Source organism: Sphingopyxis sp. H115 (assembly GCF_001468465.1).
Lineage (GTDB): Bacteria > Pseudomonadota > Alphaproteobacteria > Sphingomonadales > Sphingomonadaceae > Sphingopyxis.
Genome location: NZ_LNSA01000027.1, coordinates 1 through 56,453, shown reverse-complemented (window position 1 = coordinate 56,453; position 56,453 = coordinate 1). Strand labels below are relative to the sequence as shown.

The following is a 56,453-nucleotide window of genomic DNA, read 5'->3' as shown; positions in this document are numbered from 1 at the left end:
CGAGCGTCGCGATCCGCTCGGCGACCTTGACCGGATGGTTCATCGCGGGCGGCAAGCAGACGACGCCATGGCCGATGCCGAGGCGTGTGGTCTTGCCCGCAAGGAACGCGAGGAAAGTCTCGGGCGCCGACATATGCGCATATTGGGTGAGCGCGGTATGTTCGACCGCCCACACCGTGTCGAAGCCCATCTCCTCGGCGAGCAGCGATTGTTCGATAATCTCGTGAAAGCAGCGCGCTTCGTTTTCGCGCGACGTGTCCACCATCTGCGCTTCATAAATGATCGAAAATTTCATGCCGTCCGATCCTCTCCGCCGTTTTCTTCGGCGGCTGCATAGGGCGGCGGATCGGCGCCTCTCCTCGTCCAATTGGATCAATTCGCGCCGCACCGCCGGTGCTAGGCAGGGCGCAACAATCGGCAGGAAGAGGAATTGCGATGGGGATGTTCGATGGCAGGGTGGCGCTGGTCACCGGCGGCGCTTCGGGGATCGGCGTGGCGGCATCGTTGCGCTTTGCCGAAGAAGGCGCCGCGGTCGTCGTGGCCGACATCAACGAAGCCGGCGCCGAGGCGATTGTCGAAAAGATTCGTGCTGCGGGCGGCCGCGCCCGCGCAATCCGCTGCGACGTCAGCAGCGCAGCGGACAATGACGCGATGGTCGCCGCCGCCAAACAGGATTACGGGCGTCTCGACGCCGCCTTCCTCAACGCCGGCGCCTATGCGCAGACCGTCTTCGAAGACACCGATGCCGCGACGCTCGACGCGATGATCGCAATCAATCTGAAAGGCGCCTGGCTGGGACTAAAGACGGTGCTGCCCGCGCTCGAAGCCGGCGGCGCGGCAGTGGTGACCGCCTCGACCTCGGGGATCATCGGCCTCAACGTCGCCGCAGCCTATAGCGCCGCCAAGCACGGCGTGATCGGCGCGGTGCGCTCGGCCTCGCAAAGCTTCGCGCGGCGCGGGCTGCGCGTCAACGCGATCTGCCCCGGCCCGGTCGCGACCGCAATCCTCGGCGTGACCGAGTCGGCACCGATCCAGCCCGCCGACGCCCTCGCCTTGCCCGCCGACGGCTTGTTGTTGCCGCAGCATATCGCCGAGGTCGCGCTGTTCCTCGCCAGCCCGCGTTCGGGCGGGATCAACGGGCAGGAAATCATCGCCGATGCGGGCTTCCTCGCCAGCTATCCGCCGATGCCCGAATGAGCCGGCGAGCGCGTCACTCGCGCTCGACGCGGATGCGGCTGAGCCGGGTCCTGGCGATCAGCCAGCGCCCGCGCGCCTTGCGGTAACAGTCGTGATAATGTCCGAAGCCGTGGCGCGAGCGACCGGCAAGGTCGCTTCCCTCGCCCGCCCAGAAATGATCGTCCATCGCCCAGATGCCCTCCGCGTCGCGCGCGCCGGTGAAACGGATTTCGAAGCTGTGGACATGGTGGACCGTCGTGGCGCCTTCGAGCGCCGCGGTCACTCCCGCCACAAAGTTATCGGCGCCGGTGGTCAGCAACTGCTCGTCGGGTTCACCGCCGGGCATTTCGCGGAAATCGCCGACCATGTCGTCGGTCAGGAGGCTGCGCAACAGGGGCCAGTCCTTGGTGTCGAGCGCGCGCAGATAGCGCGCCTTGAGCAATCGTATTTCCTCGATGGCGGCGAGGTTGACGGCTTCGGTCATGATCTATTTCCCCTCCAGGAAGGCGGCTCGATAGGCCGCGAAACTTTGTTCGACATCGGAGCGGACCAGACCGAAATCTTCAAGCGCATATTTGTGCGGCGCGCGATCTTCGCGCTTGTTGGCCTCGATCCACTCGGCCATTCCTGCCCGGACTTCGCCGGTAACCGCGATCCCCGCGGCCTCGAGCACGCGCGTCCCCTCGCCGATCGGATCGTTCAAAAGGTCGGCATAGCGGACGTCGACGAAGTTCTGACCCGCGACTTCGCCGCGCACCGTCATGAAGCGTTCGAGCAGTTCGGCGAGTCGCGGCACCCAGAAGGCGGCAACGCTCGCGCGGTCGACGCGGTCGGAGACCATCTGGTACAGGCTGTGCTCCATGCTGCAATAGCTTGGCACCGTCGCCACCGGATCGCGGTGCGTCATCACGATCTTCGCCTCGGGGAACACCTCGATCACCGCGTCGAGCGCGAGCAGGTGGCCGGGGGTCTTGAGCACCCATTTGGCGCCCGCGCGGCGGCGGTCCTGCCATTGCAGCGACTGGAGGATCTGCCTCAGGTCGCGGTAGCACTGGACGCGGTCGTTTTCGGTCAGCCAGCGCGCGTAGCCGGGTACATGATAGGTGCCCTCGATCATCGTGCTCGAATAAAGCTGGCCGAGGATGATCAGTTCCTCGTCGGGCTGGTCGATGCTCATCGGATGGATCGACATCAGGTCGGGGATCGTCGCGACCATATAGTCGAGGAAACCGCGCGCTGCCGCGCGCCGCGGTTCGGGATCGCCGCGGACTTCGCCGGGAAAAGGCGCATAATTCTGCGTCTCGAACCAGCGCGTGCCGGTCATGCCGGGCGCCGAGGCGAGCATCCGGTGGAGCATCGTGCTGCCGGTGCGCGGCAATCCGACGACCACCGCCGCGACCTCGACCTTTTCGTCCAATATCTCGGGATGGCGCTTGATCAGCTCGACATGGCGCAGGCGGTTGACGAGGCCGTTCACGATCATCGCCGAAGCACTGCCGACGCCCGCTTCGCTAAGGCGCGCCTCGTCGTTCAGCGCCGGAATCAGCGCATCGATATTGGCGAAGAACCATGTGTCGCCGAAATCCGAAAGCCCTGTCTGCTCGCACGCACGCGCCACCAGAGTCGCGCGATCAGGCACGCGGCCAACCATCTCTCCCATCTCACAAGCCTTCCGCATTATGTAGATAATATCATCTATGAGATACAATATTCGTACTCATACTGGATATTATCTACGCAAAATATCGCACGAAGGTCAAGGGCCGCCGCGTTCGGGCATTCCGGCGTGGAGCAGATGGACGAGTTGCGACTGGCGGCGCGCGCCGGTTTTCGCGAAGATCGAACGCAGGTGCGAACGCGCGGTATTGTGCGCGATGCCGAGCCGGTCGGCCGCCTCGACCAGCGAACCGCCGCCGGCAAGCGCGGCCGCCAGCATCGCCTCCATGCGCGTCAATTGGAACAGGTCGCGGATCGCCTCGGGATCGGGCGCCGCCTCCTGCCCCGGATCGCTGACGAACAGCGCGAGCGCGGCGCCCTTGCCGCCGCGCATGAATGCTGGGGTCGTCACCGCTTTGGCGACGACGCCGAGGTCGCGCCCGCCCGACGGCCGTTCGATGCGGAAGCGCTGCGGCGGCGCCGCGATTGCATCGGCATCCGACCGCAGCATCTTGAGCAATTTTTCGAGCGCGCGGTGCGCGTCGGCGGCGGCGAGGCGCAGCCTTCCACCCGCGACAACGATACCATCGGCTGCGGCGAGCAGCCGTTCGGCGACAGCGTTGGCGCGGATCACCTTGCCGTCATGGTCGAGGATGATCGCCGCGACTCCCAGCTGCTCGACGGCGCCGCGATAGACGCCATGCTCGGCGCCCGATGCCTGCAGCCGTTCGAACAGGCGGATCGCATTGCGCAGGTGCGGTACGATATCCTGCAGCGCCTCGCGCTCCGCCGCCGCGAAATCGCTGCGGCTGTTGTCGCGCGTCACGCGCAGCCGCGCCTCGAACCCACTGTCGAAGCGCAGGTCGACGCCAAGGATCTGATCGCCGCCTGCAGCCTCGAGGAAGTCGCGCCAGAAATCGCTCATCCGCGTGTCGCCCTGCACAAAGTCGGTGAACGCGGTCACCTTGCCTTCGGGCAATCCCTTGAACGGGTCGTCGACGAAAAAGCTCTCGATATAATCCTCGGCGGTCTGCGGGTCGCCGCCGGGCGTCACCAGCGTTCCCGGCCGGCTCGCACCCGGCATCGTCAGGATCAGCGTCGCATAGCTGGCGTCGAGATAGAGCGCGAGGCTGCGGAGGAAATCCTCCCACGGCGTCTCCGCCAGCAAGCCGCCGAACAGATCCGACAGCAGGCCGGAAAACGCCGCGCTCATCCCGTCCGTTTTCACCGCCATCCCCTCATTTCCATCCATTCCATCCCACAAACAGGAGAGCTTTGCCATGCCCGTTGATCCCGTTCTCGTGCCGCTGCTCGATATGATCAACAACCTGCCGCACATGAACCCGCCGTTCGATGCCGCGGCCTTCCGCATGGGCGATGAGCAGCCGATGCCGGCGTTCAGGGCCGACGTCGCCGAAGTGCGCGACCTGACCCTGGACACCGCCGCGGGTCCGGTCCGCGGGCGCCTTTACCATCCCGCCCCCGGCACCGCCCTGCCGCTGCTTTTCTTCATGCACGGCGGCGGCTGGGTGTTCGGCACGATCGACACGCACGATCCGCTGTGCCGGGCGCTCGCGTCGGCGGCCGAAATCGCCGTCCTTTCGCTCGAATATCCGCTATCGCCCGAACATCGCTATCCGGTCGCGCTCGATACGATGCGTGCGGCGCTGGCGACCGCGGTCGATCGGGCCGGCACGCTCGGCATCGATCCCGCGCGCATCGCGGTCGGCGGTGACAGCGCCGGCGGCAATCTGTCGGCCGCGCTCTGCCTCGCCGCGCGCGACAAGGGGGGCCCCGCGATCGCGCATCAATTGCTCCTCTACCCCGTCATCGACAATGATTTCAGCCGCGCGTCGCACAGCGAAAATGCCTCCGGCTACCTCCTCAGCAGCGCGATGATGCAATGGTTCTGGGCGCAATATCTGGGCGATGCCGATGCCGCAGCCGGACCCTTTGCCGCGCCGATCCGCGCCGCGAGCCTCGCCGGTCTGCCGTCGGCGACGGTCATCACCGCCGAATATGACCCGCTGCGCGACGAAGGCAACGCCTACGCCGCGCGGCTCGCGGCCGAAGGGGTCGAGGTGACCCACGCCCAAGTCCCGGGCGTGATCCACGGCTTTGCCTCGATGCTCGGCATGCTGCCGCAGGCCGACATCGCCGTGGGCACCGCCGCTAAAGGGCTGCGGCGCGCCTTCGAACTCGAAGCGGCAGAATGACATGCGCGCGGGTGGATCAGACCCCGTATCCGCCCGCGACCGCGATCTGCTGTCCCGTGACATACGCAGCCCTGGACGAAGCAAGAAAGACAGCGGCATGACCGATTTCCTCCGGCTGGCCCCAGCGCTTGAGCGCGAGATTCTTGTGGACCTCCTTCGTCCACGCCTCGTCGAACACGCCCTGACGCGACAGTTCGAGGAACATACCCGCCTCGATCACGCCGACGAGGACCGAATTGGCACGGATGCCGTGCCGCCCCTCTTCGCGCGCGAAACCTTTTACCAGCGCCTCGTTCGCCGCCTTCGGCGCCACCGACAGCCCGTCCTTGTCGGGCCAGCGCAGGTCGCCCGCCGATCCCAGATGGACAAGCGAGCCGCCGCCCGCCTGACGCATATGCGGAAGGATCGCGCGTGCGGCGTTGAAGAAGCCGTGAACCTCGACATCGATCGCGCCGCGCCACTGTTCGGTCGTGGTGTCGGCGAGCCCGACCTGCTCGACCAGCGGCCCCGCGCCCCAAAGCAGCGTATGGACGCGGCCGTGTGCCGCAATCGCGTCGGCGACCGTCGACGCAAGCGCGCCCTCGTCGGTGACGTCGCAACGATGCAAGCTGGCCTTGCGCCCCGCCGCCTCGATCTCGGCAGCGAGCGCCTTCGCCGCCACCTCCTTGGAACGCCACACGATCGCGACATCGCTTCCCGCCTTCGCGAACGCGCGCGCGACGGCGGCGCCGATCCCGCCCGTCGCCCCGAAAATCAGCACCGCCCCTGCGGGGAACATCGGCTCCGAACCCATAGTCATCCTCCTTGATCAATCTTGCATGATGTCATTCAATGTGAGATATATCACCTAAATGCGATGTAAATGAGATGATTTGCAACGCAAAATGCAAAAATAAGATTCAAGAGAGGTTTTCCCATGGCAACAACCGCAGATTATGGACTGGGCGACCAGGTCTTTCCGCGCGGCTGGTTCATGATCGCCGCTGCCGCCGAACTTGAGGGCACAAAGCCGCTCGCGGTGCGCTTTTTCGGGCGCGACCGCGTCCTCTATCGCGGCGAGTCGGGGCAGGTGTATCTGGTCGACGCCTATTGTCCCCATATGGGCGCGCATCTGGCGAAGAACGAGACGAGCTTCGTGATCCGCGACCAGGAACATGTGCAGGGCGATTCGATCCGCTGCCCCTATCATGGCTGGCGCTTCGGCCCCGACGGTCGCTGCAACCAGATCCCCTATTCGCCGCAGCGCATCCCCGCGGCCGCGAAGCTCGAGAACTGGCCGGTGATCGAGCGCGCGGGCTGCGTCTGGATGTGGCACGACCCCGAAGGCGGCGAACCCGAATATGAGTTGCCGCCCTTCGCCGAATATGACGAGCCGCACTGGGTGAAGTGGGAGATCGACCGGCTCGGCGAACTCGCGAGCCACCCGGTCGAGATTCTCGACAATATGGCCGACCGTGCGCATTTCGAGCCCGTCCACGGCAATGATGCGGTCGATGTGTTCGAAAATGACTTCGACGGCCACCGCGTCGTCCAGCGGCTGCGCGCCGGCCACCGCACGCTGCAGGGCGAAGCCCCGCTCGAAACCGACACCTGGTACACCGGACCGGGCATCCTCCAGTCGCATATGTCGGGGCAATTCCCCTCGATCATCATGATCGCACACACCCCCGTCGACGACGGCGTCGTGAAGGTGTGGCACGCGCTGCTGGTCAAGGTGCCCAATGCCGAGCCGAATGAGGAAGATGTCGCGATGGCGCGCGCCTATCAGGCCGCGGCCTGCGCCGCCTTCGCGCAGGATTTCGAAATCTGGTCGAACAAGAAGCCGTGCGTCAACCCGATGGCGGTGCAGGGCGACGGCCCGATCGGCAAGCTGCGCATCTGGTACCGCCAATTCTACAACCCGCGCGCGCGCGCCGAGGAATTCCAGAAACGCGTCAACGGCACCCACGTCACCCGCGGCACCTTGTCGGCGCCGTTCGAAGCGAAAATCGCCTGACCGGCGACACACGGAAAAAGCAGAGGAAAATATGGCAAGATTGACAGGCAAGGTCGCGATCGTCACCGGCGCGGCGCAGGGCATGGGCGCCGCGACCGCGCGCCTCTTCGCAGCCGAGGGCGCGAAGGTGGTGCTGTGCGACATATTGGAGGAAGCGGGACAGGCGACGGCGGCGGAGATCGGCGGCGACGCCTGGTTCCGCAAGCTCGACGTCCGTTCGGACAGCGAGTGGGAGGCGGTGGTCGCCGAAACCGTCGAACGTTTTGGCCAGCTCGACATCCTGATCAACAATGCCGCGATCGTCCATTTCAGCCCGATCGAGGCGATGCCCGCCGAGGATATCGAGCGCGTGCTCGCGATTAATGTGATGGGCACGATGCTCGGCGCCAAGCATGCGGCGCGCGCAATGACCGCGGCGGGACGCGGGGTGATCGTCAACATCTCCTCGGTCGATGGCCTGCGCGGTTGCAACGGCCTCTCGGCCTATACCGCGAGCAAATGGGCGGTGCGCGGGCTGTCGAAATCGCTCGCCTTTGAACTGGGGCCGCGCGGCATCCGCGTTTGCACTGTCCATCCGGGCGGCGTGAACACGCAGATGGGCAACCCCGCCGGGCTCGAGGGCGACGCGCTCAACGTCGGCTATGAGCGCGTGCCGCTCCAGCGCATCGGCGAGCCTGAGGAAATCGCGCGCGCGAGCCTGTTCATCGCGTCGGACGAGGCGAGCTATATCAGCGGCGCCGAACTCGCGGTCGATGGCGGCTGGTCGGCGGGCTATTACCAGCCCTTCCTGCCCGGCGCGCCCGCCGGTCTCGGCAAATGAACCCGCTCGGCGGCAAGGTTGCGATCGTCACCGGCGCCGGGCAAGGCGTCGGACGCGGGATCGCGCTCGCGCTCGCCGGCCGCGGTGCCACCGTCGCCCTGCTCGGCCGCACCCGCGCCAAAATCGACGCGGTAGCGGACGAGATCGGCGCGGGCGCCGTCGCTTTCGCCTGCGACGTCAAGGATGCAGATGCGGTGCGCGCGACCGTCGATGCGGTGGCAGAGCGGTTCGGCGGCATCGACATCCTCGTCAACAATGCGCAGGAAGTGCCGCTCGGCCCGCTGCTGTCAGTGAGCGATGCGGCGTTCGAGGCCGGCTTCGCCTCGGGCCCGCTCGCCAGCTTCCGCTTCATGAAGGCATGCCATCCCTATCTCGAACGACGCGGCGGCGGCACGATGATCAACCTCGCCAGCTCGGCGGGCATCCGCTGGGACATGAGCAGCTATGGCCCCTATGCCGCGGTCAAACAGGCAACGCGCGCACTCACCCGTGCGGCCGCGGCCGAATGGGGCCCCGCGGGCATCCGCGTGCTGACCATCGCGCCGCACGCCAATTCGCCCGGGCTGCAAGGCTGGGTCGAGAATAACCCGGACGAGGCCGAAGCCTTTTTCCGCACGATCCCGCTGCGCCGCATCGGCGATTGCGAGCGCGATATCGGCCAAGCCGTCGCGGCGCTGTGCGGACCCGACCTCGCCTATCTGACCGGCGCAACGATCCCGCTCGACGGCGGGCAGGCCAATTTCGACTGAGGAGCCGATGATGCGGACGACCGACGACATCATCGCGATCCAGCAATTGCTCGCCGCCTATGCCTTCGCGATCGACGCGAAGGATTATGACGCGCTTGACGCCGTCTTCCTGCCCGGCGCGACGGTCGACTATCGCGCGGCGGGCGGCGCCGCGGGCACCTGGCCGACGATGAAGGCGTGGCTGAAGGGCGCGCTCGCACCCTTTCCGCTGACCCAGCATCTGATCGGGCTGCCGCTGATCCGGGTCGAGGGCGACCGCGCGAGCGCGCGGACGATGCTGCTCAACCCGATGCGCGTCGAGCAGAAAGAAGGCGAAGCGCTGTTCTTCGTCGGCTGCACCTATGCCGACGAACTTGTCCGCACGGCTGACGGCTGGCGCATCGCGAAGCGCGTCGAGCAGGATTTCTGGGCCAAGGACGCACCCGCGGCGCTGATCGCCGAGCCCGCCTGATGAGCGGCGATGCGTTCAGCCCGGTGACGATCGGCCCGGTCAGGCTGAAAAACCGCTTCATCCGTTCGGGCGCGAACGAAATGATGAGCAAGGAGATGAAGCCGACGCGCGCGCTCGCCCAATTCCATACCGCCTACGCGCGGGGCGGGGTCGGCATGACGACGCTCGCATATATCGCTGTGTCGAAGGACGGCCGCACCCTGCCCGGGCAGGGCGTGATGAACGCCGACAGCCTGCCCCACTACCGCGCGGTGACCGATTCGATCCACGCCCACGGTGCAAAAGCGTCGGCGCAGATCACCCACGGCGGCAGCTTCTGCCAGATCGACGACCTGTCGACCCCGCGCGCGATGTCGGCGAGCGGCGGGATCGACAAGATGGGCGTGTTCAAGGGCCGCTTGTTCCAGCGCGCGATGACGCGCGCCGACATGGACCGCGTGACGGGTGAATTCGCCGAAACGGCGCGACTTTGCGAGCAAGCGGGTTTCGACGCGATCGAGGTCCATATGGGCCACGGCTATCTGCTCAATCAGTTCCTGTCGCCGCTGTCGAACAAGCGCCGCGACGATTATGGCGGCTCGCCCGAGAACCGCGCGCGCTTCCCGGCGGAAATCCTCGCGGCGGTCAAGGCGGCGACCGGCGGGCGGCTCGCGATCCTCGCCAAGATCAACCTGTTCGACGGCGCCCCCGGCGGCGCGACGGTCGACGATGCAATTGTCGCGGCCAAGGCGTTCGAGGCGGCCGGCGCCGACATGCTGGTGCTGTCGGCAGGCCGCAATATCGAGAGCGTCTGGGCGATCTTCGGTAATTCGCTGCCCTATGACGACCTCGCCGCGATGCAGGGCGGGCTGTTCGCAAAGCTGCAATTCGCGATTCTCAAGCGCAGCGTGCCCAAGCTGCCGCCGTTTCGCGAAAATTACCTGATGGAGCAGGCGCTGGCGCTGAAGGCCGGGCTCGGCGCGAGCGCGATGAAGCTCGCCTATCTGGGCGGTGTCCAGTCGCTCGCCGCAGCCGGGGCGGCGCTGGAGGCGGGTTTCGACGCGGTCGCCCTCGCCCGCGCGCTGATCCACGATCCCGCGCTGATCGAGGCGTGGCGGACGGGCGCGAGTACGGCATCGGGCTGCACCGCGTGCAACCGCTGCGTCGCCGTCATGTACGGCCCCGCAGGCACGCATTGCCCCGTCGCCGGCAATGCGCTCGACCCGGCGCTCAAGGATATATTTGCTGGAGAAGGGATCGCCGATGCTGCTTGAGAACAAGGTCGTCGTCGTCAGCGGCGCCGGACCCGGAATGGGTCAGGCGCTGGCGCGCATCGCGGCGCGCGAGGGCGCGAAGGTGGTGCTCGGCGCGCGGACCGGCGATTTCATCGAAACGGTCGCGAGCGAGATTCGCGCTGGCGGCGGTGCGGCGATCGCGGTGCCGGTCGATGTCGGCGACGCCGGTCAATGTCGCGCGCTCGCCGCCGCCGCAACGCAAGCGTTCGGCACGATCGACGGGCTGGTCAACAGCGCCTATATCCACGGCGCGTGGACGACGGTCGATCAGGCCGATCCCGAGGACTGGGCGAAAGTGTTCGACGTCAACGCGCTCGGCGCGCTGCGCATGACGCAGGCGGCGCTCCCCGCGATGCAGGCGGCGGGCGGCGGCGCGGTGGTCAATGTCGCGACGATGTCGCAGGTCGCCCCTTTCGCCGGCGAAGGCGGCTATGCGAGCGCCAAGGGCGCGCTCACCACGATGACGCGCCACATGGCGCAGGATTTCGGGCGCTGGAACATCCGCGTCAACGCGGCGCGCATGGGCTGGATCGGCGGCAAGCCGGTGTACGACTATATCGACCGCGAGGTCGCGGGCGGCGCCGACCGCGAGGCGCTGGTCGCGGGGATCACCGCGCGCATCCCGCTCGGCGTCATCCCGCCCGAAGCGGATTGCGCCAAAAGCGTCCTCTTCTTCCTTTCCGACTATGCGAAAATGGTCACCGGCGCGACGCTCGACGTCAACGGCGGCCAATATATGGCACCATGACGATGGCCGACGACCGCCTGCTCTCGCCCGACGTCTGGCGCGCCTTCTGCCGGCGGCTCGAAGCCGCGGGCGAGATCGCGACGGGCTTCGAAGCCGCCGCCAACCCGCTCGACCGCGCCGAGGGCTATCGCTACCTCACCCGTCTGCTGCGCATCGCGCTCGACATGCAGCTCGAACATGCCGATCCCGATTTCCCGGTCTTCTATGCCGCGTCGCACGCGACGGCGAAGATCGGCGCCGACAATCCCGACAATATCTATATGAACGCGACCGTGTCGGGCGCGCGCAGTTATCGCATCCGCGGCGCGCGCGGCACCGTGCCGATCCTGAGCTTCGGCACCAAGGCAAACCGTTATGCGGTCGACGGCACGATGGCGTCGACCGGCGAACTCGATGCCGCCGACATGGCGTTCGCCCCTGATGGATCGTTCGAGATCATCGTCAGCCGCGAACGCGCCGAAGGCAACTGGCTGCCGCTTGCCGAAGACAGCTCGATGCTGCTCGTCCGCCAGACCTTCCTCGACCGCGCGAACGAGGTTCAGGCGTCGGTGACGATCGAGGCAATCGATGGCCCCGCGCATCCGCCGCCGCTGTCGCCGGACGGGCTCGAAGCCGCGCTCGAACGCGTCACCGGCTTCGTCGCGGGCACCGCGCGCACCTTCGTCCAGTGGGCCGAAGATTTCCGCGCCGACCAGATGAACAAGCTGGCGACGGTCGACCAGGCGCGCTTTTTCCGCGCGGGCGGCGATCCGACGATCTTCTATCTTCACGGCTGGTGGCAGCTTGGCCGCGGCGAGGCGCTGCGCATCGACACGCGCATTCCCCAATGCAGCTTCTGGAACTTCCAGCTCGATAATGTCTGGATGGAATCGCTCGATTACCGCCACCACCGCATCCATGTGAACGGCAACAGCGCTGAACTGAACGACGACGGCACGCTGACGCTGATCGTCGCTGCGCGCGATCCGGGCTTCGGCAACTGGATCGATACGGCGGGGCATCATCAGGGCACGATGCTGCTGCGCTGGACCGGCGCCACCGACCATCCTGTTCCCGAAACGAAAGTGATCCGCATCGATGCCTGATCCCGAAACCGACCTCGAAACCCGCATCGCCCGGCTCGAAGCCGAAAGCGACATCCGCCGGCTGAAGGCGCGTTACCTCAACGCCTGCGACGCGAAGGATGTCGATGCGATCCGCGCCTGCTTCACCGACGACGCGGTGATCGATTTCCCGCCGATCGGCGAATTCGGTCTCGACGGGCTGATCGATGCCTTCACGCAAATGGCCGCGACCACGCCGATCGTCGACGTGCATCAGGGGCATAATGCCGAAATCGAGGTCGAGGGCGACGCGGCGCGCGCGCGCTGGAACCTCGGCTACGCGACCTACGACCCGCGCGCGGGCAGCTTCCGCCTGCTCGCCAATTTCTACAACGACCGCTACCGCCGCACCGCGGGCGGCTGGCGCATCTGCTACACGCGCTCGGAACCGCGCGCGATCGTCGACGGCGTGCTGGCCGAGGACGGGATCAAAGCGAACTGGGTCGCGGGATAACGCTCAATCTACCAGCGCGCACCAGCGATAGTCGTGCTTGATGAAATTCTGGCCCAGGCTGTAATGCACGCGCCGCACGCCGGGGATCTTGTCGATCGTCTGGTGCAGGAAATCGGTGAGTTCGTTGCCATTTTCGACCAGCGTCATCGCGAGCACGTCGGCGCGGCCGAGTGTCGTCGCGACGAAGCCGATCTCGGGCAGCGCCGCGAGGCGTTCGGCGACCCCTTCGATATCCGCCGCGGTATCAGCCTCGACCCACAGATAGGCGAGGATCGGGTTGCCGAGCCGGTTGGCGTTGGTGACCGCGGCGACGCGGATCACGCGATTGTCGAGCAGGCGTTTCAGGCGCGAGCGGATCGTGCCTTCGGTCAGGTCGAATTCGCGCCCGATTTCGCGGTTCGATACGCGCGCGTCGTGGCCGAGGCGTTCGATGATCTTGTGATCGAGTTCGTCGAGGCTGACCTTGCTCATAGCGGCGCCCACTCCGGATTATATTTGAAGACCTTGAGCGCGAGGCTCGGGAATATCCGTTCGACCCCGTCAATCTTTGCGATAACATGGGTGAGCAGATGCTGCATTTCCTCCAGCGTCTCGGCCACGACCTGAATCTCCAGATCATGCGTGCCGATCGCGACATTGACAGTGATCACGCGCTCGAGTTCGGCGATATCGGCGCCGACCGCGCCCGCCGGCCGCCCCTTCACCTGCACGCCGACCGGGGCCAGATAGCCGAAGCCCATCGCCGAAAGATCGCGCATCGCGACGACGCGCACCATGCTCGCATCCTCGAGCCGGCGCAGGCGCGTGCGCACCGTCGCCTCGTTCAGCCCCATGTCGCGCGCGATGTCGCGGTTGGCGATGCGGCCATTCTTACGGAGCGCCGCGATAATCTGTTCGTCAACATCGTCGAGCGCGAACGGCCCCGCGTCCTGCCCCGTGCCCGCAGCCTTGCCGCGTGTCCTTTTTCCGGCTTTGGTCGCGTTTCGCAACGTCGTTACTCCCGTCCCGCCCAAAAGGCCCGCAGCGCGCGGGCATGACCTTCCACAGACCGCATCGCCGCACCCCTGTCAACACCGTCGCCCTGTACCGAGCAAATTATGCTTTTGCGTAGAAAAATCGATTTTCAAAAACGCAATTATTAGGTAATGATACATAAATGTCGGTGAATGGCAAATTTTCCGGCAGATCGGGCAGAGGAGCAGCAAGAGTGGCACGTCACGAAGTCGATATATTGGTCGTCGGCTCCGGCGCGGGCGCCCTCACCGCGGCCTTCACCGCCTCCGACGCTGGCGCCGACGTGCTCGTCGTCGAAAAAAATTCACGCTATGGCGGCACTTCGGCGACGTCGGGCGGCGGCATATGGATCCCCGCCAGCGCCGACGCGCGCGCCAAGGGTCATCCCGACGACCCCAAGGAAGCGCTCGGCTATATCAAGGCGCTGATCGGCGACGATGTACCCGAATCGAAGCTCGAAACCTATGTCGCGAGCGCGCACCGGATGCTGAGCTATCTCGAGGAACGGTCGGACGTCCGCTACACCGCCTATGCCTATTCCGACTATCATATGGACGTCGCGGGCGCGCGCGACGGCTGGCGGACGCACGACCCGATCCCCCTGATGGCCGACGAGTTGGGCGACGACTTCTGGAAGATGGAGCCGCCGCACACGCTGACGCTGACCTTCGGCCGCTTCACCTGGACGATGGAGGAGGCGAAGCTGCTCCTGACGATGAGCCCGGGCGCCAAATCGTTGCTGTTCAAGCTGATGCTGAAATATGCCTTCGACCTGCCCTGGCGCTTCAAGACCAAGCGCGCGCGGCGGCTGACCGGCGGCAACGCGCTGATCGGACGGCTGAAGCTGTCGCTCGACGCCAAGGGCGTGCCGATCTGGCTGAACAGCCCGATGGTCGAGCTGATCACCGAAAAGGGACAAATCGCCGGCGCGATCGTCGAGCGCGACGGCCAGCCCACCGAAATATATGCGCGCAAGGGCGTGGTGCTGGCAACCGGCGGCTTCGATCACAACGACGAACTGCGCCGCGAATATCTGCCGCAGCCGACCTCGGCCGACTGGAGCGCGGGTGTGCCGAGCAACACCGGCGACGGGTTGAAGGCCGGATTGCAGGCGGGTGCGGTAACCGACCTCATGGATTCGGCGTGGTGGGGTCCGGGTTTCCTGCTCGAGGGCGAGGACCGCGCGCGTATCCTGTTCGTCGAGCGCGCGCTGCCTTCGTCGATCATCGTCAACCAGACCGGCCGACGCTACATGAACGAGGCCGCCTCCTATCACGTCGCGGGCGGCGAGATGCACCGCTGCAACCGCCCCGATGCGCCGACGGTGCCGTCATGGTTCGTGTTCGACGCGCGCTATCGCGGCAAATATATGCTGGGGCCGATGATGGCGGGCAAGCCGTCGGCCGACGCCCGCCTGCCCGAAAATATGCGCAAGATATTGAAGCGAGCCGACAGCCTTGCCGACCTTGCGCGGCAGATCGGCGTCGATCCCGCGGTCTTCGCGAAGGAGATCGGGCGCTTCAACAGCAACGCGGCGAAGGGCGAGGATCCCGATTTCGGCCGCGGCTCCTCGGCCTACGACCGCCATTATGGCGACGCCTCGGTCAGTCCCAATCCGACGCTGGCACCGATCGCCGAGGCGCCCTTTTATGCGATTCCGATCTATCCGTGCGACCTCGGCACCAATGGCGGCCTCCAGACCGACGACGATGGGCAGGTGCTCGATAGCGAGGGTCGGCCGCTCGGCGGGCTCTATGCGGTCGGCAATGTGTCCGCGGCGGCGATGGGACGCACCTATCCGGGCGCGGGCGCGACGCTGGGCCCGGCGATGACCTTCGGCTGGCGCGCCGCGCGCCACGCGATGCGGGTCAACGACTGAGGCCGCTCAGCGCGCCAGATAGCCGCCGTCGACCGCGAGTGGATGGCCGGTGATGAAGCTTGCCTTGTCCGAACAGAGGAACACGACCGCGTCGGCGACTTCCTGCGCTTCGCCGATGCGATTCATCGGGTGCATCGCGGCGATGAAGCGCGCGGCCTCTTCCTCCTGCGCGACCGCCTCGACCATCGGGGTGCGGATCGCGCCCGGGCACACCGCATTGATGCGGATCCCCTGCGCGGCATAGCGCAGCGCCGCCGAGCGCGTCAGGCCGATGACGGCATGTTTCGATCCGCAATAGCCCGCGCCGCCAGCGCCCGACATCCCCGCGATCGAAGCCGTGTTGACGATCGCGCCGCGCCCCGCGCGTTCCATGTGGCGAAGCTCGGCAGCCATGCAGAGCAGCAGCCCGCGCTGGTTGACCGCGATGCTGCGGTCATAGGCGTCGAGATCGCCCCACGGCGTTTCCATCCCTTCGAGCGCGACGCCTGCATTGTTGAACGCGCAGTCGAGCCCGCCCCAGTCGGCGACCAGCGCATCGACGAACGTGTCGACCGCCGCACCGTCGGTGACGTCGAGCGCGCCGTGGCGCGCCTCGCCGCCCGCCGCGGCAACCAGCGCCGCGGTTTCGGCGGCGCCGTCGGCGTTGAGGTCGGCGACCGCCACCCGCGCGCCCTCGGCGGCGAAGGCGAGCGCGGTCGCACGGCCGATGCCGCTGCCCCCGCCCGTGACGAACGCGATTTTCCCGGTCAGCAAAGCCATGGCGCGCTTCCTCTCAGACGATTTCGAACAGCCCGGCGGCGCCCATGCCGCCCGCGACGCACATCGAGACGACGGCATAGCGGACTCCGCGACGTTTGCCCTCGATCAGCGCATGACCGACGAGGCGCGATCCGGTCATGCCGAACGGATGGCCGATCGCGATGCCGCCGCCGTTGACGTTGAGCTTATCGGGATCGATCCCCAGCTTGTCGCGGCAATAGAGCGCCTGGCTCGCAAAGGCTTCGTTGATTTCCCAAAGGCCGATGTCGTCGATCTTGAGGCCATTACGTTCGAGCAGCTTGGGGATCGCGAAGACCGGGCCGATGCCCATCTCCTCGGCCTTGCAGCCCGCGACCTGGAAGCCGCGATAGAGCCCAAGGATCGGAAGGCCTTCCTTCTCGGCCATCGCGCGGTCCATCACGACCTGCGCCGAGGCGCCGTCGGAGAGCTGGCTGGCATTGCCCGCGGTGATGTGGCGCCCTTCCTTGACGACGAGCCCGTCCCTGAACACGGGTTTGAGCGCAGCGAGCTTTTCGGCGGTGGTGTCGCCGCGCACGCCCTCGTCGTACGCCAGCGTGACCGTTTCCTTGCCCGCCTCATTGCCCTCCTTGTCGAACAGCGCCTTTGCGACGGTGATCGGGACAATCTCTTGCGCGAAGCGACCGGAGGCCTGCGCCGCGCCCGCGCGCTGCTGACTGACGGCCGAAAACTCGTCCTGCGCCTCGCGGCTGACGCCATAGCGGTCGGCAACAATCTCGGCGGTCTCGATCATCGCCATATAGGCGTGGGGATCGGCGGCCTTGACGAATTCGGAGCGGTTGCGGAACTGCGGCGCGTGCTTGCCCAGCGTCAGCGAGATGCTTTCCATCCCGCCCGCCACCGCGACATCAATCTCGTTGCACATGATCCCGCGCGCGGCGAGCGCAAGCGCGTTCAGCCCCGACGAGCATTTGCGGTCGAGCGTGAAGCCGCCGGTCGAATCGGGTAGCACTGATCCGTGGACCGCAAGCCGCCCCAGATTATAGCTTTGCGTGTTCCAGTGGTTGCCGACGCCCAGATAGACGTCGTCGACGCGCGCCGGATCGATCCCGGCGCGTTCGATCGCTGCGTTGACGACATGCGCCGCGAGCACCGGCGCCTCGGTGTCGTTGAACGCCCCGCGATAGGCCTTGCCGACCCCGGTGCGCGCGGTCGAAATGATAGCGGCTTCACGCACAGCCCTTATGCCTCGATGCTACGCATTTTGGCGGGGCTCCAATAGGCGCGCATCTCGGTCACCTTGCCCTCGGCGTCGAATTTGAAGGTGTCGATCACCTCGATCTCCTTCGGCCCGCCGAAATCGACCATCACGGTGAAAGCGAAAGCGGCGTAGTCGCCGCCGGTGCGCACCGGGCCGTCGAGGCGCAGCTTCGCCTTCGCCTGCATCGACATCGAATAGAAAGCGTGGATGGCGTCACGGCCCTGATGAATTGGGGTACCGATCGGGTCCTCGACCGTCGCATCATCGGCGTAGAGGTCGGCGGCCATGTCGGCATCGGCCTTGTCGAACGCCTCAACATAGCGCTCGACGGCGCGGACCATTTCCTCGTGACTGGGCATGATGTCTCTCTCCAATAGGGGGCAAAGGGTCAGCGCAGTGTCAGCCGCCGAAATCCCACTGATGGCCCCATTCGTCTTCCTTGATGCTGATCGTCGGGGTGAAGCTGTTCCAGTCGGGCTGGATGCCGCCGAAACCATATTCGATGTCGAAGCCGCCGGGGCTGCGCATATAGAAGCTGACCATCTTGTCGTTCATATGCTTGCCGAGGCTCGACGAGATATGGACCCCCGCCGCCTTTGCGCGATCGAGCGCGCGGCCGACGTCATCGAGCCCCGGCACCTCGACCATCATGTGAACGAGCCCGCTCGGCACCGGGAATTCGGCGAGCGCGACACTATGGTGGCGCGGGTTGTCGCAGTGAAGGAAATGGAGGCCGAGCCCCGGATCGTCGGGACCGCCCTGCATATAGACGCGCATTTCGTCGGTGTCGCCGAAGCCGAGCAGCTCGATATAGAAGGCGCGCGTTTCGGCGAGCTTCGCGGCGGGGAGGACGACATGCCCCATCCCCATCTCGCCGGTGACGAATTCGGGCACGCCCGCGGGCGAGACGAAGGGGTCGCCGTCGACGACGCGGCCCCAGCCGATTTCGAGCCGGTTGCCCGACGGGTCGGCGCAGCGGACGAATTCGACGACATGCCGATCCTTCGCCTCGTCGGCCGATGCGGGTTCGACCGCGACGCCCGCGTCACGGAGCCCCGCGATGCCGCGATCGAACGCGGCCTTGTCGGGATAGACGAGACCGGCGGCGTGGAAACGCTCGCCATCGCCCTTGCGAATCAGCATGCGGAACGGCCGCTCGTCCATGCGCAGGCGCAGCCCGCCGTCATGATCGATCGCCTGCATCCCCAGAACATTCTCGCCATAGGCGCGCCACGCTTCGACATCGGCCGTATCGACCACGACATAGGCCAGGGACCTGATTGCCATTCGCTTCATCCTCTGCGTCCATGTGCGCATCCCGCGCACCAAGTTGAACGCAAGCTACAAGCGAAACCCCATCACTTCAAGTGCAATACGTAGAATTTAGCATCAAAATCTACGCAAACCGTATATTTTGACACTCAGCACCGCTTCGCGCGCATCGCCCCGACATCCAACCGCCGCTACGGCAGGCTGCGCTTTGCGTATCGCAGCCGGGACCATATTACGCAGCCCGTTCCTCCAAAGCAGTCCCAGCGACATTTTGCATAGAAAGTCGATTGACAACTTGCGTAGAAAAACGCATCATTCGCTACGAATATAGAAGCAACAACACGATGCGTGCGACCGCAAGCGCACAAAAACTCGAGGAGAGCACATGGCCACCGCCCCGAAGCAAGCCGGCGAGACCGCGCTACCCACCCCCGAAGCGTTGATTGCGCGCGCACGCGCGATGATCCCGACGCTGAAGACGCGCGCGCGCCAGACGACGCTGGACGGCAACGTGCCGGCGGAAACGGTCGCCGAGATGCAGGAAGCTGGCTTTTTCCGGATCCTTCAACCGCGACGCTGGGGCGGCTATGAAATGCACCCCAACGTCTTTTTCGAAGTGCAGAAGGCGCTCGCCGAAGGCTGCATGTCCACAGGCTGGATCTATGGCGTGCTCGGTTGCCACCCCTATGAGCTTGCGCTGTTCCACGACGAGGCACAGCGCGAGGTGTGGGGCGACAATGGCGGCGAAATGCTCGTTTCGTCAACCTATCAGCCGGTGGGCAAGGTCGAGAAAGTCGAGGGTGGATTCTATTTGTCGGGCCGCTGGGGCTTTTCGTCGGGTTCGACGCATTGCGGCTGGGTACTGCTCGGCGCGCTCAATTTCGATACCGACGGCGGCCCGCCCGACATGCGCACCTTCCTCCTCCCGCGCAGCGACTATCAGGTCATCGAGGGGACATGGGACGTATTCGGGCTACAGGGTACGGGCAGCTTCGACATCCTCGTCGAACGCGTCTTCGTTCCTGAGCATCGCACGCACCGCGCGGCCGACGGCTTTGCCTGCAGCAACCCCGGCCAGGCCGAGAATGACGGCCCGCTCTATCGCCTGCCGTGGGCGCAAGTCTTCGTCCGCTCGGTATCGACCGCGGCATTCGGCGGCGCGCGCGCGGCGGTCAATGCCGCGATGGAGATCATGCAGGGGCGCATTTCGACCAACACCGGCAAGGCGTCGAAGGCCGATCCGCTGCTCCACGGCGCGATCGCCAAGGCGTATGCGCAGATCCTCGAGATGGAGCTGACGCATCAGGCGACTTTCGACCGGCTGATGGCGAAGAGCGAGAGCGGCGAACCGATCACGCTCGAGGAGCGCGCACTCTATGCCTATCAAAGCTCGACCGTCGTGCGGCGCCTTGCCGAGCTCGTCGACGGCATGGTCCAACTCCTCGGCGGTCGCGCCATCTATATGTCGAGCGCGATCATCCAGCCGTGGCTCGACCTCAACGCCGCGCGCGCGCACGTTGCGAACGACCCCGGCAATCGCACCACCGACGTCGTGATGACGATGCTCGGCGAACCGCCCGCCTTCACCTTCATGTAAAAGGACCGAAACGATGGGAGAGATGAAGGAAGCGACGCACCGCGTCGCGGGCGGATATGACATCCACATCAAGGAGGCGGGCGAAGGCCCCGCCCTCGTCTTCGTCCACGGCAGCGGTCCGGGCGCGTCGGGGCTGTCGAACTTCCGGCAGAATGTCGGTGCGTTCGTCGACGCCGGCTACCGCGTCATCCTACCCGACATGATCGGCTACGGCGCCTCGTCGCAGCCCGACGACATAGACTATACGCTGACCCTGTTCACCGATACGCTGTATGAGGCGCTGAAGGCGCACGGCATCGAGCGTGCGACGCTGATCGGCAATTCGCTGGGCGGCGGCGTCGCGATCCAGATGGCGCAGGACCATCCCGAATTCACCGAGTGCCTGATCCTGATGGCGCCCGGCTGCATCGAAGAACTCGACGTCTATTTCGCGATGCCCGGCATCGCCGACATGCGCTCCTCCTTCGGCAGCCCCGATTTCGACCTTGCCGCGCAACGCCGCCTTGGCGAAAGCCTGGTCCACGACCCGAAGCACATTACCGACGCGCTCGTCGAGGAACGTTTCGCGGTCGCGAGCAAGCAGCCCAAGGAAGTGATCACGCGGATGCGGACGCACAATGTCCGTCCGCGTTTGGGCGAGATCAAGGTGCCGATCCTGCTCTTCTGGGGCCAGAACGAACGCTTCATGCCGCTATCGGGCATCCAGTATTTCTTTGAAGCCTGCGACGATGTGCGCTGCGTGACCTTCAACAAGGTCGGGCACTGGGTGCAGGTCGAGCGCGCAAGCGAGTTCAACCGCTATTCGATAGAGTTCCTCGATGAGCATCGCTGAAACTTACGGAAGCGAGCTTTATAAGGCGCTGCGCGGCCGGCGCACCGTCGCGCCGCTGATCGCGCGCGATCCGGCGCTGACGATCGACGACGCCTATGCGATCAGTCTCGATTTTCTGTCGCGGCGACTGGCGGACGGCGAACGCGTCGTCGGCAAGAAGATCGGGGTTACGTCGAAGGCGGTACAGGACATGCTGGGCGTCCACCAGCCCGACTTCGGCTTCCTCACCGACTGGATGCATGTCGAGGGCGATATCGACATCGATGCGAAGGCGCTGATCGCGCCGCGTGCCGAAGCCGAGATCGCCTTCATCCTGAAGGACAGCCTGAACGGTCCCGGCGTGACCGCCGCCGACGTGATCGCGGCGACCGAAAGCATCGCCCCCTGTTTCGAGATCGTCGACAGCCGCATCACCGACTGGACGATCGCCATCGTCGACACGGTCGCCGACAATGCGTCGTGCGGCGTGTTCATTCTCGGCGCGGCGCGGCTCGACCCGCGGGGGCTCGACCTGCCGAACCTGCATGTCGCCGTCGCGAAGAATGGCGCCCCGCTCTCCGAAGGCTATGGCCACGCGGTACAGGGCAACCCCGCCGAGGCGGTCGCGTGGCTCGCCAACACATTGGGCGCGTATGGCGTGACGCTCGATGCGGGCGACATCATCCTGTCGGGCAGCCTTGTCCCGCTCGCGGCTGCGGCAAAGGGCGACTGCTTCGAAATGATCCTCGGCGACGGCCACCGCACGCTCGGCCATTGCGTCGCGCGCTTTGTATAAGGAACCATGATGACCCGCGTGAAGGCAGCGATCATCGGATCGGGCAATATCGGCACCGACCTGATGATCAAGATGATCAAATATCCGCAGAATATGGAACTGGTCGCGGTCGTCGGCATCGACGAGAAATCCGAAGGCCTCGCGATGGCGCGCGAGCGCGGCGTCGCGACGACGCATGAGGGGCTCGACGGCCTCAAGGCGATGGACGTCTATCCCGAGATCGGCATCGTCTTCGATGCGACTTCGGCCTATGCGCACAAGGTGCATGATGCGGCGCTGCGCGCCGACGGCAAGCAGGTCGTCGACCTGACCCCCGCCGCGATCGGCCCCTATACGATCCCGACGGTCAATGGCGACGCCAATCTCGATGCCGGCAACGTCAATATGGTGACGTGCGGCGGACAGGCGACGATCCCGATGGTCGCGGCGGTCAGCCAGGTCGCGACCGTCCATTATGCCGAGATCGTCGCATCGGTCTCGTCGCGCTCGGCCGGGCCCGGCACGCGCGCCAACATCGACGAGTTCACCCGCACGACGGCGGGCGCGATCGAGAAGGTCGGCGGCGCGGCGCAGGGCAAGGCGATCATCATCCTTAACCCCGCCGAACCGCCGATGATCATGCGCGACACTGTGTTCACTTTGTCCGAGGGCGCCGACGAGGAGACGATCCGCGCGAGCGTCGAAGCGATGGTCAAGAAGGTGCAGGCCTATGTGCCCGGTTACCGGCTGAAGCAGGAAGTGCAGTTCGAGCGCTTCGGCGACAACAACAAGCTCAAGATTCCCGGCCGCGGCGAATTTACCGGCATCAAGACGATGATCCTGCTCGAGGTCGAGGGCGCGGGCGACTATCTGCCTCCCTATTCGGGCAATCTCGACATCATGACCGCCGCCGCCAAGGCGACCGGCGAACTGCTCGCGGAGCGCATCCGCGAAGGAAAGAAGGTGACGGCATGAGCGCCCAAAACACCAAGCGCTTCAACGTCGAGGCGGGCGACAAGCTCTATATCCAGGACGTCACGCTGCGCGACGGGATGCACGCGATCCGCCACATGTATGGCATCGATCATGTGCAGGCGATCGCCAAGGCGCTCGACGAAGCCGGGGTCGACGCGATCGAGGTCGCGCACGGCGACGGCCTCAGCGGCGCGAGCTTCAACTATGGCTTCGGCGCGCACACCGACTGGGAATGGCTCGAAGCGGTCGCCGCGGTGCTGACGAAGTCAGTCCTCACCACGCTGATCCTCCCCGGCGTCGGCACCGTCGACGAACTGCGCCACGCTTACGATCTCGGCGTGCGTTCGGTGCGCGTCGCGACGCATTGCACCGAGGCCGATGTCTCGAAACAGCATATCGGCATCGCGCGCGACCTCGGCATGGACGTCGCGGGCTTCCTGATGATGAGCCATATGATCGAGCCCGAGGCGCTGGCGAGCCAGGCACTGCTCATGGAAAGCTATGGCGCCCAGTGCGTCTATGTCACCGACAGCGGCGGCGCGCTCGACATGGACGGGGTGAAGGCGCGGCTCGAAGCATATGACCGGGTGCTCAAACCCGAAACGCAGCGCGGCATCCACGCGCATCATAATCTGTCGCTCGGCACCGCGAACAGCATCGTCGCGGCGCAGGCGGGCGCGGTGCGCATCGACGCCTCGCTGACCGGCATGGGCGCGGGCGCGGGCAATGCCCCGCTCGAAGTCTTCATCGCCGCCGCCGATCGCAAGGGCTGGAACCACGGCTGCGACGTCAACAAGCTGATGGACGCCGCCGAAGATCTGGTGCGTCCGCTCCAGGACCGCCCGGTGCGTGTCGACCGCGAGACGCTCGCACTCGGCTACGCCGGCGTCTACTCCAGCTTCCTGCGTCACGCCGAGAAAGCCGCCGAAACCTATGGCCTCGATACGCGCACGATCCTCGTCGAACTCGGGCGCCGCAAGATGGTCGGCGGACAGGAGGATATGATCGTCGACGTCGCGCTCGACATGCTGAAGGCGCGCGAGACCGCCGCATGAGCGATTTCACCACCGCGCGCCCCTTTCCCCACGAACGGGTCGAGCACTGGGACGCCGCGACCGAAGTCGCGATCGTCGGCTTCGGCGCCGCGGGTGCGTGCGCGGCGATCGAGGCGGCCGAGGCCGGCGCCGCGGTGACCTTGTTCGAGGCGGGGTCGGGCAACGGCGGCGCCTCGGCGCTGTCGGGCGGCGAAATCTATCTCGGCGGTGGCGGCGGCACCGATGCACAGCGCGCGGCAGGATACGATGATACGACCGAAGCGCTCCAAACCTATCTGACGATGGCGGGCGGCCCCGACGCCGATGCCGCGAAGATCGCGCTCTACGCACGCGAAAGCCTCGCCCATTATCAATGGCTCAAGGATCAGGGCGTGCCGTACAAGGGCAGCTTCCTGCCCGGCAAGATCATCGAGCCCGCCGAGGACGACACGCTGATCTGGTCGGGCAGCGAGGCGGCGTGGCCCTTTTCGGCCGCCGCGGCCCCCGCCCCGCGCGGGCATACCATCCAGTTCATGGGCTGGGGCGGCGGGCGCAAGCTCATCGACATCCTCGAAGGCCGCGTCCGCGCGCTCGGCGTCGATGTCCGCTGCGATGCGCGGGTGTTGTCGCTGATTGCCGACGCAAGCGGCCGCGTCACCGGCCTCATCGTGCGTATCGACGGCACGCCGCAATTTGTGCGGGCGCGCAAGGGCGTCATCCTCGCAACCGGCGGCTTCTGCATGAATCAGGACATGCTCCGCCGCTACGCCCCGCAGACGCTACGCCTCAGCGAACCGATCGGCGAGAATGACAATGGCTCGGGCATTTTGATGGGCATGGGCGTCGGCGGCGATGCGATCCACATGGACGAGTTCTTTACCACCTGCCCCTGGATCATGCCCGAAAGCCTAGTGAAGGGCATTTTCGTCAACGAGCGCGGCCAGCGCTTCATCAATGAGGATTGCTATCACGGGCGTGTCAGCCGGACGATGCTCGACCAGCCCGGCGACCGCGTCTTCCTGCTCGTCGACAATGCAATTTTTGCGCGCCCGCTCGACCTTGCACGGATCGAGATCGCGGCGGTCGGCGACAGCTGGGAAGAGGTCGAACGCGAGCTCGGCCTCCCCGAAGACACGCTCGCGGCCACGGTCCGCACCTTCAACCGCTATGCCGCCGAAGGGCACGATCCCGTCTTCCGCAAGGCGCCCGAATGGCTGAAGGTGCTGGACGAAGGACCGTTCGCGGCGCTCGAACTCAATATCCGCACCAGCTTCTTTTCCTTCTTCACGCTCGGCGGGCTCAACACATTGCCGTCGGGCGAGGTACTCGACCGCGCGGGCAGACCCGTTCCCGGGCTTTACGCCGCAGGCCGCGCCACGTCGGGGCTGCCGCGTTGGGGGCATGGCTATAGTTCGGGGCTGAGCCTTGCCGACTGCACCTTTTTCGGAAGGATGGCAGGGCGTAGCGCCGCCGGGATTGACTTGTCCTAAATCGAAACCGTTCGCCCTGAGCCTGTCGAAGCGCCATTCCTTCTTTGACGTCGCAAGAAAGGACGGTCCTTCGTCAAGTTCGGCACGAACGGAAACCCAAGCTCGCTGTTCAATACACCACCGCCGGATTGGGATCGCGCGGGCTGCCGAGCATCTCGCGGTGCGACGGCGGCGTCTTGCCGCGGTCGGTGATGCCGTAGCGCCCCGCGATCTCCGCCCCGATCAGCGTGTGCCCCGAAAGCTCGTCGCCGTTCGGATCGGCGGCGATCGCATGGACGATATGCCCGGTGAACTGCGGCATCTCCGCCATCGCCATGAAACCTTCATATTGCTCCTTGTTGACCTCGGCCGCGACCAGAGCGCGCTCGGTGATCTGCGGCCCCAGCCAGATCGATACCGCGCGGACCCCATACGGGCGGAAATCGACCGCCATGTCGTGCGCCAGCTTGTCGACGCCGGCCTTCTGCGCGCCATAGGCGGGGCCGTGCATATAGCAGCTCGCACCGAAGGATGAGGTGAAGGCGATCAATCCCGAGCCCTGTTCGACCATCATCTTCGCGGCATGCCAGCTCGCGACATAGGCCGAACGCAGCCCGACATCGATGATCCCGACCGCCGCCAGTTCCTTTTCCCAGAAGGGCGCCTGCTCGATCAGCTGGTGATGGATGTGCGTCGCATTGTTGACGAGGATATCGATCCGCCCGGCTTCGGCGCGCACACGGTCGAAAAGCGCAGCGATCTGCGCGTCGTCACCATGGTCGCACGCGACCGCAATCCCCCTGCCCCCCGCCGCGGTGATCGCCGCGGCGGTTTCATGGATCGTGCCGGCTAGTGGCTTGCCGTCCCAGCCGGTGGCGTCGCTATGGTCGATGCTGCGCCCGGTGACGAACACCGTCATCCCTTGTTCGCCGAGCCCGATGGCAATGCCTTTGCCCGCGCCGCGGCTGGCGCCCGTCACGACTGCGATTGCCGGATTCGTCATACCCACTCCCATCATTGATCATTTGCGTAGAATTTTCGGGAATATGCTACGCTATTGCCAGAATGAATCCATAGAAATTTGCGCAATATGACGATTTTGGCTTCCCTCTCGCTTCAAATGCGTGACATGGTGCCTCCATCTATTCGCACGTTGGAGAATCAGTTTCATGGTTGAGGACAGCCTTTCCCCCGCGCTCGGCGCGCCCGGCACAGCGGTCATCGTCACCGGTGGCGCGTCGGGCATCGGGCTTGCCTCGGCCGAAGCGCTCGCCGCGGTCGGGCGCAACGTCGCGCTGTGGGATATCGACGGCGGCAGGGCCACGGCGCAGGCCGGCGCGATCGCCGACCGCTTCGGGGTCAAGGCGCTGCCGGTCGCGATCGACCTCACCGACATAGCCGCCTATCCGTCGGCGATCGACGCGTGCCGCGCGACGCTCGGGCCGCTCGGCGGGCTCGTCCACGCGGCGGGGATCGTCGATACTGGTTCGCTCGAGGGAATCACGCCGCAAAGCTGGGACGCAGGGATCAACACGCACCTCCGCCCGCTCGCGCTGCTCACCCAGCAGCTTTACGCCGATTTCGCGGCCAACCCCGGTTCGGCCGTGGTCGGCATCGCCTCGATCAACGCAACGCTCGGCAATGCGGTCAACCCGATCTACAGCGCGGCGAAGGGCGGCATGCTCGCGCTGATCCGCGCGCTGGCCGACCGGCTTGCGCGCGACAATATCCGCATCAATGCCGTATCGCCCGGGCAGGTCCAGACACCGATGATGCAGCCTGCGGTCGACAACCTTCCCGAAGGCTGGTTCGAACGGCGCATCCTGCTCGAACGGCTTGGCGACCCTGCGGAGATCGGCCGTGTCGTGCGTTTCCTGCTGTCGAACGAGGCGAGCTATATCACCGCCGCCGAGTTGGTCGTCGATGGCGGCAATATCTCGTCGCAGCGGCAATAGGCCCGGCGCGAAGCGTCCGGTTCAGGCCGGGAGCTTCGCCGCCACCATCTCGAAATCGGCGAAGTCGGGTTTCGCCATCACTTCGGCAAAACGGCCATAGCTCCACGGCCAGGTCATCGGCACGCCATCCTTGCCGAGATACCAGCTCGAACAGCCCGACGCGAAGATCGTACCCTTCGCGGCCTCGGTCCGCGCTTCGTCGTATCGTGCCATAGCATCGGGCGTGACGCAGATTTCGGCGCATTCGCCGCTCGTCACCCTGTCGAGCAGCTGCTCGATATAACCCCATTGGCGCTCGGCGACGTCGATCAGCGAGAAATTGCCGACCGGCCCCGTTGGGCCGTTCAAGAAGAAGAAGTTCGGGAAATTGGGAAGAGAGATCGCATTGTACGCGGTCGCGTGATCGCGCCACATCTCGTCGATCGACACGCCGCCGCGCCCCGTCACCACCGCCGGGCGGATGAAGCGGTCGGCGTGGAAACCCGTCGCGAGAATGATCAGGTCGAGTTCATGGAGAATCCCATCGGAGGTGCGGATCCCGGCGGGCTCGACCCGCTCGATCCCCTCGACGACGATATCGACGTCATGCTGCTGCACGACCTGATAATAGTCGGGCGAGAAAATGAGCCGCTTGCACGCCGCGCGGTAATTGGGGCGCAGCCTTTCGCGCAGCACCGGGTCGGCGACCCCCTGCTCCAGATTGTCGCGCACGATCGTCTCGATGATGTGCATCTCTTCGCTGTCAGGCTTGATGATCCCCTCGGTAAAACGCAGCACGTTCGCCAGATATTCGGGATCGTAGCGGATCGCATCGATCAGCGCGGGATCGCGGCGGAAAGCTTCGCGCTGCTCCTCGGTGTAGGGGATGTTCGGCATCGGCATGATCCATTGCGGCGAGCGCTGGAAATGGCCGAGCCTGGCCGCGCGCCCGGCAAGCGCCGACACGAGCTGCACTCCGGTCGACCCGCTGCCCACGACGCCGATCCGCCGCCCGTCGAGCGGGGTCGATTCGTCCCAGCGCGCGCTGTGCGCAACGGTGCCGGCGAAGCTGTCGAGCCCCTCGATCTCGGGCATTCGCGGATGGTGAAGAACGCCGGTCGCCGCGATGACCACGTCGGCTTCGATGCTCATGCCCGCGCCGGTCATGATGGTCCAGACGCCGCCTTGATAGGTGCAGCTGTCGACCTCCTGCCCGAAATGCGCGATCTCGCGCAGGCCGAAGCGGTCGGTCACATCCTCGAAATAGTCCTGGATTTCGGGGCCGGGCGCAAGATAGCTGCTCCATTCGGCGTTCGGCGCGAAGCTGTAGGTATAGGCGTGCGCCGGCACGTCGCAGTTGAGCCCCGGATAGCGGTTCTCGCGCCAAGTGCCGCCGACCGTATCCGCTTTTTCAAGCAAGACGACGTTGCGATAGCCCGCTTCGCGCAACCGGATGCTCGCCAATATTCCCGACATGCCTGCGCCGATTACGACAAAGCGCAAATCCAGATTGCGTTGCACGGTCATCCCACTCCATCTGCCTGTTTCGGATTTCCCCTCGTCCTAGGCAGGTGGTAAACTTCCCACATCCCTCAAACGGACCATATCGCGAGGGACTGTTCGGAAGGAACAGCGCCGGATGGTTTGTGAGCGCTGTGCCGCCTCGAAGCTTACTGAAACGGCGGGGTCGGCAATTGGCGTCACTCGTCCTCGTGACGCGCGTGCCTAGGAGCGTGGTGTGAGTGGCTTGCTAGATGCCGACAAAGTAGCAATCATGCAGTGGGCGCAGAAGCACCATGAGATTGTGCGAGTATACCTCTACGGCAGTCGTGCTCGTGGCGACGATCGTGCTGACAGCGACATTGACCTGGCTACCGTCATGGATGCCCCAGACACCGACAAAGCCTACTCGATGTGGTCGGGTTTCAAATCCCACTTTGACGAAGCGCCCGACCTGCATCTGTCATCAGCAGTGCATTTGGAATGGTACGAGAAGAACGCTGGCTTGGAAAAAGTCGGAAATGGCGTCGAGAAAGACGGCGTGCTGCTGTTTGAGCGCCAAATCGAAAAGGGTGACTGAAATGGTCACCGGCGCTTTCTAACTCGCCTAAAAATCCAAGTATCTGATATACTTAGATTGAGTAGTGGTGCCCAGAAGAGGAACTGAACTGGGCATCAAAGCGGCGGAAATCCGATGCAATCAACAACGAGATACCGCTGAAACCATCATAGAAACCATCACAAAATTTGGCAAGGGCTGGACGATATCGGAAGCCGATTTTTGGTTGCAAATTCGCTCGCGATCGCAGTCGCAGCTTTTCAAGCTCGCCGGCAGAAAAATCGCCGACCGAGTAATCATTTTATGAGCGTCGAATTCGAGCTGGCAACTTGCTAGCTATTGCGGCCCAGTCCTGTTGACGAGGCCAATAAGGTCGAGACCACGCGTTCGAGTTCGGCCAGTGCGGCAATTGCCCCCATTCCCAAGAACGACCGCGCGCGCCCGGCGCTGGCCAACGGGCCGCCTTGCGCCGATCGCCTCAGAGAGTTGCCGCACATCCGCCAAAGGACGACAAATGGAGGCTTTGAGCGTCGATCATAACGGTCGAGTTCGCGCCTCGCGCTGTCGCCCGGGTCGTCTTGCAACTATGTACGGTGCCCTTCCGACCAGGCCAAAACAAATCCCATAGCTCAATCCCAGAGCCCACGCGGGTTCCCCCATCAGAGGCTTTCGTACGCTAAAGCGCCCGAGCCCTTCGCGTTAGGATGTGGATTAGCGCCAGAATGGGGCTCTGACTCACTTTTGGTGCAAGTGCGTTGATAGTGGCGAGTTTTTCCCCGAAGGAGGAGATCGCCATGCATGGGAGAGGTTTTCGCGAAGCCATTGCGCCAACAGGATTGGTGATCGACAAGGTCGAGTATGCCGCCGATCAGATACGGATCACCCGGCGATCCCGATTTCGAGTTTCGATTTACCCGAACTGCTGCCGCCCATCTGCGCGTGTCCACAGTCGATATCACTGTACACTCGCCGATCTACTCTCTCATGGCCGACCGGTTCGGATTACTCTTGTCGCCCGGCGTTTTCGCTGCGCCACATCCCGCTGCACCACGCGGATCTTCGTTGAACGCTTTCCTCCAGATGTGACTGCAACATTTGCCCGGCGTACGGCCCGCCTGGATTCTATCGTACATCACCTTAGGCTGGCGCTGGGTGGGCGTCCGGCGGCCAGCTTGGCGCGCCGCCTTGAGGTGTTCATCGGCGCGGGCAAGCGGCGGGAGTGGCCGCCCGAGGTGGAGGCCTCGATTGTCGCGGAGTGCTATTCGGGCCGCAAGGGCGTCAGTCCTGTGGCGCGCCGGCATGGGCTGGATCCCTCGCAGCTATACGCCTGGCGGCGGGATTTGCGTAAACAGCTTGAGGCCGAGGGTGTGATCCTGCCATCGGCACATTCGGAAGATCGGCGAGGATGTGGCCGAGCGCCTCGATGTGGTGCCGACCACCTTCCGCGTCCTGGTCACCCGGCGGCCGCGTTATGGCTGCCGTTCGTGCGAGAGCGCGATCGTGCAGGCTCCGGCGCCAGCGCGGATCATCGAGGGCGGTACTCCCACCGAGGCACTGATCGCCCAGGTGCTGGTATCCAAGTATGCCGATCACCTGCCGCTTTACCGGCAGGCCCAGATATACGCCCGGCAGGGCGTCCGGCTCGACCGATCCACTTTGGCCGACTGGGTCGGGCGAGCGGCCTGGTATCTGCGCCCCTTGCGTGACCACATTCTCGACGAGCTACGACGATCCGAGCGGTTGTTCGCCGACGAGATAACCGCCCCGGTCCTCGATCCGGGCGCGGGCCGACCAAGACAGGACAGCTCTGGGCCTATGCTCGCGATGATCGACCATGGGGCGGCTGCGATCCGCCGATCGTTGCCTATGTCTATGCGCCAGATCGCAAGGCAAAACGCCCTCACACGCACCTTGGTGATTTCGCGGGCATCCTGCAGGTCGATGGCTATGGCGGCTACGCCGCGCTCGCCCGGCGGCGCCAGCAGATCCGGCTCGCTTTCTGCTGGGCGCACGTCCGCCGCAAGTTCTACGAACTGGCCGACACGTCGCCGGTCGCCACCGAAGTGCTGCGCCGCATTGCCTTGCTCTATGGTGTCGAGGACGAGGTGCGCGGTTCACCCGCCGAGCAACGCTGTGCCGCTCGGACCGAACGCAGCCGCGTCATCGTCGGTGATCTTCATCAATATCTTGCCGCCCCTGGCCGCCAAGTCAGCGCCAAGAGCAAGCTCGGCGAGGCGATCCGCTATGCGCTCACCCGCTGGGATGGACTGTCCCGGTTCATCGACGACGGCCGCATCGAGCTCGACTCCAATACCGTCGAACGCTCGATCCGCCCCCTCGCATTGAATCGCAAAGATGCCCTGTTTGCCGGTTCCGACGAAGGCGGCGACAACTGGGCGGTGATCGCCACGCTCATCGAAAACTGCAAGATCAGCGGCGTCAACCCGCACGGCTGGATGACCCAGACCCTCGTGAAACTTGCCAACGGTCATCCCGCCAACAATCTCGCCCAACTCATGCCATGGTCCACCGTGGCCTGAAAACACCGGTTACATGCTTTCGCTGCTTGGCACTGTTTCGCCTTCCCGTTCTATCTGGTGCGGCGCGAACGATGGCTTGAACGCCGCAACGGCATGGCCGGCGAACGCTGAGTGGCAGCTCCCTTTCCCGGCAGGCAAGGTCTGGCAAGCACCGCACCTGCGGGAACCCGGGGCGAAGGACAACCAGGATCAGGCTGCAAGTGGCGGTGCAGTGTGCGTATCCCAAAGGGCAAGAATGCTGCGGAGTGCGGTTACAAAGGCCAAAGGCTGATCGAGCATCAGATGGTGACGGGCTTCAGGCACCGCGATGATCGGAATGTCACCTCCACCCAGCTCGCGGACGTATTCGGCCGATTCCGGGGTGAAGAGTTGGCTCATACCGCCGTGCACGATGGCCTTCCGGCCCGGTGCCTGCACCAGACGCTCGCCCATGGTGAGCCATTCGTTGGGCTTGTTGCTCCTCCGAAAGACCTCGGTTGAAAACTTCCACGTCCACTCGTCTCCATCCTGTCGCAGGGAATGATAGGCCATGTAGTCCAGAAGGAATGGCTCGCCGACCGGCTGGGGCGGGGAAAGGATGTACCGCTTACGTGCCGTTTCATAGCAAGGATAACGCTTGCTGGGCTTGTCCGGATCGCCGGAACCAGGGCTTGACCGCCTGAGGTTCCAGTACTCTTCCAGGAGAGCGGGCCGCATGATCATGAGATCGCAAACCACCACTCCGGCAAAGGCCTCGGGCCACTGGGTCACGGCTGTCAGGGCTGCGCCCGACCCGAAGCTGTGCGCGATGATTGTCGGCTTTTGGCCATCCGCAAACATATTCAGCGCCTCGGCAATCTCGCGAAACTCGCCCCCTCTCGCCAAGAGGTCGGCGCGACCACGCATGTCGCTGTCGCCCATGCCGGCCAGATCAAACGCCACCACGTCATAATCTTCTGCCAGAAACGGTGCAATGAAGGCAAAGCAGCGCGCATGTGCCAGAAAGCCATGGGTCATCAATACCTTGGGCTTGCTGGGGTCACCCCAGCGGAAATAGTGCGCCTTGGCCCCATCTATTTCCACATAACCTTCTTCGCGGGGCACCTTGAGCGCCGACACGAACCATTCGGGCAGATGTGAGCCGTCGCCAGCCCAAACAGGATCAATGTCCACTGGAAAGTCACTTATTCTGAACATCTCATTCATCAGGTTGCGCTGTCCTTGTTCGCTGGTGTGCTGGCGGCAAAGCCGCGGTAGGCATCGCGTGCCACATCGCCGCAAATCGCAGCATAGGTCGACACGCTTGGAAAATTGATGAGTTGGCGCTTCTTACCCGGGATGTTTGCGCCCATGTACCAGGAGTCCGCTTCGGGAAAGAGCGTCATAGCGCCAACCTGAGCGACCATTTCGGTCCAGTCCGCCTCTGCTTGCGGATCGGCGTCGAAAAGATCGTAACCGTTGTTTCGCAGCCAGACCATGAAATCGCAGATCCAGTCGCCCTGCATTTCCGCGCTTGTCGGGCCGTTGGAAAAACCCGAGGGGCTCAGGGGTCCGTAAGCGAACAGCATGTTGGGGAAACCCGATACCGCCATTCCCAGATAGGCGCGCAGCCCGTTGTCCCAAGCTTGCGACAGTAACAGGCCGCCCCTGCCGGTGATGTTCATGTCGATCAACCCGCCCCGCCCCGCGTCGAAGCCGGTGGCGAAAACGATGAGATCGCATTCGACCTCGCCGTCTGCGGTTGTGATTGCGTGCGGCCCGACACGGGTGATCGGGTTTGCCTTCAGATCAACCAGCGCAACATTGTCCTGCGCGAAAATCTCGTAATATCCCTGTTCCAGCGAAGGTCGCTTCGTGCCGAACGGATGCGGCGGTTCGGATGGGGCGAGTTTCTCGGCCAGATCGGGATCGGCGATCCGCGCGCGAACCTTGTCGCGCCAGAAATCGTAGGCGTGGCGATTGGCTGCGCGATTGGTAAGCAAGTCGGCGAAGTTGTGGTACCAGAACCTCAATCCGCCTCGCTGCCATAAATCTTCGAAGTGGGCATTGCGCTCAATCTCGTCGACTTCGAGCGCCGAGACTTCAAGTGACTGGCTTTCAAATCCTCCGCTCGTCTGCCTGCGCTGTTCGAAAAGGGCAGGATAGCTGTGCTTTTCGCGTTCCTGATCCTCCCGCGTCAGCCGCTCCTGCCGCATCGGCAGGGCCAGGATCGGGGTTCTTTGGAACAGGATCAGCGCTTCAGCCCGCTTGGCTGCTTCTTGGGCGACCTGCACACCGCTCGCTCCGGTTCCGATCAGGGCAACTTTGCGCCCATCGAGATCAATACCCTCCTGCGGCCAGCGCGCCGTGTGGCACCATTCGCCCTCGAAATCCTCAATGCCCGGAATGTCGGGGATATACGGCTTCGACGCAAAACCGAGGGCTGGGAGCAAGAAGCGTGTCGATACGGATTGCCCGCCCTCAAGCTGTAGATTCCATAGTCCCCGCCCTGCATCAAAATCGGCGCTTTCGACCCTCGATCCCATCCGCATCAGCGGCCAAAGGTTCAGCGTATCGCAGACATGGCGGAAATAGGCCCTGAGTTCTTCCCAGCCGGGAAAGCGCTCACTCCAAGTCCATGTCCGCCACACTTCGGGGATCGAGAATTCATAGAGCGGAATCTGCGAATCCACGCGTGCGCCGGGATAGCAATTCCAGTGCCAGATGCCGCCCGGATCGGTCGCAGCATCGACCAGCAGCACGTTGAACCCGGCGTCCCGCAACTTGTGGAGCAAGTAGATCCCGCTGAAGCCAGCACCGATGATCACAGCGTCATAATCGGGCGAAGTCTGATTCGTCATGAAGCGGCAGTCAGGCTCTCGGCAATTGCCTTCGCCGTTGCATAGTCGGCCTTGCCGTTCGATGCGCGCAGGGGGATCTTCGTTGGATATATGGCCTTCGGTGTTTTGTAGCCTGCCAACTGCCCCCGCACATGATCCTTGACGGCTTGCTCGTCGAACGCAACGTCGCCGCTGAGGTGGACGACGGCGGTGACGGCCTGACCCCATTTTTCGTTTGGCACGTCCACGACCAGCGCGTCACCAATCGCGGGATGGGTCTTGAGAATCTCCTCGACTTCCTCGGGGTAAACTTTCTCGCCAGCAGTGTTGATGCAAACGCTGCCACGGCCCAGCAAGGTCAGGCTGCCATCGGCCTCGACCGTGCACCAGTCGCCCGGAATCGAATAGCGGACCCCATCGATTGTGCGGAAGGTCTTGGCGGATTTCTCGGGATCCTTGTAATAACCCGCTGGGATCGCACCCATGAGGGCGATAAATCCCGGTACGCCGCTTCCCGGCGTCACTTTCTGGTCGTTTTCATCAAAGACATGACAGAATTCGCCAATCGCAAATTTCGCGGTGTTGGTGCCCCCTTGCGCGGTTGTGATGGAGCGGCCGAAGCCGAGCCCTTCGGAAGCGCCGAAGCTGTCCATCAGCACCACCTGGGGGATATGCTTGCACAGCCCAGCCTTGACTTCCTTGCTCCACATCACGCCGGATGAAACGATGGTGACGAGGCTGCTGGTATCCCAGCGGCCGGGATTCCGGTCCAGCGCCTGCAGCATTGGCTTGGCAAAGGCATCGCCCACAATTGCGATGCTTTGCACCTTATGCTTATCAACTGTTTCCCACAACTCCGTCGCATCGAAGGACGAGTCTGCGAGTGTAACGATGGCGCCGCCCGACATAAGTGTGCCGATCGCGGTGATGAAGCCGGTCCCGTGCATCATCGGGCAGGATGGCAGGGTGCGGTTGCCGGGCCCTTGACTTGTGATCAACGCGACGTGTTCTTCGAGTGTCTGAGGAACGGGGGCGAGCAGCTTCTGGGCCTCGAGCTGTGCTTTGCGCATTTGGTCGTGATGCCACATCACGCCCTTGGGCATGCCCGTCGTGCCGCCGGTATAGATGAAGAGCTGATCTTCGGGAGAGCGCACTATGCCGAGCGCCGATCCGTCGCCTTCTTGCGCGAGTGTTTCGTAAGGGATCGCAAAAGGCGCGATTTGCGAAGCCTCGCCAATTTCCACAAAGGTGTGAACCTTCTCGAGCCGATCCTCGAGCTCGACGATACAGTCGCGGAATTCCGAGCTGTAGACGATCACTTCGCTATCGGAATCGTCGAAGATATAGAAGACCTCCTCGGCGACATAGCGGTAATTGATGTTCACATGGATCAGGCGCCCCTTGAAGCAGGCTGCCATCAACTCGCCATATTCGGGTCGGTTGCGCATATAAAAGGCAACCTTGGCCCCATTGCCGGCTCCGCGCTGCCGGAGCGCGCGGGCAACATTGTTCGAACGTCCCGACATTTCGGGCCAGGTGATGATCCGGTCGCCGTGTATCAGGGCCGGCGCATCCTTTGGCATGACGGGCTCGATAGCGTCGAGAATGTCGCCGAGATTCCAGTCGATCACATTAGTTCCCCTCTCCGAACGGGGTGGCGGCTTTGGCGCACTTCCCTTGGAAGAAACATCACGCAGCTTTGGTCCAGCCCTGAAGTGCCGCAGCCTCCGCCCGGACCGCTTCTGGCCCACCCAGAACCTGCCGGTCGAATCCGATCCGTTTGAACCAGTAATGCAGGCCAAGCAGGTCGGTGAATCCCATTCCGCCGTGCACTTCGGTGGAAGTGCGTGCGACAAATCGATAGACCTCGGCCGTGTGCGATTTGGCATGGCAGGCAAGCAGTGATGCCTCATTCGGCACCGCGTCGAAGGCGTGGGCGGCGTACCAGACGAGCGAACGGCACGGTTCATGCCGCGCGGCCATCTCGGCGCACATATGCTTTACGGCCTGGAAACTACCGATCAGGCGGCCGAACTGTTCGCGCTGACCAGCATAATCGACAGCCCTTTCGATCATGGCCTGACCTGCGCCAAGGCTGTCTGCGGCGAGGATCACGCGGCCCGCATCGCGCAGCCGGGCCACTGTAGCTCCGCCATCGTCAGCCAGTGGTTCCGCTTCGTCCCCGTCAAACCGCAATTCCCCGACGCTACGGGTGCGATCGATGGTCGTCAACGCGATAGCTTCCAGCCCGGACGCCTTGGCACCGACAAGGTGCAGCCTGCCACCGGAATCGGCGACGACGTAGGCATCAGCTCCTTCGAAATCGAGCGCGAACAGGGCGGTGCCGTTGAGCTTCCCGCCGGCAGAGGAAACTCCCGCGCCGTCGCGCACCTCGATCGTCTCGGAAATCGCGACACCGACACGCGCCTCGCCGCTCGCTATCTTTGGCAGCCAGTGGGCCTTTTGCTCCTCGTTGCCAGCTTCGCGCAAGGCGATCGGTGCGAGAACCTGACTGGCGAGAAACGGCACCGGTGCGACCGCATAGCCAAGCTGTTCCGCCACCACCGCCGCGTCGAGCAAGGTCATGCCGAGCCCGCCATGCTCTTCGGGGACGAGCATTCCGGCAACGCCCAGATCGTGGAGGGCGCGCAACACCTGGTCGCTCAACGGATTGTCCCGCTCCGCACATTCGCGGACGTGACTGAGCGGGCTGGTATCGGCGAGGCACCGCGAAACGGCGTCGCGCAACATCTGCTGGTCCTGCGAAAGTCCAAAGTCCATCAGTCTGCTCCCTGCTTCTGTCGCGCCATGTCCGCGGGGTTCGGCTCACGTGGCATTTCAAGGCCGCGTTCGGCGATGATGTTCTTCTGGATCTGAGCGGTCCCGCCGCCGATGATGAGACCGAGTTGGAACATATAGTTCCATTGCCACGCCCCGCCGTCCCGCTCACGCGGGCTGTGGTGATAGAGTATGCCCAGTTCGCCCATGGCGTCGATTGCCAGCGCGGATATCTGGTGAGCGAGTTCACAGCTTTGCAACTTGACGATCAGCTTCGCCATGCCGCCCGGCTCTCCCCTAAGGCTGTTCGAAAGGATGCGCATCCCATTGTATTTCATCGCCGCTACTTCGGCCTGAAGTGCCACTAGCCGGTCGCGCAGTACCGGATTGTCGATCGCGCGACCCTGGCCCAAACGCTCTTCCTGCATCAGTGCGATCAGCGCCTGCAGCCGGTTTTCGAGCGCGTCGGGATCGCCCAGCATTCCGCGCTCATGGCCTAGGGTTGCGTTCGCGACGAACCAGCCCTGGCCCCGCTGGCCGACGATCTGGTGCATGGGGACGCGCACATCGGTGAAGAACGTCTCGTTGAACTCGGCGTGACCGGTCATCGTCTTCAAGGGGCGAACCTCGATGCCCTGCGTGTCCATCGAAAAGATCAGGTAGGAAATGCCGCCATGTTTGGGTGCGTCAGGTTCGGTCCTGACCAGGCAAAAGATCATGTCGGCCTGCTTGGCGGTGCTGGTCCAGATCTTCTGGCCATTGATAACAAATTCGCCGTTTTCGATGTGCGCGCTGGTCTTGAGGTTGGCTAGGTCCGACCCGGCACCGGGTTCGGAATAGCCCTGGCACCATACGATATCGCCTTTCAACGTGGGTTCGATCCAGCGCCGTTTCTGTTCCTCGGTGCCGAGTTCAAGCAGGGTCGGCACGAACATCGAGATTCCCTGATTAGAAAGCCCGCCCGGCACCCTGGCCCGCGCAAATTCCTCTGCGATGATGCGCGATTGGAGAATGTCCGGCTCCGCTCCATAGCCTCCATACTCCTGCGGGATCGTTCGCGCGGTATACCCATGCTCGATCAACAGCTTCTGCCATTCGACTGCCTTGGACGAAGGTCGGGCCGCCCGGTCAGCAGAAGGCGGCGCGAGATGGCGGTGCGCTTCGATGAAAGCCCGCACTTGCTTGCGGAAGACATCGTATTCGGGCCCGTAATCAAGATCCATGACGCTTCTAACTTTCACGCAGGCGGAAAACAGGAAGGCGGAAGTCCTCACCGATCAATTCGAATTCCACTTCCACCGGAAGGTCGAGCGCTAGGCGCTCGTGATCGCAACCAATCAGGCGCGTGGCCATGCGTACGCCCTCTTCCAATTCCACCACCGCCGCCACGAAGGGAATTTCGTCGGTAAAAGCCGGGTGGAGGGCCTGGTGGGTAACGGTCCAGGAAAACAGCGTGCCCTTGCCACTGCTGCGTTCCCAGGAGAATTCCGGCGAGCCGCACTTTGCGCACATATAGCGCGGTAGGTGGCGGAAGCAGCCGCAGCCGCCGCAGCGCTGGAAATAGAGATTGCCGTCTTGGCACCGCTTCCAGAATTCCTGCTCAACCGGGTCTTGCGGGCGAGGTCGCGGTTTGGGCGGCGCAACCTGCGCGGAGGGCCGCATTTTGGGAGGCAGATCGCTCTCGCTGCTCATGCAAACCTCCTGAGAATGGCAATGCTTCCATCGCCAAGGTCACCCCAGCCGGTCACAAGACCAGTTTGGGCTCCCAGCACCTGGCGCTCGCCGCAGTCGTGACGAAGCTGGCGCACTGCCTCGACCACGTGGTTGAGTCCCCAGACATGCGCCTCACTGAGCAAGCCGCCATGGGTGTTGATCGGATAGCGGCCACCCAGCTCAATCTGGCCATTGGCGACGAATTCGAACTGTGCACCCGGTTCGCAATAGCCCATCGCTTCCAGTTGCAGCAGAACGACATAGGTAAAGCAGTCGTAAATCTGCAGGAAATCCATGTCCTCGCGCTTGACGCCCGCCATGTCGAAAGCGCGCGGGGCAGCATAGCTGAGGCCAATCTTGAAGGGATCGGGCCGCGAGGGGATGTCGTCGGCGGGATAGGGGTGGCCTTCCGCGGCACCGGCGATGCTGACGGGCACATGCGGCATATCCCTGGCCCGATCCATTCGCGATATGACTACCGCGCAGGCGCCATCGGTTTCAAGGCAGCAATCGTAAAGGCGGAAGGGCTCGGATATCCAGCGCGCCGAATGATAGGTTTCCGCGTCGAGTTCGCGCCCATAGGTAAAGGCGCGCGGATTCAACTGCGCGTGACGCCGGCAGGCTAGCGCTACCGCTGCCATCGCATCCGCGCCCACGCCGTAAAGCTTCGAGTGACGGGTCGCCAGCCAAGCATACATCTGCACCGGCAGGAACACACCATAGGGGATGTAATAGCCCTGGATGGTATTGGTCAGCGTGTTCATGTTCATCGCCCGAGTGGGCGGGGCACCCGGCTTGGGCCTGAGGGCGGAATAGCCGTTCCAACCGAGCGTCACCAGCACGTGATCGCAAAGCCCGCTGGCGATCGCCATTGCCGCGTTCTGCAGCGCCGTCGTCGGGCTGGCGCCGCCCATGTGAACGGTGGCCGCATAGCGCAGCACATCAATGCCGAGATTGGCGGCCATTTCCTCCGAGGTCGTATAGATCGGCGGCGGCACCATGCCGTCGATGTCGCAAGGTTTCAGCCCGGCATCTGAGATTGCGCGGCGCGAGGCTTCCAGCATCATGTCCACCGCGGTCCGTTCGGTGCCCTTGACGAATGCGGTTTCGCCCACACCGGTTATGGCGGCCTTGTCGGCAAAGGATAAGGTCTGCGAAGCGTTCATACAGCGTACCCGTCTTGCCGCAATTCAGGAATAGAATCTGGCATCGGCCAGCGCCCTTTCGGCCCCTTCGACAAGATCGCGCATGACCTCTGCCGCTGGACGGATCGAATGGATCAATCCAATTCCCTGCCCCGCGAAGCCGGGCATGATATCCTTGCGCTGAGCCTTTATGCCCGAAGCCATGACCGGCCCTGAAATCATCGACTGGTAAGGCATCGGAAGCGGCTCCTTGCCCGCCGCAACCCAAGCATCGGCCCATTTGTTGCGGATCATGCGCGCAGGCTTGCCGGTCAACGAACGGCTAACGACGGTATCTGCATCGCCGCCGTCGGTTATTGCTTCCTTTTGGAACCGTTCAATCCCTGCCTCTTCGGTTGCCAGGAACGCCGTTCCGACCCACGCGCCCAGAGCGCCCAGCATCATCGCTGCGGCGACTCCGCGGCCATCGGAGATTCCACCTGCTCCGATCACGGGAACCCGACCGCCCACCGCGTCGACTACCTGCGGAATCAGCGAGAAGGTTCCGATCGGGGAGTTGTGCCCGCCGCCATCGTGGCCCTGCGCCACAATCATGTCGATGCCGGAATCGACCACCTGCTGGGCGTGCTTGACCTTGCCGATCACCGCCATGACCCTGGTGCCATTGGAATGAAGGCGGTCCATCCACGGTCCGGGATTGCCGAGGCCGGCGGCATAGACTGGCACCTTTTCCTCGATTACCACTTCCATCTGCGCCTCGAAAAACTCCCGCGTGAACAGCTGCGGACCGCCCTTGCCCATTTCCGGCGCGCCAGCCGCGCGCATGGCCATTGCGGCATCCACTTCGGGCAGATCCTCGCGTTCCATGAAATCGCGGGTGAACTGCTGATATTCGCCAAGCAGTGCCATCGGGTTTTCGAGCGAGGCGCCGCTCTGCGGTGCCGAACCGCGCCTGACGGAGGCAGGCAGAAGGGTGTCGACCCCAAATGGCTTATCGGTCAGTTCGCGGGTCTGGCGGATCCAGCTGCGCAACTGGTCTGGCGAGCAGGCCGCAGCGCCAAGAACGCCAAGTCCCCCGGCATTCGATACTGCGGCCGCGAGCGCGGGGACACTCGCCCCGCCCATTCCGGCCAGAAGGATCGGGTATTCGATCCCGAGAATTTCGCATATGCGGCTCTTGAGTGCCATCGTAATACCCTCTCCATCCAGCGCCACCCACCGGCGCCCGTTTTTTACGTCTGTCCCCACCTGACCTTCTGGGACACAAGCTCAGGGCTTCTCTGTGCGAGATAGGAGGCGGAGCCCGCCACGAGACGCGCCATAGCCTGCCGCGCTCCTTCGGCATCGCCCTTGCGCACAGCTTCAAGGACGCGGCGCAAGAAACGCAACTGGACCGCACGCTCTTGCGCCGAATACCCCAGCGAGAGCGAGAATTCGCGGGTAAGCATATGCAACGCGGAAGTCAGAAGGCCGAAAAGCGGATTGCCGCTGGCCCAGCCGAGCATATCGTGAAAACGGCGATTCAGTTCCTCGAACTGGCTGCTCGCTTCGTTTCGCTCCAGCTCTTTGAGGCAATCGGCAAGTGCGCTCAGATCACCCGTGGTCGCGCGCTGGGCGGCATAGGCTGCAACATCCGCCGCAATCGCTTCGCGCAATTCGAGCAAGCCCCTCAAGTCCGCCTCCATGAAATGCAGGATCAGCGAGAGGCTGTTTGCGAAATCGCCAGTCTGCGGGCGAGCGACCACCGGCCCGCCACCGCGACCTAGTTGAAGATGGATAACGCCTTGGAGTTCAAGGAAGCGAAGCGCTTCGCGCAAGGTCGCTCGGGCGACATCGTATCGCGCAAGCATTTCGTCCTCGCGCGCCAACCTGTCGCCCGCAACATGCGCCCCGGCTTCGATATCGCGTACGATGTCCTGCGCAAGCGTGAGCGCACGCTTGGCCTTCCTCGAATCATCGACCTTCGGTTGCATCACTGGGAATCGCTCCTCTGATAAAACCTTATAAGAGTTTATCGGATGGCATGTCCAGCATCAGTCTATGAAGTTTGCAGTGCGGTCAAATGTCGCAACAATCCTTATAAGCTTTATTGACCACACCCTGCGAAACATCTACCTGTTTGATAGCAAGGTGAGTCTGCTTGCCTGGGATGGAGGACGAGACATGAGCATCGACACGATGGAGCTGGATACTGCCGGAAAAGTTGCAGCCATTCCGATCGACGAAATTGATGTCGCACGGCCGAGTCTTTTTCAGCAGGACACGATCGGCCTGTATTTCGACCGGCTGCGCAAAGAGGAGCCGGTCCACTATTGCCGCGAAAGCTATGTTGGGCCTTACTGGTCGATCACCAAGTTCGACGATATCATGGCTGTCGACACCAACCACAAAGTCTTTTCGTCGGAGGCAAAGCTCGGCGGTATCGCCATTCAGGACATGCATTCGGTGGAAGGCGCGCTCGAACTTGAAATGTTCATCGCTATGGATCCTCCAAAGCACGACCAGCAACGCAAGGCCGTCACCCCCGCTGTAGCGCCGTCCAACTTGCTGTTGCTCGAACCGACAATCCGCGAACGAGCGTGTCAGATTCTCGATGATCTGCCGATAGGCGAGGAATTTGATTGGGTTGACAAGGTCTCAGTTGAATTGACCACGATGACCCTTGCTACCCTATTCGATTTCCCGTGGGAGGAACGCCGCAAGCTCACGCGCTGGTCCGACGTCACAACGGCCGCCCCTGAAACCGGCATCGTCGAATCGTACGAAGCGAGGCGTGAAGAACTCATCGAGTGCGCGATGTATTTCAAAGGACTGTGGGAGCAGCGCATCAACGAAGAACCGAAGAACGATCTGATTTCCATAATGGCGCATTCCCCGGCGACACGGGATATGCCCTTCCTCGAATTTCTGGGTAACCTGCTGCTGCTGATCGTGGGCGGCAACGACACCACGCGCAATTCGATAAGCGGCGGTGTGCTGGCGCTCAATCAGAACCCCGATGAATATCGCAAACTGAATGACGACCCTTCGTTGATCGCCAGCATGGTGCCGGAAATCATCCGCTGGCAGACGCCGCTGACTCACATGCGCCGCACTGCGCTGCAGGACTGGGAGATTGGCGGCAAGCAGATCAAGAAGGGCGACAAGGTCGTGATGTGGTACCTGTCGGGCAACCGCGACGAAACGGTCATCGACCGGGCTGACCGGTTCATCATCGACCGCAAGAATCCGCGCCATCACCTGTCATTCGGTTATGGCATCCATCGATGCATGGGTAACAGGCTGGCAGAACTGCAGTTGCGGATCATCTGGGAAGAAATTCACAAGCGGTTCGCCAAGGTCGAAGTGACCGGCGAGCCCGAGCGCCTTTTCTCAAACCTTGTGCGCGGGATCACCAATCTGCCGGTGCGGCTGCACGCGCGCTGATTTGCTGAAGCAGAAATACGGAGTGTATGATGGTCAAAGTGACGTTCGTATCCAGCGATGGAACGCGGCGGGAAGTCGAAATTGCCGAGGGCGAAACCGCACGCGAGGCGGCGCTCTTCAATGATGTACCGGGCATCGACGGCGATTGCGGCGGTGTCTGCGCCTGTGCGACCTGCCATGTCCATGTCGATCCGGCCTGGATCGACAGGGTTGGTCGCCTGGTCGAAGGGGCAGCGGAGGCAGAGCTTCTGCAATTTGCCGAAGGTGCCAACGAATACAGTCGCCTCGCCTGCCAGATACCCATGGTGGAAGGAGTGGAAGGTTTGATTTTGCACGTTCCCGAGCAGCAATACTGACCAGACAGAGCGCAGCCCTGTCGTGCGCGTGCGGCGTCGCAAATTCAGTTTTGAACGGAGGTTTCAGTGCCAACTCAGCTAGAACCTGATGTCTAGACGAGCGAAGACGCATTTCGCACCGAAATGCGGCAATTCCTCGCCGCCCATTTCCCTGACGAATTAAGGGGCGCGGGCAATATGCTGGCCGGGCCCATTGGCAGCTTCGGCTTGTGGATCATCCTGGCCGACGCGCATCCGGAAGCTTCGAGGGACAGCTCCAGCGTGTCGGTGACATCCCCGGCCCGCATGGTGGTACACAGCTTCCAAAGGATGACATAACGGGAGAAGTCGTCGAGCACGGTCGACAGGTACACCAAGCCCCAGCCGATGATCTTGAAGTAGGTGAAGTCGGTCTGCCACATCTCGTTCGACCGCGTCGTCTTGGTGTGGAACCCGTCGGCGGCCTTGATCACGATGAAGGCCGGACTGGCGATCAGGTCATGGGCTTTCAACATACGGTAAACCGTGGCTTCCGACACGAAGTAGCGCTTCTCGTCGGTGAAGCGCACCGCGAGCTCGCGGGGTGACAGGTCGGTTGTATCCAACGCCATGTCGATGATCTGCTGCTGGATATCATCGCAGATGCGGTTCCACACCCGCCTCGGGGCCGATGGCCGATCCTCCAGCGCCTCCGGCCCGCGCTCGAGGTAGCGGCCGTACCAGCGATAGAAGGTCCGGCGCGGGATGCCCAACTGCTCCAGCGTGCGCTTGGCCGGCAGGTGCGACTGCTCGACGATCCGAATGATCTCCAGCTTCTCGGATGCGGGTTACCTCATTCGTCGTCGGCCCTATCCGCGATCATGCTTTTTTTGAGCAACCGGTTTTCCAGCGTCAGATTGGCCACGCATTCCTTAAGGGCACGGGCTTCGCGGCGCAGGTCGTGCACCTCGCCGGTGGTCGCGGCACGGGCGGTGTCGCCCGCCAAGCGCCGCTTGCCCGCCTCCATGAACTCCTTCGACCACGTGTAATACAAGCTCTGGGCGATGACATCCTTGCAGCACAGCTCGGCGATGCTGTCCTCGCCGCGCAGGCCTTCCAGCACGATCCTGATTTTGTCCTCTGCAGAGAAGTGCCGGCGCGTCGCACGCCGTATGTCCTTCACCAGCCGCTCAGCAGGGGCCTTCGGCGCCGATTTTTTCAAGGAGGATTGGGCTTCATCCTCGTTCCTTAGTCACTACGACGAAGCCCAAATCCTCCTTAAATCACAACCTCAAATCTGTGCCATTGGTGCTGACGGCGGACAGCACCGGCAATCCGCCCTCACATGAAGCGCTCGGGTTGAGCCATGTCGGTCTCCACGCAGAGGTTCGTTTCTTGGTAGACAACTCGTTGCACGAAATAGCTCGTCGGTCAATTGGCGCTGGCACGCGAAGCCAAGAGCGGCCCGCCTCGCGGGAGGGCGCTCACCGCCGAACGATTGCCGGCTCGATCGGACTATTCTGCAACACGGCGGGAGGCAGGTAGGGCTCCGTGCCGCGATATTCGCAATTAGTTAGCCGTCAGTGCTGGCAACCTGATGCAGCGGGGGCAGAACGGCCGCGGCGCGCCGCCTCAGACGCGAGCGGTGCCAGTTGGGGATATCGGCTTGCTGACGATGAATGGCGTCGGCCATTTCAAATCTTCCACGGCTCCTATCGAGGAGGCATGTCTTCCGATCCGCTTTCGAGATTGCCGGACATTTTCGTCAGCAATGAGCGCATCGCGCGTATCTCAGTTGGGGAAATCATATGGAGCAGTCGCGCGTAGATCATGTCGGCTTCGGCGCGCAGCTGAGGCAGGATTTCGATCGCTCGGGGCAAAAGATGAAGTTCCCAGACGCGCCGGTCGCCCTTGGCAGCGCGCCGTTCCGCGAGTACCATTCTTTCCAGCTGGTCGACAACATGGCCAACGCTGGCACGCTCCAGTTCGAGGCATTTGGAGAGGTCGGTTTGGGTCATGCCCGGGGTCCGATAGATATAGACGAGCGCGCGCCACTGGGTTCGCGTCAATCCGAAGCGCGCCGTTGAGGCATCAAACTTCCGACGCAGTTTGCGGGGCACTTCCTCGATGAGAAAGACAAACTCGTCTGAGGCCGTCAGAAGACTTTTCGCGGGAGAGATGCCGCTTGTATTGCGAGGTTCAACCATCGTCATGGACTGTAGAGCCAACATCATATTCTGAAAACCCTTTACTGTAAGATATGATATAGTATGATCGTGGAATGATTGATCAGTCGATCACGCTTGCCGGGAAAGCGGGCCATGAAATCGCAGCGTCGGTTGATGGCCCGGAACTCGGATTACCGGTAATCCTCGCGCACGGCGGCGGACAGACCCGAAGGGCATGGAGGGCGGTAGCCCACCGGCTCGCGAGCCATGGTTTCCGGACCATCGCAGTCGATATGCGCGGGCACGGCGAGAGTGCATGGGCCAGCGACGGAGCCTATGATATCTCCGATTTTGCGGCCGATCTCGTCGAGATCGCTGCGGCGACGGCGAGCAAACCGGCGCTGATTGGCGCGTCTCTTGGTGGCCTGGCCGGGATCATCGCCGAGGGAAAATGCGCACCGGGAAGTTTCGGATCGCTGACGCTGGTCGACGTCACACCTCAGATGGAACCGAGCGGCGTCGCCCGCGTGGTCGGTTTCATGGCGGCGCATGCGCGCGATGGTTTTGCGTCGGTGGAAGAGGCCGCACAGGTCATTGCCGACTATCTGCCCCATCGCCCCAGCCGGAAGGCTTCGGCCGGGCTAGCACACTATCTGCGCCGCAAGGACGATGAACGCTTCTATTGGCACTGGGACCCCGCCTTCATCGAAAGAGTGACGCAGCAGGGCGGCGGCGTTTCCAGCGACCATGGCCGCACCGAGCTCAGCGCGGCCGCTGCCTGCTTGACCTTGCCGGTGCATCTGATCCGCGGCGGGTCAAGCGATCTCGTCTCGCTGGAAGCCGTCAAGCATTTCCAGGGCCTTGTCCCTCATATGGCGTATAGCGACATTGCGAATGCGACTCATATGGTGGTGGGGGACGAGAACGACGCTTTCGGGCAATCGATCCTAGAGTTTTTGCTCGGCATCCATGAAGCGGAAATGAAATCATGAATGCCCCCGCCGTCCCGGGGCTTGAGGAATTACGTGACCTATTGGCGCTGGCCCCTTTTCACCGCTGGCTCGGGCTCAGCATCGCTGAGGTCGGCGCCAACGAGTTGGTGATCTCCATGCCTTGGCGAGACGAAATCATCTCAAATCCGACGGTCGGCGCGGCGCATGGTGGCATCGTATCGGCTTTGATCGATCTGACCGGCCTCTATACGATCATCGCGATGGGGGGTGCTGCGCGGGCGACGGCGGACCTCCATGTGGATTTTCACCGACCGGCCAAGCTGGGGCCGCTTCGCGCGATCGGCAGCCCGGTGAAATTAGGGCGGCAGATAAGCGTCGCGGCTACCCGGATCCTAGCCGCAGACGGAACCTTGGTGGCGAGTGGTAGAGGGGCCTACGTCGCCTGATAACCGCCCGAGGCGAGCCAATCTGCGCGGCCAGATGCATGCCCAGCAGCTTTCGGAGCCGAGGCAGTGGCGGCAGCGACACGCTTTTTGGCGACGTGTCCCTAGGCCGAACCCACGACCGGACGGCCGCGCATCGGCCATTCAGTCAAATCGGCTCCCTGCCGGTCACACGCGGGTTTGGCCGCTCGCCTTTGAGCCGTCGACTTTGCCTAGTCCGACAGGCCAGCCACGCAGCGCATGGAGATCAAGTTCTCCTGTGCTGCGTGACTAGACTGCTGGGTCAGGTCAGGGCGCCGGGGTGCGATTCGCGATCGCATCCTCGATCAGATCCTGCATGACCTGTTCGAGCTCGACGCCTTTCCGGTCGCCTCCGCTCGATATTTCGGTGGCGATCAAAGCGTAATAGCCGGTCTCGCGATCGATCCAGCCGGTCCAACCATAGGCACCCGGTGAGGAATTGATCTTGGACGTCGCGCAGGCCGAAGGCGTGTCGCATTCGACAAAGGAGCCGAGCGCATATTCCCAATTGCCCGCGCTCGCCGGCACGAAAACGCGCGGCAAGCCTGCGGTACGTTGCTGGGTGAAGCTTGTCATATCGGTAATAAAGCTGCCGCCAAGGAAGGCACGCAGAAGTTTCGCATAGTCGCGCGGCGTCGAATAGGCGCCGCCCGCGACCCACGGGTTGGTGGGAGCGCTTCCCGCAGGGTCATACCAGGTCGTGCTCGTCATCCCGAGCGGGGTCGTCACATGCTGCGCGAACAGTTCGTGAAAATTGCGCTGGCGTGCCGGTGACGTGCCGGGCGCGATGCTTATATCCTTTGCCTCCAGATAGGCAGCGGCGACCTGAAGGCCGTGCGGTCCATAGCTATATTGCGCGCCGGGCGCGTTGCCCGGGCGCAAAATATCATAGCGCAAATCGTGGATGCTCTTCGCGCAATTGTAGAGCGTCATGGCCGGAAGCAGCTGACAGCCGCCAACGAGCGGGCTCGCATTGAAGCCCGACGTCATCGACAGCGCATGCTTGAGTTGGACATCCTTCTTCGTTCCGATCGTGGTCCAGAAGGCAAGCGGCGGCCGCATCGGATCGTCGAGCGTCGCGATGCCAGCCTGCACCATGCGCATCCCCAGCGCGCCGGCGAACCATTTGGAGGCCGACGCAAGCGGGGTCACCCGATCGATACCAAAGCTGCCCTTCTCGTAAGCGAAGAGATAGTCGGGATCCGAAGCATTCCCGACGATGAAATAGCCGTTATCGACCTCGGTATCAGCGTCGATTGCCGACTGTAACGCGGTCCAGTCATAGGTATAACCGCCGACGGTGGCCGAAAGGCTGGCGGCCGCGGGCGCCGATGCCGCCGACGTCGACGCTTTAGCAGCGGGCGCCGCAGGCGGAAGCTGCACCATGGGACGCGCCTCGCCGCCGCCGTTGCCCCCGAACCCGCCCTGCGCCGCAAAGGCCGCAGCCCCAGCCATCGCCGCACCAGCGGCAAGCCACATCCATTTCGTTCTTCCAGCCATTTTCTCTCTCCCAGCTTCGTTGCACATCGTCGAAACGGAGGGCCTAGCGCGGCCGGACGGGCTAGGGCCTGGGCTGGCCGTTCCCGAAGTGAACATTGAGCAGATGGTCGAGCTGCGCCTTGCGAAAGCCGGCGACGACGCCAGACTCGGGCGCAAATTTTGCGAGACGGTCGCTTGCCGCATCGTAACGCGGCCAGTCGCGAACGAGTGCGCAGCCAGGAACGCCCGTCTTGGCGAAGCCAACCCAGCAGGCGGCGATGCCTTCGCCGAAGCGGCGATCCTCGTCACCGACGGCGCCGGCGACCGACGCGAAATAGTCGAGCGTCCCGAACAGATAGGGGATTTCAGACCCGTGCGCGGCGCCCTTGGCGCGGTCGCGCCGCGCCGCTGCGACATAGTCGAAATGATAGAGATACGAAGGCGCCCCTCCCGCCGTCCGGGCCGCGAGCCAGCGCGCCGGGGCGACGAACCAGGCGTCGCCCAACACCTGGCGCGCCAGTTCATCATCGGCCAGCCCCATGCCATAGGCGGCCCGGCCCGCCGCCTGGTCGCGCCCTAGATAGGCGAGCGCGGCGGATGGCGGCACGCCCATGGCAAGGATGACGCTCGCCTCGTTGCTGTTCGCGCCGACGAGGAGCGGAACGTCGATCGGCTCGCTACGCGCAAAGACGCGCCAAGGCGCTTCGCGTACCAGGTCGCCGTCGAGGATGGGGCCGGTCATCGCGCCCGGCGTCCGGACCTCGCCAGCGGCAACGAGCGCGGCGGCGGGCAGCGCGCGAAGCGCGTCGAGCGATGCTGAAGGCGGCGCACCTGCGCGCGCTGCCAACGCCGCGCCTAGCGCTTCTTGCTCGCCAAGCGGGCGCGGATCGAGGAGACCAACGCCCGACTGAACGATCGCCTTGGCGAACAGGCCTTTGGCTTCGGGCTGGGCAAGGATCGTCGTCACTCCGATCGCCCCGGCGGATTCGCCGAACAAGGTGATCTGGCGCGGATCGCCACCAAATGCGGCGATATTTTTCTTCACCCACCGCAGGGCGGCCAATTGGTCCATCAGGCCGTAATTGGCGAGCGCCTCGCCGCGCGGCTTGGCCGCGCTGAGCGCGGGATGGGCGAAATAACCGAGCGCGCCCAACCGATAGTTGATCGTCACCAAAACCACACCTTGCCGCGCGAAGGCGGTGCCGTCGAAAACCGGGAAGGTGCCCGAACCGACCACATGGGCGCCGCCATGGATCCAGACCATCACTGGCAGCTTTCGCGCCCCCGCCGGGCGCCAGATGTTCAGCTGGAGGCAATCCTCAGACTGATGCTCGGCTACCCCGCCCGCGACAAGTGCGGGGCGCACCGTCTGCGGACAAGCCGGGCCGAGTTTTGCGGCATCGCGGACGCCCCGCCAGCGCGGCGGTGCCTGCGGCGCCCGCCAGCGAAGAGCGCCGACCGGTGCGGCGGCGAAAGGAATATCAAGGAAGCGCTCGACGTCCCCCGTGCGCGCGCCCGCAAGGCGCCCCTGCGCGATTGTCGCCGCGGGGGCCGTCTCCGCCGCCGCGACAGACACCGATCCGGTCAGCATCGCGGCACCGAACAGTGCTGCCATCACCAAATGCCGCATTGCGCCCTCCTACCCTTCCCGACCAGCGGCTGGAGGCCGCGGACGGGAGCGCGACCTAGAAAGAAATGCGTCCTTCGACGCCGACGACGCGAGGCTGGCTGTACCGGTTGATCGTCGGCGCCTGCGCGACGAAATAAACCTTGTCGAAGACGTTGTTCGCGAACGCGCTGACGCTGATCTTGCCGAAGTCGACGCCGACCCGAAGATTGACGAGGACATAATCATCGAGGTCGACCGAGGTCGCTGTCAGCTCCTGTTTGCCGCCCCATTGACCACTGATCAGGACATTGCTGGTCAGCGCGACATCCTTGGTGACCGGGTAGCGCAGATTGAGGTTGGCCGAGGCGAGCCAGTCGGGAACCTGCGCAAGGTCCAGCCCGTCATAGCGGCCGCTCTTGACCTTGCCCTCTTGCCGCGAGCCACTCAAGGCGAGGCGGCCATTGCCTTCGCCGAGATCGAAGCCCTGGCTATATTCGGCCTCGATACCCCAGCTTTTCGCATCGCCTGCGTTGGTTAGATAGGCGACCGCGGCGATCGGGCACGCCGGATTGGTGAGCGCGCAGCCATCGTCGACCTGCGCGATCAGGTCTTCAAGCTCGGTGTAATAGCCCGCGATTGCGAAATAGCCGCGGCGGATCGGACTGCCCTTGATGCCGACTTCGTAAGACGTGCTGTTTTCGTTGCCGAACAGCACCTGCACAGGACTCGGCGCGCGCGGATCGGAGAGGCGCGTGTTGAACCCGCCGGCCCGATAGCTGCTGCCGACCTTGCCATAGGCGAGGATGTTCGACGTGAGCTTGTACGAGAGGGTCGCATTGTAGGAGAGATTGTCGGCGTTGATGCTGTCGTCGATGATCCGCGATGGCCCGCCGGTGGGCAGGCCAGTCCCCAAATCGTAAAGCCGCGCCGAGATGCTCCGGCTGTCGCGGGTATAGCGCAGTTCGCCGGTCAGGTTGAGGCTGTCGGTGATGTCGAAACCGAGCGAGCCATAGGCCGCATAGCTTTCGAAATGCAGCCGCGCGGGCGCGATATTGCCCGGCGACGGATTGGCGAGCGTCGGCGTGCGCGTCGTCGCCACCGAGAAATCGCTGTCGAGCAACAGCATTTCGGCGCCGACCAGCCATGTGAAGCGATCGCTCGCCCCGCTGACATGAATATCCTGCGAAAAATTGTCGGTCGTGTCGACGACGTAGGACGCGGTGCTGGCATCGAGCGGCGTGAGAGCGCCGATCTGCCCCGCGGCGCGCGCACGCGCCAGCTCGGCGGGGCTGATCGCGTCATTGTCGAGATCATATTCGGACGTGCGCTTGCGAAAGGAGGTTGTCGACGTCAGGTCGGCACCGCCCAGATCCACGCGGACGAGCGCCTGAAGGCCGTCCACGTCCTGGCTGGCGCGCGGCGCGGTGTTCCAGGGGTAGCGAAAGCGATCCTGCGTATAACCGCCGGGAAAGCCTGGCGTGCCCGCGGGAATGGATATCTGGTAATGGATCGTCGGCGTGGTCAGCCGCTGGGTCTCGGCCGTGATGATCGCGTCGACCGGCCCGCGCTTCAGCCGGATCTGGCCGCGCAGTCCGTGGCCCTTCTGCTGGTCGAAATAGACGTCGTTGTCGGGATTGTAGAAGAAGCCCTTGTCCTGCTCGACGAGATCGCCGCTGATGCGGATCGCCAGGCCATCGGCGAGCGGGACATTGATCGCGCCCTGCGTCTGGAAGCTGTTGTTCTCGAAGCCATAGCGCGCGCTCGCCCAGCCCGAGAGATCGAATTCGGGCTCGGCCGAGATGATATTGATCGCGCCGCCGACCGCGTTGCGGCCGTACAGCGCGCCCTGCGTCCCGCGCAGAACCTCGACGCGGCCGATGTCGAGCAGGTCGAGCCGCGTGAAGTTGCGACCGCCCACCGGACCGCCGGCGATATAGGCACCGTTGCGATAGAGCCCGACGCTCGGGTCGCCATTGGTGGCACGCGCGGTCGACGAAGCGCGGATCGAGATCTCCGACGTGACGGACGAGTTCAGATTGTTGAAGCGAACGCTTGGCTGATCGGCGAGGAGTTCGCCGCTGCCCGTGGCGCCGCCGCGATCGGTGAGCGACGTGATATCGATGACCGACGCCGCGGTCGGCACATCGGCCAGCCGCTCTTCGCGGCGGCGCGCCGTTACGACTATGGCGCCGTCATCATCCGCTTCAGCCGCGTCCGGAAGAGCTTCGGACGGTGCGTCTTGAGCGAAAGCAGGCGGAGCGACGGCTACCCAAATCGCGGCCGTGCAGAAAAGAAGGTTCGCTCTGCGTCCCATGGTCACTCTCCCCATCTTGTTATCGCAATTATTATCGATAATTTTGTGCAAAACCGTCGGCAAGTCAAGCCGGAAAGCGCAATGTCTTTGCAGGTGGTTCGCTGGTCTAAGAGACGACGGCGCTCAGCAGGTCGCGGACGCCCCGCGCCGTAGCGGCAAGGGGGTCAGGTGTGACCGTCGATAAATCGTCGGTCACAGCGTGGTGATGACGGTGTGCGCCAAAGATGCCGGCATGACGCACGTAGCCGGCCTTTATCACTTCCGAGAGTTCGCCCGCTGTGCCTTCCGCCGAAGGATAGGCCATTTCCAACCCCGGCTGGCCTTTGAATATCTCGCGCGCACACGTCACGAATTCGGGCGATGTCATGAGAAAACGATAGGGATCGGCGCTTGGCAGCGGCAGCAAGCGCCCCGGCATTTCCTGATAGTCACGTGCTGCCGCATTGGCGCCGAGATGAAACCAGAAAGCGGTCTCGCCGGGGGCTGGACCCACCTTGTCGGCGATATGGCTCGCACCGAGATTCTCATATTCATGCCCGCTGTTGCACAGGAAGAGCAGGCTGTGTTGCGGAAACGCTCGGGGCATCCAGTCGGCAAGCGCGAGCCACATCGCGATACCCGGCCCCCGCTCGCCGGCGCAATCGGTCCAGCCTGAACGCGGCGTAGAGACGACGAGCCAAGGGCGACCGGAGCGAACGCGTCGCCCGATTATATTCTGCGCTGCCCGAATCCCACCGCGCCCGCGAAGCGCTAATTTCGCCGCGGCACCGTGGCGCGCGGCTTCAATCACCGGGGCGGCGAGTCGCGGCGCGAGCAAGGCAAGTGGCTTGTCCGATACAGGATGACCGGCCGGGACATTGAGGAGCAAGGCCTCGCCCGTCGGCCCAGTCGTAATGAGAATGACCCCGTTCGCACCGCGCGCAAGCGCATCGGCGAGCGGCTCGCGCACTGCACGATCTACGAGGCTCGACCAGCGGCGGAAAGGCAGGCGCACGACGGCGATCGCGCCGTCGAGGCGTTCAGGGATTTCTGCGAGGCGCAGCGGCGCAGCGAGACCGGCCTCGCCGGTTTCGACGGCGAGCGGCTGTGCGACGAGCGGTATCGTGTGGTCGCCGAGCGTAAGTTCGCAATGCGACGCCTCGAACCAAGGCACGTCAAACGTCTGGCGATCCACTTCGAATCCGGCACTGAACAGCCGCTTCGCTGTCCAGTCGGCGGTCCAGCGATCGCCCGCGCCGCCCGACTGCTTGTTGCCGGCCTCGGCATAGCTTTGGACGTCGGCGAAGAGGCGTCCGGGGCCGAACATGGTCAAATCCAGGGATACAGCGGCAGCGGAGTCAACCTGCAATGCGATCGGCGCCGCGAGGCCCGCCTTAAGCAAGGTGCGGCGGTCGGTCGGGAGACGGCTCATGTCACTTTTGCGCGGCGGCGGCTGGGCTTAGGCTTTGCGTGGCGGGCCTTATATTCCTCGAGTGCGCGCCCAAAACTATTCTGAGTAACCCCGATCAGATCGCGCGCCACCGCATCGGCGGCATCGCCATCGCGCGCGACGATATGGCGGCAAAGCGCGTCGTAGAGGATGGCCGATCGCTTCGCCGCCTCGTTGCCATGCGTCTCGATATAGCTGTCAGTATAGACATTGTGCTGCCAGCGCGCGAGCAGCGCGACCCGATCGAGGAGCTCGAGCGCGAGCGGCGCATTGCTGCGTTTGGCGATAAAGCGACCGATGCGGTTCGAGACCTTGATATGCTCGAACGTATTGTCGGTGCGCTGGGTGACATCCTTATATTCGACAAGCCGGTGCATCAGTTCGCGCCCGTCGCGGTCGGTCATTTCGGCGGCCGCAAGGCGACAAACGACGCCGAACAGCGATTTCCACAGTTCATAGACCTCGTTCGCAGCATGCTCGTCGATATCGATCACATAGGTGCCGCGCCACGGCACGACCTTGACAAGCCCGATCCGCGCGAGATGCCGGAACGCCTCGCGCACCGGCGCATGGCTCACTCCGAAGCGCGCGGCGATTTCGCGCTCGCGCAGCCACGATCCGGGCGGAATCCGCCATTCGACGATGTCGTCGGTCAAAAGGCGCGCGATCACGCGGTCCTGCGTCGGCGCGCTGTCGTCGTCGGTCTTCGTCGCGGCCATGTCTCTCCGTTCGGCTTTCCCTGCTCGCGGCGCCATCCTAATCGGGCAGCGCACACGAGCAATCGATGATTGCGAATGAATTTATTATCGATAATATGGAGAATGACAAGCATCGGAAAATCGGAGTCGGATCTTGAAGCGCACCATCCTCTTTTTCGCAGCCGCGGTTGCGGCACAGCCAGCCGCGGCAGGCGAACCCGCCCCTCTTCCCGGCTGTGCCGAAGCGATCGCCTATTCTGAGGCTAATTCCGGCGTTGCGCTGCTGATACTTGAAGATGGCAAAGTGCGCTGCCGATCGGCAGACATCGCGACGCCGCAGGAACTCTGGTCGGGCACCAAGAGCCTTGTCGGGCTGATGGCGGCGGCGGGCGCACAGGATGGACTTCTAACCCTCGACGAGCGGGCATCGGAGACACTCGCTGAATGGAGGGGCGACCCCAAAAAGGAACAGATCACGCTTCGGCAATTGCTGTCGATGACGGGCGGCCAGGCATCGACCGTCGGCAGGGCCCAAGGGTATCTGGACTCGGTGAAGGCACCGCTCACGGCGGCGCCGGGCAGCAAATTCCAATATGGTCCCGCCCCGATGCAAATCTTTGGAGAGATCATGCGGCGCAAGCTCGTTGCCAAGGGCCAAGACGGCAACGCTCGCCATTATGTGGAGCGGCGCATTCTCACTCCGCTTGGGGTTACCATAGGCAGTTGGCGCAGCGGCCCCGATGGCGCACCGCTCATGCCGCAGGGCCTCGTGCTGGCAGCGTCCGAGTGGGCGAAGATCGGCGAGTTCGTCCGCGGCGGTGGGAAGCTCGACGGCAAGCCGCTTGTCGATGAACTGGCGTTCGCCGAGCTGTTCAAGGGTAGCCAGGCCAATCCGGCCTACGGTCTCACCTGGTGGTTGCCCCGTAGCACGCCGGCTGTCGATATTGTTACCCGGTCCACCGATATCACCAGTCATGCCAACGAACTCCCGGCGGATATGGTCGTCGCCGCCGGCGCGGGCGATCAACGCCTCTATATCATTCCGTCGCTTCGGCTTACAATCGTTAGGCCGTGTTGACAAAAGGGATTCCCAAATCCTCCTCCTTCTGATTCAAGACTGCTTTTTGAGGATCAGTCATGGGTCGCGGGGATTTGTCGGATGCG

53 protein-coding genes and 3 pseudogenes (1 of these 56 running past the window's edge) are annotated in these 56,453 nt (G+C 63.8%); 27 read left to right on the top strand and 29 right to left on the bottom strand.

Going from position 1 to position 56,453, the window contains the following annotated elements; all coding sequences use genetic code 11:
* A protein-coding gene (locus tag ATE71_RS16905) for an LLM class flavin-dependent oxidoreductase (protein ID WP_058804472.1) crosses the window boundary here: on the bottom strand, positions 1–295 show its 5' end (the start). It extends 848 nt beyond the left edge of the window; 295 of the gene's 1,143 nt are visible here — the first part of the coding sequence; its start codon is at positions 293–295; its stop codon lies off the left edge, out of view.
* 140 nt (positions 296–435) lie between these two features.
* Between ATE71_RS16905 and ATE71_RS16900 the strand changes: the two genes are divergently transcribed.
* On the top strand, positions 436–1,197 hold the full coding sequence (locus tag ATE71_RS16900) for an SDR family NAD(P)-dependent oxidoreductase (protein ID WP_235588057.1): 762 nt from the start codon (positions 436–438) through the stop codon (positions 1,195–1,197).
* 13 nt (positions 1,198–1,210) lie between these two features.
* Here the strand turns inward: ATE71_RS16900 and ATE71_RS16895 are convergent, their stop codons facing one another.
* From ATE71_RS16895 to ATE71_RS16885, 3 genes are all read right to left on the bottom strand, one after another.
* Entirely contained in the window at positions 1,211–1,660 is a 450-nt protein-coding gene (locus tag ATE71_RS16895; protein WP_058804471.1) for a nuclear transport factor 2 family protein, read from the bottom strand.
* Positions 1,661–1,663: 3 nt separating this feature from the next.
* The gene (locus ATE71_RS16890; protein WP_235588056.1) at positions 1,664–2,836 is read right to left on the bottom strand and encodes a sulfotransferase family protein; all 1,173 of its coding nucleotides are present in this window, start codon (positions 2,834–2,836) and stop codon (positions 1,664–1,666) included.
* 96 nt (positions 2,837–2,932) lie between these two features.
* Complete coding sequence (locus ATE71_RS16885; RefSeq protein ID WP_235588055.1) at positions 2,933–4,066, bottom strand: helix-turn-helix transcriptional regulator; 1,134 nt, start codon at positions 4,064–4,066, stop codon at positions 2,933–2,935.
* 46 nt (positions 4,067–4,112) lie between these two features.
* Here ATE71_RS16885 and ATE71_RS16880 point away from each other — a divergent pair, with 46 nt between their 5' ends.
* On the top strand, positions 4,113–5,048 hold the full coding sequence (locus tag ATE71_RS16880) for an alpha/beta hydrolase (protein ID WP_058804470.1): 936 nt from the start codon (positions 4,113–4,115) through the stop codon (positions 5,046–5,048).
* A 16-nt stretch (positions 5,049–5,064) separates the two neighbouring features.
* On the opposite strand, the gene ATE71_RS16875 is transcribed toward ATE71_RS16880, so the two are convergent.
* A complete protein-coding gene (locus ATE71_RS16875; protein ID WP_235588054.1) occupies positions 5,065–5,841 on the bottom strand; it encodes an SDR family NAD(P)-dependent oxidoreductase in 777 nt (258 codons plus the stop codon).
* 123 nt (positions 5,842–5,964) lie between these two features.
* Between ATE71_RS16875 and ATE71_RS16870 the strand changes: the two genes are divergently transcribed.
* Genes ATE71_RS16870 through ATE71_RS16835 form a run of 8 tightly spaced genes read left to right on the top strand, consistent with a single transcriptional unit; the run spans position 5,965 to position 12,643 of the window.
* Positions 5,965–7,044: a Rieske 2Fe-2S domain-containing protein gene (locus tag ATE71_RS16870; protein WP_058804468.1), complete on the top strand. Its 1,080-nt coding sequence runs from the start codon at positions 5,965–5,967 to the stop codon at positions 7,042–7,044.
* A gap of 31 nt (positions 7,045–7,075) precedes the next feature.
* Positions 7,076–7,864 (top strand): SDR family NAD(P)-dependent oxidoreductase, encoded by a 789-nt coding sequence (locus tag ATE71_RS16865; RefSeq protein WP_058804467.1) that lies wholly within the window; start codon positions 7,076–7,078, stop codon positions 7,862–7,864.
* Positions 7,861–8,613 carry an SDR family NAD(P)-dependent oxidoreductase gene (locus tag ATE71_RS16860; RefSeq protein WP_058804466.1) on the top strand — a complete coding sequence of 251 codons (753 nt, stop codon included), beginning with the start codon at positions 7,861–7,863 and terminating at the stop codon, positions 8,611–8,613. The genes ATE71_RS16865 and ATE71_RS16860 overlap by 4 nt, the downstream gene beginning before the upstream one ends.
* 7 nt (positions 8,614–8,620) lie before the next feature.
* Positions 8,621–9,064, top strand: coding sequence for a nuclear transport factor 2 family protein (locus tag ATE71_RS16855; protein WP_058804465.1), 444 nt, complete (start codon positions 8,621–8,623; stop codon positions 9,062–9,064).
* Positions 9,064–10,317 carry an NADH:flavin oxidoreductase gene (locus ATE71_RS16850; RefSeq protein WP_058804464.1) on the top strand — a complete coding sequence of 418 codons (1,254 nt, stop codon included), beginning with the start codon at positions 9,064–9,066 and terminating at the stop codon, positions 10,315–10,317. Before ATE71_RS16855 ends, ATE71_RS16850 begins: the two co-directional genes overlap by 1 nt.
* Positions 10,307–11,086 (top strand): SDR family oxidoreductase, encoded by a 780-nt coding sequence (locus ATE71_RS16845; protein ID WP_058804463.1) that lies wholly within the window; start codon positions 10,307–10,309, stop codon positions 11,084–11,086. Before ATE71_RS16850 ends, ATE71_RS16845 begins: the two co-directional genes overlap by 11 nt.
* A gap of 2 nt (positions 11,087–11,088) precedes the next feature.
* Complete coding sequence (locus tag ATE71_RS16840; protein WP_058804462.1) at positions 11,089–12,171, top strand: DUF1214 domain-containing protein; 1,083 nt, start codon at positions 11,089–11,091, stop codon at positions 12,169–12,171.
* Entirely contained in the window at positions 12,164–12,643 is a 480-nt protein-coding gene (locus ATE71_RS16835) for a nuclear transport factor 2 family protein (protein WP_058804461.1), read from the top strand. Before ATE71_RS16840 ends, ATE71_RS16835 begins: the two co-directional genes overlap by 8 nt.
* Positions 12,644–12,646: 3 nt before the next feature.
* On the opposite strand, the gene ATE71_RS16830 is transcribed toward ATE71_RS16835, so the two are convergent.
* Together ATE71_RS16830 and ATE71_RS16825 are read right to left on the bottom strand one after the other, a co-directional pair.
* The gene (locus ATE71_RS16830; protein ID WP_058804460.1) at positions 12,647–13,114 is read right to left on the bottom strand and encodes an Lrp/AsnC family transcriptional regulator; all 468 of its coding nucleotides are present in this window, start codon (positions 13,112–13,114) and stop codon (positions 12,647–12,649) included.
* Positions 13,111–13,632 carry an Lrp/AsnC family transcriptional regulator gene (locus ATE71_RS16825; RefSeq protein WP_058804459.1) on the bottom strand — a complete coding sequence of 174 codons (522 nt, stop codon included), beginning with the start codon at positions 13,630–13,632 and terminating at the stop codon, positions 13,111–13,113. Before ATE71_RS16825 ends, ATE71_RS16830 begins: the two co-directional genes overlap by 4 nt.
* A 218-nt stretch (positions 13,633–13,850) precedes the next feature.
* Between ATE71_RS16825 and ATE71_RS16820 the strand changes: the two genes are divergently transcribed.
* On the top strand, positions 13,851–15,536 hold the full coding sequence (locus ATE71_RS16820; RefSeq protein ID WP_058804458.1) for an FAD-dependent oxidoreductase: 1,686 nt from the start codon (positions 13,851–13,853) through the stop codon (positions 15,534–15,536).
* Between the two features lie 6 nt (positions 15,537–15,542).
* Here the strand turns inward: ATE71_RS16820 and ATE71_RS16815 are convergent, their stop codons facing one another.
* From ATE71_RS16815 to ATE71_RS16800, 4 genes are read right to left on the bottom strand one after another with little or no spacing between them, the layout of a single operon-like run.
* Positions 15,543–16,295: a glucose 1-dehydrogenase gene (locus ATE71_RS16815; protein ID WP_058804457.1), complete on the bottom strand. Its 753-nt coding sequence runs from the start codon at positions 16,293–16,295 to the stop codon at positions 15,543–15,545.
* Between the two features lie 13 nt (positions 16,296–16,308).
* Complete coding sequence (locus ATE71_RS16810; RefSeq protein ID WP_058804456.1) at positions 16,309–17,511, bottom strand: thiolase family protein; 1,203 nt, start codon at positions 17,509–17,511, stop codon at positions 16,309–16,311.
* A gap of 5 nt (positions 17,512–17,516) precedes the next feature.
* A complete protein-coding gene (locus ATE71_RS16805) occupies positions 17,517–17,894 on the bottom strand; it encodes a nuclear transport factor 2 family protein (RefSeq protein ID WP_058804455.1) in 378 nt (125 codons plus the stop codon).
* 40 nt (positions 17,895–17,934) lie between these two features.
* Positions 17,935–18,822, bottom strand: coding sequence for a VOC family protein (locus ATE71_RS16800; RefSeq protein WP_058804454.1), 888 nt, complete (start codon positions 18,820–18,822; stop codon positions 17,935–17,937).
* A gap of 370 nt (positions 18,823–19,192) precedes the next feature.
* Here ATE71_RS16800 and ATE71_RS16795 point away from each other — a divergent pair, with 370 nt between their 5' ends.
* Genes ATE71_RS16795 through ATE71_RS16770 form a run of 6 tightly spaced genes read left to right on the top strand, consistent with a single transcriptional unit; the run spans position 19,193 to position 25,489 of the window.
* Positions 19,193–20,404, top strand: coding sequence for an acyl-CoA dehydrogenase family protein (locus ATE71_RS16795; RefSeq protein WP_058804453.1), 1,212 nt, complete (start codon positions 19,193–19,195; stop codon positions 20,402–20,404).
* 13 nt (positions 20,405–20,417) lie between these two features.
* On the top strand, positions 20,418–21,236 hold the full coding sequence (locus tag ATE71_RS16790) for an alpha/beta fold hydrolase (RefSeq protein WP_058804452.1): 819 nt from the start codon (positions 20,418–20,420) through the stop codon (positions 21,234–21,236).
* Positions 21,223–22,011 (top strand): fumarylacetoacetate hydrolase family protein, encoded by a 789-nt coding sequence (locus tag ATE71_RS16785; protein WP_058804451.1) that lies wholly within the window; start codon positions 21,223–21,225, stop codon positions 22,009–22,011. Before ATE71_RS16790 ends, ATE71_RS16785 begins: the two co-directional genes overlap by 14 nt.
* Before the next feature lie 9 nt (positions 22,012–22,020).
* Positions 22,021–22,965 carry an acetaldehyde dehydrogenase (acetylating) gene (locus ATE71_RS16780; RefSeq protein ID WP_058804474.1) on the top strand — a complete coding sequence of 315 codons (945 nt, stop codon included), beginning with the start codon at positions 22,021–22,023 and terminating at the stop codon, positions 22,963–22,965.
* Positions 22,962–24,020, top strand: coding sequence for a 4-hydroxy-2-oxovalerate aldolase (dmpG, locus tag ATE71_RS16775; RefSeq protein WP_058804450.1), 1,059 nt, complete (start codon positions 22,962–22,964; stop codon positions 24,018–24,020). Before ATE71_RS16780 ends, dmpG begins: the two co-directional genes overlap by 4 nt.
* Positions 24,017–25,489 (top strand): FAD-dependent oxidoreductase, encoded by a 1,473-nt coding sequence (locus ATE71_RS16770; RefSeq protein WP_058804449.1) that lies wholly within the window; start codon positions 24,017–24,019, stop codon positions 25,487–25,489. The genes dmpG and ATE71_RS16770 overlap by 4 nt, the downstream gene beginning before the upstream one ends.
* Before the next feature lie 109 nt (positions 25,490–25,598).
* Here ATE71_RS16770 and ATE71_RS16765 read toward each other — a convergent pair whose 3' ends face one another.
* Positions 25,599–26,471, bottom strand: a complete 873-nt coding sequence (locus ATE71_RS16765) for an SDR family NAD(P)-dependent oxidoreductase (RefSeq protein ID WP_058804448.1) — start codon at positions 26,469–26,471, stop codon at positions 25,599–25,601.
* Positions 26,472–26,637: 166 nt separating this feature from the next.
* Here ATE71_RS16765 and ATE71_RS16760 point away from each other — a divergent pair, with 166 nt between their 5' ends.
* A complete protein-coding gene (locus ATE71_RS16760) occupies positions 26,638–27,423 on the top strand; it encodes an SDR family NAD(P)-dependent oxidoreductase (protein WP_058804447.1) in 786 nt (261 codons plus the stop codon).
* A 21-nt stretch (positions 27,424–27,444) separates the two neighbouring features.
* Here the strand turns inward: ATE71_RS16760 and ATE71_RS16755 are convergent, their stop codons facing one another.
* Positions 27,445–28,929, bottom strand: coding sequence for a flavin-containing monooxygenase (locus tag ATE71_RS16755; RefSeq protein ID WP_058804446.1), 1,485 nt, complete (start codon positions 28,927–28,929; stop codon positions 27,445–27,447).
* A gap of 211 nt (positions 28,930–29,140) precedes the next feature.
* Here ATE71_RS16755 and ATE71_RS16750 point away from each other — a divergent pair, with 211 nt between their 5' ends.
* The 4 genes and pseudogenes from ATE71_RS16750 to tnpC form a co-directional block, all read left to right on the top strand.
* Positions 29,141–29,482: a nucleotidyltransferase domain-containing protein gene (locus ATE71_RS16750; RefSeq protein ID WP_160328060.1), complete on the top strand. Its 342-nt coding sequence runs from the start codon at positions 29,141–29,143 to the stop codon at positions 29,480–29,482.
* 67 nt (positions 29,483–29,549) lie between these two features.
* Complete coding sequence (locus ATE71_RS22285; protein WP_141237084.1) at positions 29,550–29,768, top strand: hypothetical protein; 219 nt, start codon at positions 29,550–29,552, stop codon at positions 29,766–29,768.
* 487 nt (positions 29,769–30,255) lie between these two features.
* A pseudogene (locus tag ATE71_RS23190) lies at positions 30,256–30,813 on the top strand (transposase); the annotation flags it as partial.
* 22 nt (positions 30,814–30,835) lie between these two features.
* Positions 30,836–32,001 (top strand): annotated as a pseudogene (gene tnpC, locus ATE71_RS16745) (IS66 family transposase); the annotation flags it as partial.
* 189 nt (positions 32,002–32,190) lie between these two features.
* Here tnpC and ATE71_RS16740 read toward each other — a convergent pair.
* The 9 genes from ATE71_RS16740 to ATE71_RS16700 are packed head-to-tail and all read right to left on the bottom strand — an operon-like array spanning position 32,191 to position 42,408.
* A complete protein-coding gene (locus ATE71_RS16740) occupies positions 32,191–33,186 on the bottom strand; it encodes an alpha/beta fold hydrolase (protein ID WP_039575348.1) in 996 nt (331 codons plus the stop codon).
* The gene (locus ATE71_RS16735) at positions 33,186–34,820 is read right to left on the bottom strand and encodes a flavin-containing monooxygenase (RefSeq protein ID WP_058804444.1); all 1,635 of its coding nucleotides are present in this window, start codon (positions 34,818–34,820) and stop codon (positions 33,186–33,188) included. Before ATE71_RS16735 ends, ATE71_RS16740 begins: the two co-directional genes overlap by 1 nt.
* Positions 34,817–36,430, bottom strand: a complete 1,614-nt coding sequence (locus tag ATE71_RS16730) for an acyl-CoA synthetase (protein WP_058804443.1) — start codon at positions 36,428–36,430, stop codon at positions 34,817–34,819. The genes ATE71_RS16735 and ATE71_RS16730 overlap by 4 nt, the downstream gene beginning before the upstream one ends.
* A 58-nt stretch (positions 36,431–36,488) precedes the next feature.
* On the bottom strand, positions 36,489–37,580 hold the full coding sequence (locus ATE71_RS16725) for an acyl-CoA dehydrogenase family protein (RefSeq protein ID WP_054588686.1): 1,092 nt from the start codon (positions 37,578–37,580) through the stop codon (positions 36,489–36,491).
* Positions 37,580–38,800 (bottom strand): acyl-CoA dehydrogenase family protein, encoded by a 1,221-nt coding sequence (locus ATE71_RS16720; RefSeq protein WP_054588687.1) that lies wholly within the window; start codon positions 38,798–38,800, stop codon positions 37,580–37,582. Before ATE71_RS16720 ends, ATE71_RS16725 begins: the two co-directional genes overlap by 1 nt.
* Positions 38,801–38,807: 7 nt before the next feature.
* On the bottom strand, positions 38,808–39,269 hold the full coding sequence (locus ATE71_RS16715) for a Zn-ribbon domain-containing OB-fold protein (RefSeq protein WP_058804442.1): 462 nt from the start codon (positions 39,267–39,269) through the stop codon (positions 38,808–38,810).
* The gene (locus ATE71_RS16710) at positions 39,266–40,456 is read right to left on the bottom strand and encodes a thiolase C-terminal domain-containing protein (protein WP_054588689.1); all 1,191 of its coding nucleotides are present in this window, start codon (positions 40,454–40,456) and stop codon (positions 39,266–39,268) included. The genes ATE71_RS16715 and ATE71_RS16710 overlap by 4 nt, the downstream gene beginning before the upstream one ends.
* 24 nt (positions 40,457–40,480) lie before the next feature.
* Positions 40,481–41,623, bottom strand: a complete 1,143-nt coding sequence (locus ATE71_RS16705) for an NAD(P)H-dependent flavin oxidoreductase (protein ID WP_058804441.1) — start codon at positions 41,621–41,623, stop codon at positions 40,481–40,483.
* Between the two features lie 44 nt (positions 41,624–41,667).
* A complete protein-coding gene (locus ATE71_RS16700; protein ID WP_039575369.1) occupies positions 41,668–42,408 on the bottom strand; it encodes a FadR/GntR family transcriptional regulator in 741 nt (246 codons plus the stop codon).
* A 190-nt stretch (positions 42,409–42,598) separates the two neighbouring features.
* Between ATE71_RS16700 and ATE71_RS16695 the strand changes: the two genes are divergently transcribed.
* Together ATE71_RS16695 and ATE71_RS16690 are read left to right on the top strand one after the other, a co-directional pair.
* Complete coding sequence (locus ATE71_RS16695; RefSeq protein ID WP_039575372.1) at positions 42,599–43,861, top strand: cytochrome P450; 1,263 nt, start codon at positions 42,599–42,601, stop codon at positions 43,859–43,861.
* A 26-nt stretch (positions 43,862–43,887) separates the two neighbouring features.
* Positions 43,888–44,217, top strand: a complete 330-nt coding sequence (locus ATE71_RS16690) for a 2Fe-2S iron-sulfur cluster-binding protein (RefSeq protein WP_228383639.1) — start codon at positions 43,888–43,890, stop codon at positions 44,215–44,217.
* A 197-nt stretch (positions 44,218–44,414) separates the two neighbouring features.
* Here ATE71_RS16690 and ATE71_RS21855 read toward each other — a convergent pair.
* Both ATE71_RS21855 and ATE71_RS16675 read right to left on the bottom strand, forming a co-directional pair.
* Positions 44,415–45,397, bottom strand: a pseudogene (locus ATE71_RS21855) (helix-turn-helix domain-containing protein); the annotation flags it as partial.
* A gap of 490 nt (positions 45,398–45,887) precedes the next feature.
* On the bottom strand, positions 45,888–46,388 hold the full coding sequence (locus ATE71_RS16675; protein WP_223181259.1) for a MarR family winged helix-turn-helix transcriptional regulator: 501 nt from the start codon (positions 46,386–46,388) through the stop codon (positions 45,888–45,890).
* A gap of 68 nt (positions 46,389–46,456) precedes the next feature.
* On the opposite strand from ATE71_RS16675, the gene ATE71_RS16670 reads away from it, so the two are divergent.
* Positions 46,457–47,335: an alpha/beta fold hydrolase gene (locus tag ATE71_RS16670; protein ID WP_039575377.1), complete on the top strand. Its 879-nt coding sequence runs from the start codon at positions 46,457–46,459 to the stop codon at positions 47,333–47,335.
* Positions 47,332–47,742 (top strand): hotdog fold thioesterase, encoded by a 411-nt coding sequence (locus tag ATE71_RS16665; RefSeq protein WP_054588691.1) that lies wholly within the window; start codon positions 47,332–47,334, stop codon positions 47,740–47,742. Before ATE71_RS16670 ends, ATE71_RS16665 begins: the two co-directional genes overlap by 4 nt.
* Positions 47,743–48,027: 285 nt before the next feature.
* Here the strand turns inward: ATE71_RS16665 and ATE71_RS16660 are convergent, their stop codons facing one another.
* From ATE71_RS16660 to ATE71_RS22575, 5 genes are all read right to left on the bottom strand, one after another.
* Entirely contained in the window at positions 48,028–49,260 is a 1,233-nt protein-coding gene (locus tag ATE71_RS16660) for a serine hydrolase domain-containing protein (RefSeq protein WP_136173728.1), read from the bottom strand.
* A gap of 61 nt (positions 49,261–49,321) precedes the next feature.
* Entirely contained in the window at positions 49,322–50,869 is a 1,548-nt protein-coding gene (locus ATE71_RS16655; RefSeq protein WP_082665267.1) for a carboxylesterase/lipase family protein, read from the bottom strand.
* 55 nt (positions 50,870–50,924) lie between these two features.
* Positions 50,925–53,162, bottom strand: a complete 2,238-nt coding sequence (locus ATE71_RS16650) for a TonB-dependent receptor (RefSeq protein ID WP_054588694.1) — start codon at positions 53,160–53,162, stop codon at positions 50,925–50,927.
* A gap of 106 nt (positions 53,163–53,268) precedes the next feature.
* Positions 53,269–54,573, bottom strand: coding sequence for a hypothetical protein (locus ATE71_RS16645; protein ID WP_054588695.1), 1,305 nt, complete (start codon positions 54,571–54,573; stop codon positions 53,269–53,271).
* Positions 54,570–55,310: a GntR family transcriptional regulator gene (locus ATE71_RS22575; protein ID WP_052208263.1), complete on the bottom strand. Its 741-nt coding sequence runs from the start codon at positions 55,308–55,310 to the stop codon at positions 54,570–54,572. The genes ATE71_RS16645 and ATE71_RS22575 overlap by 4 nt, the downstream gene beginning before the upstream one ends.
* 133 nt (positions 55,311–55,443) lie before the next feature.
* Here ATE71_RS22575 and ATE71_RS16635 point away from each other — a divergent pair, with 133 nt between their 5' ends.
* Positions 55,444–56,367: a serine hydrolase domain-containing protein gene (locus ATE71_RS16635; protein ID WP_058804438.1), complete on the top strand. Its 924-nt coding sequence runs from the start codon at positions 55,444–55,446 to the stop codon at positions 56,365–56,367.
* Positions 56,368–56,453: the final 86 nt, after the last annotated feature.

Bases quoted from the DNA above. Each gene is read 5' to 3' on its own strand.
- ATE71_RS16805 (WP_058804455.1), bottom strand. From the start codon at position 17,894: ATGCCCAGTCACGAGGAAATGGTCCGCGCCGTCGAGCGCTATGTTGAG.
- ATE71_RS16695 (WP_039575372.1), top strand. From the start codon at position 42,599: ATGAGCATCGACACGATGGAGCTGGATACTGCCGGAAAAGTTGCAGCC.
- ATE71_RS16870 (WP_058804468.1), top strand. From the start codon at position 5,965: ATGGCAACAACCGCAGATTATGGACTGGGCGACCAGGTCTTTCCGCGC.
- ATE71_RS16865 (WP_058804467.1), top strand. From the start codon at position 7,076: ATGGCAAGATTGACAGGCAAGGTCGCGATCGTCACCGGCGCGGCGCAG.
- ATE71_RS16755 (WP_058804446.1), bottom strand. From the start codon at position 28,929: ATGACCGTGCAACGCAATCTGGATTTGCGCTTTGTCGTAATCGGCGCA.
- ATE71_RS16760 (WP_058804447.1), top strand. From the start codon at position 26,638: ATGGTTGAGGACAGCCTTTCCCCCGCGCTCGGCGCGCCCGGCACAGCG.
- ATE71_RS16660 (WP_136173728.1), bottom strand. From the start codon at position 49,260: ATGGCTGGAAGAACGAAATGGATGTGGCTTGCCGCTGGTGCGGCGATG.
- ATE71_RS16855 (WP_058804465.1), top strand. From the start codon at position 8,621: ATGATGCGGACGACCGACGACATCATCGCGATCCAGCAATTGCTCGCC.
- ATE71_RS16650 (WP_054588694.1), bottom strand. From the start codon at position 53,162: ATGGGACGCAGAGCGAACCTTCTTTTCTGCACGGCCGCGATTTGGGTA.
- ATE71_RS16740 (WP_039575348.1), bottom strand. From the start codon at position 33,186: ATGAATGAGATGTTCAGAATAAGTGACTTTCCAGTGGACATTGATCCT.
- ATE71_RS16735 (WP_058804444.1), bottom strand. From the start codon at position 34,820: ATGACGAATCAGACTTCGCCCGATTATGACGCTGTGATCATCGGTGCT.
- ATE71_RS16900 (WP_235588057.1), top strand. From the start codon at position 436: ATGGGGATGTTCGATGGCAGGGTGGCGCTGGTCACCGGCGGCGCTTCG.
- ATE71_RS16700 (WP_039575369.1), bottom strand. From the start codon at position 42,408: ATGCAACCGAAGGTCGATGATTCGAGGAAGGCCAAGCGTGCGCTCACG.
- ATE71_RS16710 (WP_054588689.1), bottom strand. From the start codon at position 40,456: ATGAACGCTTCGCAGACCTTATCCTTTGCCGACAAGGCCGCCATAACC.
- ATE71_RS16835 (WP_058804461.1), top strand. From the start codon at position 12,164: ATGCCTGATCCCGAAACCGACCTCGAAACCCGCATCGCCCGGCTCGAA.
- ATE71_RS16780 (WP_058804474.1), top strand. From the start codon at position 22,021: ATGACCCGCGTGAAGGCAGCGATCATCGGATCGGGCAATATCGGCACC.
- ATE71_RS16795 (WP_058804453.1), top strand. From the start codon at position 19,193: ATGGCCACCGCCCCGAAGCAAGCCGGCGAGACCGCGCTACCCACCCCC.
- ATE71_RS16720 (WP_054588687.1), bottom strand. From the start codon at position 38,800: ATGGATCTTGATTACGGGCCCGAATACGATGTCTTCCGCAAGCAAGTG.
- ATE71_RS16895 (WP_058804471.1), bottom strand. From the start codon at position 1,660: ATGACCGAAGCCGTCAACCTCGCCGCCATCGAGGAAATACGATTGCTC.
- ATE71_RS16800 (WP_058804454.1), bottom strand. From the start codon at position 18,822: ATGGCAATCAGGTCCCTGGCCTATGTCGTGGTCGATACGGCCGATGTC.
- ATE71_RS16790 (WP_058804452.1), top strand. From the start codon at position 20,418: ATGGGAGAGATGAAGGAAGCGACGCACCGCGTCGCGGGCGGATATGAC.
- ATE71_RS16770 (WP_058804449.1), top strand. From the start codon at position 24,017: ATGAGCGATTTCACCACCGCGCGCCCCTTTCCCCACGAACGGGTCGAG.
- ATE71_RS16830 (WP_058804460.1), bottom strand. From the start codon at position 13,114: ATGAGCAAGGTCAGCCTCGACGAACTCGATCACAAGATCATCGAACGC.
- ATE71_RS16875 (WP_235588054.1), bottom strand. From the start codon at position 5,841: ATGGGTTCGGAGCCGATGTTCCCCGCAGGGGCGGTGCTGATTTTCGGG.
- ATE71_RS16765 (WP_058804448.1), bottom strand. From the start codon at position 26,471: ATGACGAATCCGGCAATCGCAGTCGTGACGGGCGCCAGCCGCGGCGCG.
- ATE71_RS16725 (WP_054588686.1), bottom strand. From the start codon at position 37,580: ATGGACTTTGGACTTTCGCAGGACCAGCAGATGTTGCGCGACGCCGTT.
- ATE71_RS16860 (WP_058804466.1), top strand. From the start codon at position 7,861: ATGAACCCGCTCGGCGGCAAGGTTGCGATCGTCACCGGCGCCGGGCAA.
- ATE71_RS16840 (WP_058804462.1), top strand. From the start codon at position 11,089: ATGGCCGACGACCGCCTGCTCTCGCCCGACGTCTGGCGCGCCTTCTGC.
- ATE71_RS16880 (WP_058804470.1), top strand. From the start codon at position 4,113: ATGCCCGTTGATCCCGTTCTCGTGCCGCTGCTCGATATGATCAACAAC.
- ATE71_RS16690 (WP_228383639.1), top strand. From the start codon at position 43,888: ATGATGGTCAAAGTGACGTTCGTATCCAGCGATGGAACGCGGCGGGAA.
- ATE71_RS16715 (WP_058804442.1), bottom strand. From the start codon at position 39,269: ATGAGCAGCGAGAGCGATCTGCCTCCCAAAATGCGGCCCTCCGCGCAG.
- ATE71_RS16850 (WP_058804464.1), top strand. From the start codon at position 9,064: ATGAGCGGCGATGCGTTCAGCCCGGTGACGATCGGCCCGGTCAGGCTG.
- ATE71_RS16845 (WP_058804463.1), top strand. From the start codon at position 10,307: ATGCTGCTTGAGAACAAGGTCGTCGTCGTCAGCGGCGCCGGACCCGGA.
- ATE71_RS16655 (WP_082665267.1), bottom strand. From the start codon at position 50,869: ATGCGGCATTTGGTGATGGCAGCACTGTTCGGTGCCGCGATGCTGACC.
- ATE71_RS16705 (WP_058804441.1), bottom strand. From the start codon at position 41,623: ATGGCACTCAAGAGCCGCATATGCGAAATTCTCGGGATCGAATACCCG.
- ATE71_RS16885 (WP_235588055.1), bottom strand. From the start codon at position 4,066: ATGGCGGTGAAAACGGACGGGATGAGCGCGGCGTTTTCCGGCCTGCTG.
- ATE71_RS16890 (WP_235588056.1), bottom strand. From the start codon at position 2,836: ATGGGAGAGATGGTTGGCCGCGTGCCTGATCGCGCGACTCTGGTGGCG.
- ATE71_RS16670 (WP_039575377.1), top strand. From the start codon at position 46,457: ATGATTGATCAGTCGATCACGCTTGCCGGGAAAGCGGGCCATGAAATC.
- ATE71_RS16645 (WP_054588695.1), bottom strand. From the start codon at position 54,573: ATGAGCCGTCTCCCGACCGACCGCCGCACCTTGCTTAAGGCGGGCCTC.
- dmpG (WP_058804450.1), top strand. From the start codon at position 22,962: ATGAGCGCCCAAAACACCAAGCGCTTCAACGTCGAGGCGGGCGACAAG.
- ATE71_RS16815 (WP_058804457.1), bottom strand. From the start codon at position 16,295: ATGGCTTTGCTGACCGGGAAAATCGCGTTCGTCACGGGCGGGGGCAGC.
- ATE71_RS16675 (WP_223181259.1), bottom strand. From the start codon at position 46,388: ATGACGATGGTTGAACCTCGCAATACAAGCGGCATCTCTCCCGCGAAA.
- ATE71_RS22575 (WP_052208263.1), bottom strand. From the start codon at position 55,310: ATGGCCGCGACGAAGACCGACGACGACAGCGCGCCGACGCAGGACCGC.
- ATE71_RS16665 (WP_054588691.1), top strand. From the start codon at position 47,332: ATGAATGCCCCCGCCGTCCCGGGGCTTGAGGAATTACGTGACCTATTG.
- ATE71_RS16785 (WP_058804451.1), top strand. From the start codon at position 21,223: ATGAGCATCGCTGAAACTTACGGAAGCGAGCTTTATAAGGCGCTGCGC.